59 protein-coding genes (2 of these 59 running past the window's edge) are annotated in these 54,925 nt (G+C 64.0%); 22 read left to right on the top strand and 37 right to left on the bottom strand.

The features are described 5' to 3' along the window. On the top strand, positions 1–221 hold the 3' end of the coding sequence (locus EYV96_RS06405; protein ID WP_131150613.1) for an autotransporter serine protease. 2,551 nt of this gene lie to the left of the window's left edge; 221 of the gene's 2,772 nt are visible here — the last part of the coding sequence; its start codon lies beyond the left edge, outside the window; it ends in the stop codon at positions 219–221. Positions 222–260: 39 nt separating this feature from the next. Here the strand turns inward: EYV96_RS06405 and EYV96_RS06400 are convergent, their stop codons facing one another. Then, positions 261–1,418 (bottom strand): isovaleryl-CoA dehydrogenase, encoded by a 1,158-nt coding sequence (locus EYV96_RS06400; protein ID WP_131150612.1) that lies wholly within the window; start codon positions 1,416–1,418, stop codon positions 261–263. A 239-nt stretch (positions 1,419–1,657) separates the two neighbouring features. Here EYV96_RS06400 and EYV96_RS06395 point away from each other — a divergent pair, with 239 nt between their 5' ends. Beyond that, the gene (locus EYV96_RS06395) at positions 1,658–2,239 is read left to right on the top strand and encodes a WapI family immunity protein (RefSeq protein ID WP_131150611.1); all 582 of its coding nucleotides are present in this window, start codon (positions 1,658–1,660) and stop codon (positions 2,237–2,239) included. A gap of 42 nt (positions 2,240–2,281) precedes the next feature. On the opposite strand, the gene EYV96_RS06390 is transcribed toward EYV96_RS06395, so the two are convergent. From EYV96_RS06390 to EYV96_RS06305, 18 genes are all read right to left on the bottom strand, one after another. Beyond that, a complete protein-coding gene (locus EYV96_RS06390) occupies positions 2,282–2,725 on the bottom strand; it encodes an excinuclease (protein WP_131150610.1) in 444 nt (147 codons plus the stop codon). Between the two features lie 69 nt (positions 2,726–2,794). Beyond that, positions 2,795–3,523, bottom strand: coding sequence for a 3-oxoacyl-ACP reductase FabG (gene fabG / locus EYV96_RS06385; protein ID WP_131150609.1), 729 nt, complete (start codon positions 3,521–3,523; stop codon positions 2,795–2,797). Then, positions 3,516–3,983, bottom strand: a complete 468-nt coding sequence (locus EYV96_RS06380; RefSeq protein ID WP_131150608.1) for a hotdog family protein — start codon at positions 3,981–3,983, stop codon at positions 3,516–3,518. Before EYV96_RS06380 ends, fabG begins: the two co-directional genes overlap by 8 nt. After that, complete coding sequence (locus EYV96_RS06375) at positions 3,980–5,170, bottom strand: beta-ketoacyl-[acyl-carrier-protein] synthase family protein (RefSeq protein ID WP_131150607.1); 1,191 nt, start codon at positions 5,168–5,170, stop codon at positions 3,980–3,982. Before EYV96_RS06375 ends, EYV96_RS06380 begins: the two co-directional genes overlap by 4 nt. Then, a complete protein-coding gene (locus EYV96_RS06370; RefSeq protein ID WP_131150606.1) occupies positions 5,170–5,889 on the bottom strand; it encodes a class I SAM-dependent methyltransferase in 720 nt (239 codons plus the stop codon). Before EYV96_RS06370 ends, EYV96_RS06375 begins: the two co-directional genes overlap by 1 nt. Before the next feature lies 1 nt (position 5,890). Further along, positions 5,891–6,373 (bottom strand): acyl-CoA thioesterase, encoded by a 483-nt coding sequence (locus tag EYV96_RS06365; RefSeq protein WP_131150605.1) that lies wholly within the window; start codon positions 6,371–6,373, stop codon positions 5,891–5,893. Beyond that, positions 6,363–7,331, bottom strand: coding sequence for a lysophospholipid acyltransferase family protein (locus EYV96_RS06360; RefSeq protein WP_131150604.1), 969 nt, complete (start codon positions 7,329–7,331; stop codon positions 6,363–6,365). The genes EYV96_RS06365 and EYV96_RS06360 overlap by 11 nt, the downstream gene beginning before the upstream one ends. Continuing rightward, complete coding sequence (locus tag EYV96_RS06355) at positions 7,324–7,707, bottom strand: ApeI family dehydratase (RefSeq protein ID WP_240732357.1); 384 nt, start codon at positions 7,705–7,707, stop codon at positions 7,324–7,326. The genes EYV96_RS06360 and EYV96_RS06355 overlap by 8 nt, the downstream gene beginning before the upstream one ends. After that, positions 7,704–8,240 (bottom strand): COG4648 family protein, encoded by a 537-nt coding sequence (locus tag EYV96_RS06350; RefSeq protein ID WP_131150603.1) that lies wholly within the window; start codon positions 8,238–8,240, stop codon positions 7,704–7,706. Before EYV96_RS06350 ends, EYV96_RS06355 begins: the two co-directional genes overlap by 4 nt. Positions 8,241–8,274: 34 nt before the next feature. Next, positions 8,275–8,544, bottom strand: coding sequence for a phosphopantetheine-binding protein (locus EYV96_RS06345; RefSeq protein WP_131150602.1), 270 nt, complete (start codon positions 8,542–8,544; stop codon positions 8,275–8,277). Next, positions 8,541–9,350, bottom strand: coding sequence for a lysophospholipid acyltransferase family protein (locus EYV96_RS06340; RefSeq protein WP_240732356.1), 810 nt, complete (start codon positions 9,348–9,350; stop codon positions 8,541–8,543). Before EYV96_RS06340 ends, EYV96_RS06345 begins: the two co-directional genes overlap by 4 nt. Then, on the bottom strand, positions 9,311–10,054 hold the full coding sequence (locus EYV96_RS06335; RefSeq protein WP_131150601.1) for a beta-ketoacyl synthase chain length factor: 744 nt from the start codon (positions 10,052–10,054) through the stop codon (positions 9,311–9,313). Before EYV96_RS06335 ends, EYV96_RS06340 begins: the two co-directional genes overlap by 40 nt. Continuing rightward, positions 10,051–11,307, bottom strand: a complete 1,257-nt coding sequence (locus EYV96_RS06330) for a beta-ketoacyl-[acyl-carrier-protein] synthase family protein (RefSeq protein ID WP_131150600.1) — start codon at positions 11,305–11,307, stop codon at positions 10,051–10,053. The genes EYV96_RS06335 and EYV96_RS06330 overlap by 4 nt, the downstream gene beginning before the upstream one ends. Next, the gene (locus EYV96_RS06325) at positions 11,304–12,566 is read right to left on the bottom strand and encodes a beta-ketoacyl-ACP synthase (RefSeq protein WP_131150599.1); all 1,263 of its coding nucleotides are present in this window, start codon (positions 12,564–12,566) and stop codon (positions 11,304–11,306) included. Before EYV96_RS06325 ends, EYV96_RS06330 begins: the two co-directional genes overlap by 4 nt. Further along, on the bottom strand, positions 12,563–14,929 hold the full coding sequence (locus tag EYV96_RS06320) for an MMPL family transporter (protein ID WP_240732355.1): 2,367 nt from the start codon (positions 14,927–14,929) through the stop codon (positions 12,563–12,565). Before EYV96_RS06320 ends, EYV96_RS06325 begins: the two co-directional genes overlap by 4 nt. After that, a complete protein-coding gene (locus EYV96_RS06315; protein ID WP_131150598.1) occupies positions 14,926–15,540 on the bottom strand; it encodes a LolA family protein in 615 nt (204 codons plus the stop codon). Before EYV96_RS06315 ends, EYV96_RS06320 begins: the two co-directional genes overlap by 4 nt. After that, the gene (locus EYV96_RS06310) at positions 15,528–16,313 is read right to left on the bottom strand and encodes a glycosyltransferase family 2 protein (RefSeq protein ID WP_131150597.1); all 786 of its coding nucleotides are present in this window, start codon (positions 16,311–16,313) and stop codon (positions 15,528–15,530) included. Before EYV96_RS06310 ends, EYV96_RS06315 begins: the two co-directional genes overlap by 13 nt. Before the next feature lie 16 nt (positions 16,314–16,329). Next, positions 16,330–16,599, bottom strand: a complete 270-nt coding sequence (locus EYV96_RS06305; RefSeq protein WP_205746101.1) for an acyl carrier protein — start codon at positions 16,597–16,599, stop codon at positions 16,330–16,332. 880 nt (positions 16,600–17,479) lie between these two features. Between EYV96_RS06305 and EYV96_RS06300 the strand changes: the two genes are divergently transcribed. The 3 genes from EYV96_RS06300 to EYV96_RS06290 are packed head-to-tail and all read left to right on the top strand — an operon-like array spanning position 17,480 to position 20,414. Beyond that, positions 17,480–17,788 (top strand): (2Fe-2S)-binding protein, encoded by a 309-nt coding sequence (locus EYV96_RS06300; RefSeq protein ID WP_240732354.1) that lies wholly within the window; start codon positions 17,480–17,482, stop codon positions 17,786–17,788. Then, complete coding sequence (locus EYV96_RS06295; protein ID WP_131150595.1) at positions 17,785–19,206, top strand: FAD/NAD(P)-dependent oxidoreductase; 1,422 nt, start codon at positions 17,785–17,787, stop codon at positions 19,204–19,206. The genes EYV96_RS06300 and EYV96_RS06295 overlap by 4 nt, the downstream gene beginning before the upstream one ends. After that, the gene (locus EYV96_RS06290; RefSeq protein ID WP_131150594.1) at positions 19,203–20,414 is read left to right on the top strand and encodes an NAD(P)/FAD-dependent oxidoreductase; all 1,212 of its coding nucleotides are present in this window, start codon (positions 19,203–19,205) and stop codon (positions 20,412–20,414) included. Before EYV96_RS06295 ends, EYV96_RS06290 begins: the two co-directional genes overlap by 4 nt. Positions 20,415–20,486: 72 nt before the next feature. On the opposite strand, the gene EYV96_RS06285 is transcribed toward EYV96_RS06290, so the two are convergent. From EYV96_RS06285 to EYV96_RS06275, 3 genes are all read right to left on the bottom strand, one after another. Further along, complete coding sequence (locus EYV96_RS06285; RefSeq protein ID WP_131150593.1) at positions 20,487–21,590, bottom strand: Glu/Leu/Phe/Val dehydrogenase dimerization domain-containing protein; 1,104 nt, start codon at positions 21,588–21,590, stop codon at positions 20,487–20,489. A gap of 202 nt (positions 21,591–21,792) precedes the next feature. Continuing rightward, the gene (locus EYV96_RS06280) at positions 21,793–22,116 is read right to left on the bottom strand and encodes a YXWGXW repeat-containing protein (RefSeq protein ID WP_131150592.1); all 324 of its coding nucleotides are present in this window, start codon (positions 22,114–22,116) and stop codon (positions 21,793–21,795) included. A 135-nt stretch (positions 22,117–22,251) separates the two neighbouring features. Next, positions 22,252–23,049, bottom strand: coding sequence for a M48 family metallopeptidase (locus EYV96_RS06275; RefSeq protein ID WP_131150591.1), 798 nt, complete (start codon positions 23,047–23,049; stop codon positions 22,252–22,254). Between the two features lie 159 nt (positions 23,050–23,208). Here EYV96_RS06275 and EYV96_RS06270 point away from each other — a divergent pair, with 159 nt between their 5' ends. From EYV96_RS06270 to EYV96_RS06260, 3 genes are all read left to right on the top strand, one after another. Continuing rightward, entirely contained in the window at positions 23,209–23,811 is a 603-nt protein-coding gene (locus EYV96_RS06270) for a TetR/AcrR family transcriptional regulator (RefSeq protein WP_131150590.1), read from the top strand. Positions 23,812–23,825: 14 nt separating this feature from the next. Next, positions 23,826–24,758 (top strand): alpha/beta hydrolase, encoded by a 933-nt coding sequence (locus EYV96_RS06265; RefSeq protein WP_240732353.1) that lies wholly within the window; start codon positions 23,826–23,828, stop codon positions 24,756–24,758. 126 nt (positions 24,759–24,884) lie between these two features. Then, positions 24,885–25,508, top strand: coding sequence for a YceI family protein (locus EYV96_RS06260; protein WP_131150589.1), 624 nt, complete (start codon positions 24,885–24,887; stop codon positions 25,506–25,508). 89 nt (positions 25,509–25,597) lie between these two features. Here EYV96_RS06260 and EYV96_RS06255 read toward each other — a convergent pair whose 3' ends face one another. The 4 genes from EYV96_RS06255 to EYV96_RS06240 form a co-directional block, all read right to left on the bottom strand. Then, on the bottom strand, positions 25,598–26,392 hold the full coding sequence (locus EYV96_RS06255) for an energy transducer TonB (protein ID WP_165488609.1): 795 nt from the start codon (positions 26,390–26,392) through the stop codon (positions 25,598–25,600). Between the two features lie 137 nt (positions 26,393–26,529). Next, the gene (locus EYV96_RS06250; protein WP_131150587.1) at positions 26,530–27,393 is read right to left on the bottom strand and encodes an energy transducer TonB; all 864 of its coding nucleotides are present in this window, start codon (positions 27,391–27,393) and stop codon (positions 26,530–26,532) included. A gap of 57 nt (positions 27,394–27,450) precedes the next feature. After that, a complete protein-coding gene (locus EYV96_RS06245) occupies positions 27,451–28,296 on the bottom strand; it encodes an energy transducer TonB (RefSeq protein ID WP_131150586.1) in 846 nt (281 codons plus the stop codon). A 91-nt stretch (positions 28,297–28,387) separates the two neighbouring features. Then, a complete protein-coding gene (locus tag EYV96_RS06240) occupies positions 28,388–29,239 on the bottom strand; it encodes an energy transducer TonB (RefSeq protein WP_165488608.1) in 852 nt (283 codons plus the stop codon). A 356-nt stretch (positions 29,240–29,595) separates the two neighbouring features. Between EYV96_RS06240 and EYV96_RS06235 the strand changes: the two genes are divergently transcribed. Further along, positions 29,596–33,057 carry a methylmalonyl-CoA mutase family protein gene (locus EYV96_RS06235; protein ID WP_131150584.1) on the top strand — a complete coding sequence of 1,154 codons (3,462 nt, stop codon included), beginning with the start codon at positions 29,596–29,598 and terminating at the stop codon, positions 33,055–33,057. A gap of 67 nt (positions 33,058–33,124) precedes the next feature. Here the strand turns inward: EYV96_RS06235 and EYV96_RS06230 are convergent, their stop codons facing one another. Continuing rightward, positions 33,125–33,841 (bottom strand): hypothetical protein, encoded by a 717-nt coding sequence (locus EYV96_RS06230; RefSeq protein WP_131150583.1) that lies wholly within the window; start codon positions 33,839–33,841, stop codon positions 33,125–33,127. A gap of 255 nt (positions 33,842–34,096) precedes the next feature. Here EYV96_RS06230 and EYV96_RS06225 point away from each other — a divergent pair, with 255 nt between their 5' ends. Next, a complete protein-coding gene (locus EYV96_RS06225) occupies positions 34,097–34,969 on the top strand; it encodes a helix-turn-helix domain-containing protein (RefSeq protein WP_131150582.1) in 873 nt (290 codons plus the stop codon). On the opposite strand, the gene EYV96_RS06220 is transcribed toward EYV96_RS06225, so the two are convergent. Further along, a complete protein-coding gene (locus EYV96_RS06220) occupies positions 34,963–35,418 on the bottom strand; it encodes a PA2169 family four-helix-bundle protein (protein WP_131150581.1) in 456 nt (151 codons plus the stop codon). The genes EYV96_RS06225 and EYV96_RS06220 overlap by 7 nt on opposite strands. Positions 35,419–35,662: 244 nt before the next feature. Between EYV96_RS06220 and EYV96_RS06215 the strand changes: the two genes are divergently transcribed. Then, on the top strand, positions 35,663–35,821 hold the full coding sequence (locus EYV96_RS06215; RefSeq protein ID WP_131150580.1) for a DUF3309 family protein: 159 nt from the start codon (positions 35,663–35,665) through the stop codon (positions 35,819–35,821). Between the two features lie 34 nt (positions 35,822–35,855). Here EYV96_RS06215 and EYV96_RS06210 read toward each other — a convergent pair whose 3' ends face one another. Continuing rightward, complete coding sequence (locus EYV96_RS06210) at positions 35,856–36,596, bottom strand: lipopolysaccharide kinase InaA family protein (protein ID WP_131150579.1); 741 nt, start codon at positions 36,594–36,596, stop codon at positions 35,856–35,858. 234 nt (positions 36,597–36,830) lie between these two features. Between EYV96_RS06210 and EYV96_RS06205 the strand changes: the two genes are divergently transcribed. Then, on the top strand, positions 36,831–37,169 hold the full coding sequence (locus tag EYV96_RS06205; RefSeq protein ID WP_131150578.1) for a zinc ribbon domain-containing protein YjdM: 339 nt from the start codon (positions 36,831–36,833) through the stop codon (positions 37,167–37,169). Positions 37,170–37,322: 153 nt separating this feature from the next. After that, complete coding sequence (locus EYV96_RS06200; protein ID WP_131150577.1) at positions 37,323–37,685, top strand: hypothetical protein; 363 nt, start codon at positions 37,323–37,325, stop codon at positions 37,683–37,685. Here the strand turns inward: EYV96_RS06200 and EYV96_RS06195 are convergent, their stop codons facing one another. Together EYV96_RS06195 and EYV96_RS06190 are read right to left on the bottom strand one after the other, a co-directional pair. Then, positions 37,686–38,177: a VOC family protein gene (locus tag EYV96_RS06195; protein WP_131150576.1), complete on the bottom strand. Its 492-nt coding sequence runs from the start codon at positions 38,175–38,177 to the stop codon at positions 37,686–37,688. It abuts the gene before it with no gap. 158 nt (positions 38,178–38,335) lie between these two features. Beyond that, a complete protein-coding gene (locus EYV96_RS06190; protein ID WP_240732352.1) occupies positions 38,336–38,737 on the bottom strand; it encodes an ExbD/TolR family protein in 402 nt (133 codons plus the stop codon). 209 nt (positions 38,738–38,946) lie between these two features. On the opposite strand from EYV96_RS06190, the gene EYV96_RS06185 reads away from it, so the two are divergent. The 4 genes from EYV96_RS06185 to EYV96_RS06170 all read left to right on the top strand — a co-directional run bounded on the left by EYV96_RS06185 (position 38,947) and on the right by EYV96_RS06170 (position 41,348). Next, a complete protein-coding gene (locus EYV96_RS06185; RefSeq protein ID WP_131150575.1) occupies positions 38,947–39,504 on the top strand; it encodes a 2'-5' RNA ligase family protein in 558 nt (185 codons plus the stop codon). A gap of 78 nt (positions 39,505–39,582) precedes the next feature. After that, the gene (locus EYV96_RS06180; RefSeq protein ID WP_131150574.1) at positions 39,583–40,266 is read left to right on the top strand and encodes a hypothetical protein; all 684 of its coding nucleotides are present in this window, start codon (positions 39,583–39,585) and stop codon (positions 40,264–40,266) included. Between the two features lie 100 nt (positions 40,267–40,366). Then, positions 40,367–41,137, top strand: a complete 771-nt coding sequence (locus tag EYV96_RS06175) for a class I SAM-dependent methyltransferase (protein WP_131150573.1) — start codon at positions 40,367–40,369, stop codon at positions 41,135–41,137. A 4-nt stretch (positions 41,138–41,141) separates the two neighbouring features. Next, complete coding sequence (locus EYV96_RS06170; RefSeq protein WP_131150572.1) at positions 41,142–41,348, top strand: oxidoreductase-like domain-containing protein; 207 nt, start codon at positions 41,142–41,144, stop codon at positions 41,346–41,348. Between the two features lie 191 nt (positions 41,349–41,539). Here EYV96_RS06170 and EYV96_RS06165 read toward each other — a convergent pair whose 3' ends face one another. Next, on the bottom strand, positions 41,540–42,586 hold the full coding sequence (locus tag EYV96_RS06165) for an HDOD domain-containing protein (RefSeq protein WP_131150571.1): 1,047 nt from the start codon (positions 42,584–42,586) through the stop codon (positions 41,540–41,542). A 196-nt stretch (positions 42,587–42,782) separates the two neighbouring features. Between EYV96_RS06165 and EYV96_RS06160 the strand changes: the two genes are divergently transcribed. Then, positions 42,783–43,781, top strand: a complete 999-nt coding sequence (locus tag EYV96_RS06160; protein ID WP_131150570.1) for an LLM class flavin-dependent oxidoreductase — start codon at positions 42,783–42,785, stop codon at positions 43,779–43,781. On the opposite strand, the gene EYV96_RS06155 is transcribed toward EYV96_RS06160, so the two are convergent. After that, positions 43,778–44,587 (bottom strand): DUF72 domain-containing protein, encoded by an 810-nt coding sequence (locus EYV96_RS06155; protein ID WP_131150569.1) that lies wholly within the window; start codon positions 44,585–44,587, stop codon positions 43,778–43,780. The genes EYV96_RS06160 and EYV96_RS06155 overlap by 4 nt on opposite strands. 41 nt (positions 44,588–44,628) lie before the next feature. Continuing rightward, on the bottom strand, positions 44,629–45,426 hold the full coding sequence (locus tag EYV96_RS06150) for a phosphatase PAP2 family protein (protein WP_131150568.1): 798 nt from the start codon (positions 45,424–45,426) through the stop codon (positions 44,629–44,631). Positions 45,427–45,571: 145 nt separating this feature from the next. Between EYV96_RS06150 and EYV96_RS06145 the strand changes: the two genes are divergently transcribed. From EYV96_RS06145 to EYV96_RS06135, 3 genes are all read left to right on the top strand, one after another. Continuing rightward, complete coding sequence (locus tag EYV96_RS06145) at positions 45,572–47,230, top strand: serine hydrolase (RefSeq protein WP_131150567.1); 1,659 nt, start codon at positions 45,572–45,574, stop codon at positions 47,228–47,230. A gap of 74 nt (positions 47,231–47,304) precedes the next feature. Beyond that, on the top strand, positions 47,305–48,930 hold the full coding sequence (locus EYV96_RS06140) for an alpha/beta hydrolase (RefSeq protein ID WP_131150566.1): 1,626 nt from the start codon (positions 47,305–47,307) through the stop codon (positions 48,928–48,930). Positions 48,931–49,098: 168 nt separating this feature from the next. Continuing rightward, entirely contained in the window at positions 49,099–49,584 is a 486-nt protein-coding gene (locus tag EYV96_RS06135; RefSeq protein ID WP_131150565.1) for a DUF3761 domain-containing protein, read from the top strand. A gap of 53 nt (positions 49,585–49,637) precedes the next feature. Here the strand turns inward: EYV96_RS06135 and EYV96_RS06130 are convergent, their stop codons facing one another. Continuing rightward, positions 49,638–51,566, bottom strand: coding sequence for a CocE/NonD family hydrolase (locus EYV96_RS06130; RefSeq protein WP_131150564.1), 1,929 nt, complete (start codon positions 51,564–51,566; stop codon positions 49,638–49,640). A gap of 222 nt (positions 51,567–51,788) precedes the next feature. Between EYV96_RS06130 and EYV96_RS06125 the strand changes: the two genes are divergently transcribed. Then, on the top strand, positions 51,789–52,667 hold the full coding sequence (locus EYV96_RS06125) for an AraC family transcriptional regulator (protein ID WP_165488607.1): 879 nt from the start codon (positions 51,789–51,791) through the stop codon (positions 52,665–52,667). A gap of 4 nt (positions 52,668–52,671) precedes the next feature. Here EYV96_RS06125 and EYV96_RS06120 read toward each other — a convergent pair whose 3' ends face one another. Both EYV96_RS06120 and EYV96_RS06115 read right to left on the bottom strand, forming a co-directional pair. Continuing rightward, complete coding sequence (locus tag EYV96_RS06120; protein ID WP_131150562.1) at positions 52,672–53,490, bottom strand: helix-turn-helix domain-containing protein; 819 nt, start codon at positions 53,488–53,490, stop codon at positions 52,672–52,674. A gap of 4 nt (positions 53,491–53,494) precedes the next feature. After that, a protein-coding gene (locus EYV96_RS06115; protein ID WP_131150561.1) for a DUF3772 domain-containing protein crosses the window boundary here: on the bottom strand, positions 53,495–54,925 show its 3' portion. 984 nt of this gene lie beyond the right edge of the window; 1,431 of the gene's 2,415 nt are visible here — the last part of the coding sequence; its start codon lies beyond the right edge, outside the window — the gene reads right to left on this strand; the stop codon is at positions 53,495–53,497.

The following is a 54,925-nucleotide window of genomic DNA, read 5'->3' as shown; positions in this document are numbered from 1 at the left end:
CCTTCGGGATGCACGGCGAAGTGCAGGATGCCAGTTTCCAGGCGTTCGACCAGTGGGCCCCGATTGGCGGCATCGGCGTCGCACGTCGCGGCACGGTATTCGGCGGCAGCCTCAGGTGGGATGGCGTGGATGGCGCACAGCTGAGCGCCGGCGTCGATGAGGTCACGGGCGATCGCGAGCACGCAGGTGTTGTCTCGATGACGCTGGCGTTGCCTTGGTAGCTGCAGAGGAGGGACCGCGACGGCGGCCCCTCCCGGTACTCACGACTTACCGTGGAACAACTCGCGCCCGATCAGCATGCGGCGGATTTCGTTGGTACCTGCACCGATTTCGTAAAGCTTTGCGTCGCGCAGCAGGCGGCCGGCCGGAAATTCGTTGATGTAACCATTGCCACCCAGTGCCTGGATCGCTTCAAGAGCCACCTTCACGGCGTTCTGCGAGGCATTGAGGAGGCAAGCGGCCGGGTCGATGCGCGACTTGAGGCCGCTGTCGAACTGCTGCGCCACCATGTATGCAAATCCACGCGACGACTGCAGCGCGGTGTACATGTCAGCCACCTTGGCCTGCATCATGCCGAACGTGCCGATGGGCGCATTGAACTGCTTGCGCTCGCGCACGTACGGCAACGTGAGGTCCATGGCGGACTGCATGATGCCAATGGGGCCGCCCGAGAGCACCAGGCGCTCGGTGTCGAGGCCGCTCATCAGTACGCGCACGCCTTCGTTGACTTCGCCGACGATGTTTTCAGCCGGGATTTCGCAATCCTCGAATACCAGCTCGCAAGTGTTCGAGCCGCGCATGCCGAGCTTGTCGAGCTTCTGCGCGGTGCTGAATCCCTTCATGCCCTTTTCGATGATGAAGGCCGTCATGCAGCGGCTGCCGGCGACACGGGGCGCGGTGCGCATGTAAACCAGCAGCACATCGGCGTCCGGTCCGTTGGTGATCCACATCTTCGAACCGTTGGCGACCCACACGTCGCCCTTGAGCTCGGCGCGGCAGCTCATCGAGCCCACGACGTCCGAACCGGCACCCGGTTCGCTCATGGCCAGCGCGCCGACGTATTCGCCGCTGCACAGCTTGGGGATGTACTTGCGTCGCTGGGTTTCGTTACCGTTGTGGTAGAGATTCTGCACGCACAGGTTGGAGTGGGCGCCATAAGAAAGGCCGACCGAACCAGACGCCCGGGAGATCTCTTCCATGGCGACCATGTGGGCCAGGAAGCCCATGCCGGTGCCGCCGTACTCTTCCGGCACCGTCATGCCAAGCAGGCCCATCTCGCCGAATTTGCGCCACAGGTCGGCCGGGAAATGGTTGTCGTGATCGATCTGGGTGGCGCGCGGCGCAATCTCCTTTTCCGCAAAGGCGTGCACGCTGTCGCGCAGCATGTCGATCTCGTCACCAAGGGGAAACGGGCGCATCGCTCACTCCGGGGGATGGGGTCCGCTATCGTAGCGCAGGGCGACCCTTCCCCCTTGGCGCGGTGCATCAAGCGGAGCGGAGCATCCAGGTAAACGTTATCGTGGCGCGGCTTGTGGACGGCATCACGCGGCAAACGTTGACCCGTTCATGGCATCGGCGCCCCCCGAAACTGTCCGATTGCGCAAACCCTTGCCAAGCCTCAAGCTTCGGCGCACCAAGAGGTGGGGACCCGGGGAGTATGGACACCAGAGGCCTGCTAGTGCTTCCGAGCTTGCTCGGAGGCCTCGTTACCCTGTTTGGATTTCGTGACACGGAGCCCGCGACGGGTTCCCGTGACGCCGTCGCGCATCTGGTGGTCACCCTGGGTGGCTTCAACCTGTCGCTGTTTGGCCGCGCGGCGCCTCGTGCGGCGGATGCCTGGCAACGCAACGCACTGCTGGCCGACGCCAGCTGCGTGACGGGCATGGGCGATATGCATGCCTGCGGAAGCCTGCTGTCGGCCGTGGATCTGCTGGCCTGGCATCGCAAGTTGTCGATCTACAGGGACGAGCGTCACGACGAACTGCGGCTTGGCAGTACGGGCGACTGCCTGGGCATGCATCTGCAGCGGTTGGTCAGCGACGATTGCATTGCCGTCACCGTCGTGATGGTCGCGCCGGGTTCCGGCGTCAGTCTCCACGCCCTTTCGGATGCGATGCGAGCGGTTAGCACATTGAAGTTCGTCGTGAGCCAGCAAACGCTGGAGCACTTCTGCAACGACGTGGCGTTGGCTTCGCAGCGCTTTCCCGTGCAACACGGGCACGCCGTGCTGCCGATCTGAGTGGCGAAGCCGCCGCGCGATGCGGCGGCTTCGTGGACCGTCTTACGGAATCTTGGCCAGCTTGGCTTTCATCTGCACGCCGGACATCAGGAAGCCCGCGTGGCATTCGTAGTTCTCGGCATCCTTGTATTCGACGTCGTCATAGTTGCTGACGATATCGATGACGGCATTGGCGCCCGCTTCCTTGGCCTCGTCCTGTAGCGCCGTGAGCACCGACTGCAAAACCCAGGCACACGACACGGCGTCTTTCTTGCCGAAGGCGTTGGTCTTGCGATTGGCCGACACGTGCTCCTTGACCACCTTGACCGAACCCTGCGGGGTATTGCCCGCGAGGTAGAACTTCACGCTACCGTCGATGTTGCCGTTCTTTTGCGCCTCGGCGACGACGTCGGCAAAGTTCAGATGAACGATGCGATCGGCGGCCATGCTGGCGACCGGCAAGGTGAGCAGCAGGGCGGCGAGAACAGTCTTGTGGACAGCATGCATGCGGTGGATCTCCTTAGGGTGGGTGCAGATGAGGCCCGTCCCTGCGAGACGGGCCTGAGGGAAAGCGTTTCAGCAGAGTCCGCCGTTGACAGCCAGCACCTGGCGCGTGATGTAGCCGGCCTCCGGGCTGACCAAAAAGGCGACGGCGGCGGCGACTTCGTCGGGTGATCCCATGCGCTGCATCGGAATCATGGCGAGGATTTCCTCCATGGGAAGGTCATCGCTGAGCATGTCCGTATCGATCAGGCCGGGGGCCACGCAGTTGACGGTGATCTTGCGCTTGGCCAGCTCGATGGCCAGGGCTTTGGCCGCGCCGATGACACCGGCCTTGGAGGCGCTGTAGTTCACCTGGCCACGATTGCCAATCAGGCCCGACACCGAGGTGATGCATACGATGCGTCCGGCGGCGCGCCGCCGGATCATCGGCATGATGAGGGGGTGCAGGACGTTGTAGAAACCATCGAGGTTGGTGCGCAGCACCTGGTCCCAGTCGTCGCTGGTGAGCGCCGGGAACGCGCCATCGCGGGTCAGCCCCGCATTGCAGACAACCCCGTAGTAGGCACCGTGCTCAGCCACGTCGGCTTCGAGCGCCTGCGCGGCAGCGGCCCGGTCGGAGATGTCGAACTGGAGGATGCGGGCTTCGCGCCCCAGTGCGCGGATGTCGGCCTCCACCGCCTCGGCTTCATCGCGGCGCGAACGGCAATGCAGGACGAGGTCATGGCCCGCATGCGCCAGGCGCAGTGCGATGGCGCGGCCGATGCCGCGGCTGGAGCCGGTGACCAGGATGGTTTCAGACATGGCGGATTTCCGGGTGGTCGGACTGGGCGAACAGCGTCGTGTCCTGTGGGCTGAATACGGTAAGACGGGCCTGGGCCCGGGCGCCAGCACCCGTGATTTCACAGGCGAATACGCCCATGCCGTCATCGTCGTTGAATTGGCGGGTGGCGGCGATGCGAAGCGTCGCATCGGCAGGGAAGGTGTCGGTGGTGCACTGGTAGCTGCGCGAACCCAGGAGAAAGCCCAGGCGCACCGGCTGGCCGGCATCGCGCGACTGGCAGCCCGACCATGCCGCGATCGCCTGGGCCATCAACTCGACACCCACCCAGGCAGGGAGGCTGCCATCCGGCGAGACAAAGGCGTCGCCCGAGCGCACGGCGCGGGTGCAGACAATGTCGTCCGGACCATAGGAAACGATGTCATCCAGAAGGATCATCTCGCCCGAATGGGGCAGCACGTCGCTGACCTGCCAGTGGTTCACGTCGCGTCTCCGAGGATGACGGCGGCATTATTGCCACCGAACGCAAAGGAGTTGCTCATCAGTCGGCGCACGCCTGTCGCGGGCAAGGCGCTGCCCACGTGGGTGAACGCAAGCGGTGGCAGTGTCGGATCGGCCTGGCCGTCCCATCGCTGCGGAGGAAGCCGGCGTTCATCCTGGCCATCGTTGAGGCTGAGCCAGCAAAAGGCGGCTTCCAGTGCACCGGCGGCGCCGAGCGTATGGCCCGTCATCGACTTGGTCGACGAGCAGGGCAGCGCGGCATCGAACAGGCGTGACACGGCCAGGCTTTCCATGGCGTCGTTCTGCTCGGTGGCCGTCCCGTGGAGATTGAGGTAATCGATGTCGCTGGCATTGAGCCCGGCATCGTCGAGCGCCGCCTGCATGGCCGCCTGCGCGCCACGCCCCTCCGGATCAGGGGACGACATGTGCCATGCATCGGAACTCGCGCCGCCGCCCAGCAACGCGATGCGGAAGGGTTCGCGTGTCATCAGGAAGACCGCAGCGGCTTCGCCGATATTGATGCCGCGACGATTGCGCGAAAACGGTTGGCATCGTCCGGAATCCATCGCTTCCAGCGCATGGAATCCGTTGATCGGCAGGCCGGCAAGCGTGTCGACACCCCCGCAGACGACGGCATCGCACAGGCCCATGCGCAACAGGCGTTGCGCGCTGAGCAGCGCGCGCGCGCCCGACGTGCAGGCCGTCGATATGCCGAAGCACGGCCCGGAGGCCCCAAGCCATTCGGCCAGGCATGCGGCCGGCGCACCCAGTTCCTGGTGGGCGTAGCGATAGTCGTCGGGCCATTGTCCCTGGGCGCGCCAGGCGGCAATACCCTGGCAGGCCTCATGGATGCCGGTGGTACTCGTGCCGATCACCACGCCGACCCTTGCCGGGCCATAAGCGGCGACGGCAGCGCGCAGTGGCGCTTCAATCTCCTGCGCGGCCGCCAGCAGCAGCCGGTTGTTCCGATTGTCGCGTGAGCCCGAAAGGTGCGCCGGCATCGCGGGTAACGGCACGCGCACCGCGCCCAGCGGCAGCTGCCGGCCCGGAACCCAGCCCGTCTCCTGACGGATGCCGCTGTCGTCACCGGCGAACAACGCCTCGGCCACGGCGCGCTTGCCCTCGCCGAGGGTGCAGATCACGCCGAGTTCGTTGAGGTAGGTCTGCATCAGGCGGCCTGCGGTTTCCAGGCAGCCACGTTGACGAGCGTTTCTTCGCGCTGGCCGGGCGGCGGCGGCGCGCGCAGGCCCCAGCGTTCCAACAGGCCGAAGTCGCGCGAGCGGCTCCACCAGAGGTACGGCAGCGACACGTGCCGGGCCTCGAAGCGGAATCCCTGTTCGCGAATCATGTCGAGGTATTCGTCGGCGCTCTTCTGGACTTCCATCGGATGGCGGAAGAACCAGCGGATCACCCAGGTATCAATATAGGCCCTGGTCGATTCGGCAAACAGCAACAGGCCGCCTGGCTTGAGGATGCGCCAGAACTCGGCGAGCGCACGTTCCTGCTCCACGAGATGATGGAACGTCTGGTGGCAGAACACGATATCCGCCGAGGCATCAGGCAGCTGGATGTTCGCGCAATCGGCAACCATCAACTCGACGCCGATGTTTTCGAGCGCGGCTTCGGCGCGCGAGAGTTCGATGCTGTGCGGGTCGGCGTCCAGGCCGATGAGCTTGTCGGGGGCGAAGGCTGTCGTGAGCCCTTTGAACGATCGACCCTGGCCGCAGCCGACATCGACGAGCGTGCCACCCTGGGGCAGGGGCTCGCCGATCAGTCGCTTGAGGTCGTTGATGGCGACGCGAAGGACATGGTGCTGCCAGGTGTGCGTGCGCAGGAACTTGAAGCCAAGGCGTGTTTCGGGGACGTAAGTGGGGCTGGCGTAGCGCATATCAGGCAGTCACTGGCGAGCCGTGGACCACGGCATGGGATGTGGAGTCGAGCAGCGAGTGGAGCTTCAGGCAATCCTCGACCGCATCGGTGAACACGCGCGGCGAGACCAGCTGCATGTCGCCGGCAAGGTTGACGGCGACCTGTACGGTGCTGGCGCGCGTCATGCGTTCGCCCGTGGCGACGTCGCTGATCAGGTAATTCACCTTAAGGCGGTTATGCCACTCCACCAGTTCGGCGCGCACGACGATCTTCTGGCCGAAGCGCGCAGCGCGTACGTAGCGCAGTTGCACGTCGATGACCGGCCACACGTAGCCGGCTTGCTTCATCTGCGTGTAGTTATGGCCGATGTGGTCCAGCAGCGCGCAGCGCGCGACTTCCAGGTACTTCACATAGTGTCCGTGCCACACCACATCCATCGAATCGACATCGAAGAAGGGCACGAGCACTTCGGTGTCAACGCTGATTACGCCGTTAGCGCGCATCCTTGTTCTCCACGTGCGGCGTTTGCCAATAGGGATAAAAATTGAACCACTGCTGCGGCGCTTCGAGGCACTGCGCCGCGAGTCGCTGTGCATAACCGGCTACCCAGGACTGGATCGCCTCATCGCGCTTGCCACGCGCCCATGCCGGCGCCGCCAGGTAGGGTTCCAGTTCGATGCGATAGCGACCGTCCACCTTGAGGCAGCAGATCAGGTTGACCGGGCATCGCAGCAGGCCTGCCATGAGCCACGGACCTTGCGGGAACGGCGCAGGATGGCCCAGGAAATCGACCGTGACGCAGCGTTCGCCATGCAACGGTACACGGTCGCCCGCAATCGCAAGCCATTCGCCGCGGTCAATGCGCTGGGCCAGGTCCATCATCAGTGCCGTATCCAGCTCCGTCACCTGGATCAGGCGCATGCGATGCTCGCCGGCCTCGCCCAGCAGTCGATTGAACTGGCTCACATGCTGGTTATGCACCAGTACGTTGAGTGGCACCTGTTCACCCAGCTCGGCCATCGCGCGACATACGTCGAGGTTGCCAAGATGAGTGCACACCAGGATCTGGCCGCGTCCTTCATGCTGGCTGGCCAGCAACTGCTGACGCACGCCGTGGGGGTCGCGCATATCGACCTGTTCGAGGCGCAGCGTTCCGTTCCAGACGTCAAGTCGATCGAGCAGGCATTCGGCGAAGGCCATGAACTGGCCGAAGACACGCCGGGTGGTCGGCTGAAGTTCCGGACGCCCGCTCCAGGTGGCCAGGCGCGTCTGATACTCGCGGATGGCGGCCCGGCCGCGCCGGCTCGACGCAAAAAAGTACAGCACGATCACATGCAGGAGGGGCGACAGCACGCGGCGTCCCAGCCGACGCGCGATCACCGCAGTGATCTTCATCAGGACAAAGCTGCCGCGCTCCTTCTGGCGGGCCCAGTGCGGCGCCGTGCTGGCGGCTTCAGTCATGGTCCTGACTCCAGGCAAAGCGACCGGACGCAAATTCCAGCTCGCCCTGCCGATAGGCGAACTGCAATCGCCGGCGCTCGACATGCCAGATCAGGTGAAGCTGCACGCGATCCTCCGGGCGGAGCAGGCGCTGGAACTTGAGCATCTCAAGCTGGCGGCAGGCTTCGGGCGTGCCGAGATGGCGTGCGCCGAAAGCGAGCGCCCACTGCAACTGGACAACACCCGGCAGCACCGGGAAATCCCTGAAGTGGCCAGCAAACCACGCCAGTTCGCGCGGCAAGTGAAGGTCGAGCGTACACGTCGAGCCGTCCGACTGGACGCCCAGTACGCGGGGCTCTCGCATGCCTTCGCCATCGTGGCGCTCTGAGGTCGTCATGTCGTCGTGCGGAGCCTTTTGCGCAGCAGCCATTCGCCGCCGAACAGCACGCCCATGATCATATAGACGATGAAGCCGTTATAGAGCGTCCACCAGTGCAGCGGTGCCCACAGCGTCAGTGCCGTTGACATGAGGCCATTAAAGATGAAGAAGCCGACCCAAACCCACGTGACCTTGCGCGTGTACGGGATGGCCTCCGGCGGCAGGTTCGGTTCGCGCACGCGTGCAATGCGTTCGACCATGGGCGGGCCAAAGCGAAGGCTGATGCCAAAGGCGAATAGCAGGAGCGCGCTGATCAAGGTCGGGTACCACTGCAGCATTTCCGACTCGCCGGTGAAAGCGAGCAGCGCGCAATAGGCGAGGGCGGCGGCGACCATCCAGCGACCGCCCGGCTCCTTCAGCAGGCCCGGTGCGCGGATCAGCCAGATGATGCCCAGCGCCACGGCAAAAATCGGCGTGGACACATGTTCCATGCCGAAGTAGACCAGGAACGGATACAACACCCCGATCATGGGAAGCAGCAGCTTCTTCATCGGTGAGCGATCCGTTGGTGGTCGAAGCGAGGCATCAGTTTGCGCATGCGGCGCGTTGCGATTCGACGAACGCGGCGAGCGTGGCGACGGTCGCGAAGTGCTGGCGGGCATCACGCGAGTCCGAGGCGATCTGGATCTCATAGCGCTTCTGCAGCGCCAGCGCCAGTTCCAGGGCATCCACGGAATCCAGGCCAAGACCCTCGCCGAACAGCGGCTGTTCCGGCGGAATGTCGGTGGGCTGGAGGTCTTCCAGGTTCAGGGTATCGATGATCAGTTGCGCGATATCGCGTTGCAGGTCGTTCATGGCGAAGCGAATTCCTTGGCGTAGAGGTGGTGCAGGTGATCGTTGAGACGGCGGGAGGCTATCGGCATGGGTCCCTCGGCGCTGAAACGCGCCGGATCGATGTCTGCGCCCACGCGAAGGCGCACATGGAAACGTCGGTCGGGGATGCGGTACCAGGGTTCGGCCTTGGTCAGCGTGCTCGGCGTAACGGAGATGAAGACCGGCGTCACGATCTTTGCGCCGCGCATGGCGATCGCCGCCGCGCCGCGATGAAAGACCGGCGTCTTGCCGGGTGTCGTACGGGTGCCTTCGGGAAAGACGATCAGCGTCTGGCCCTCGCGCAGCACGTCAGCCGCCTCCTCAAGCATCTCCGGGCTGCCGCTGTTGCTGATGTACTCGGCGGCATGCACCGGTCCGCGCATGCAGGGGTTGCGCCAAAGGCTCTGTTTGACGATGCAGTTGGCATCGCGCATCTGAGAACCGAGCAGGACCACGTCGATCAGCGAAGGGTGATTGGCGACGACGAGCTGGCCAGGGCGACCCAGCCTCTCCGCGCCCACCACCTCGAAGGTCAGCACGCCGGTGCGGTACATGAACTGCACGTGCATGTGGAAAGCCAGGCGAATCACCGCGCGCACACGCTTGCGCCGAACGATGTGATCACCAGGCAACAGTGAAATCACAGGGAAAATCAGGACGCGCAGGACGATGCCGCCCAGTCCGAAGAACAGGAAGCTCAGCGCCGTGGCGATCAGGCGCCACAGGTAAAAGTCAGTGCGCCTGACCTTCAGGCGATCGGCTGCCAGATCCATTGACGGGTTTTCCATGGGTGTTCCAGTACGGAAGGCGAAGTGAGCAGTACGCGAAGCACGTTAAGTGCATGGGGCCACACTGGCCTGGTTGCGTCGCTCGTCGATGTTCGAAGCGCCAGTCGCCAATGCCCCTCGGGTGACTGGCCGGCCTTTTCACGGCGAGTGACGCGCAGGGCGACAGCGTAGGAAAACGGCACGTCATCGATCCAGCCGTCGTAAGCGGCAGGTGGCCGCTCCTCGGTCATGATGACAATGACGGACGGCGCACCGGCGTCGATCATGAGGGCGGCTTCGAGCATGGCGTGCTCGAACGTATCGCCTTCCCCGGCAATGGCACTGGCCTCGGCATGCTGTCCGCGTAGCAGCGACCACTGGCCGGCGATCGCGTTGTGCACCGAAAGGCCGAACTGCGTGGGTGAAAGCGGCTGGCCGTCGCCGACGTCTGAAAGCAGCGCGAAGGTGCGTTGTGTTTCGCCGTGTCGCGATGCAAAGACGAGCGGCAATTGCTCATCTTCGCCGCAGAGCGGCCACGCGACTTCCAGCGCCATGCGTGCCATGCGGCTCAGGCGGCGGCGCTGCATGGGCGGCAGGAATTCGCATGCTGGCTGCTCTCCGTTGTCCTGCGGTGTCCACGGTCGATGGGCCCAGGCCTGCCACCGTTCGCTGCTGTCCAGGGATGGCGCCCAGGCTCGCCACTGCGCGATATGCAGATCGATCATGCGTCCGCCCCACTCGGTGCGCGCAACAACAGCGAAGCGCAGCTGCCGCCGAAGCCGAAACTGTTGGAAAGCACGCTGCGCGTAACGCGCTCGACGTTGGCAGCCAGCAAGGGGGCTTCGGCAAAGGTGGGATCGGCGTGGATGACGGGCGATCCTGCGCTGAGAAATCCATGCCGCATCATGAGCAGACTGGCGATGGCGTCGATGGCACCGGCGGCGCCGGGCGCATGGCCCACGAGGCCTTTGATCGACGAAAATGCGGGAACTGCCTGGCGGCGTCCGGCGAAAACCTTGGCCATGGCCTCCCACTCCACCCGGTCGCCCTGGGGTGTCGAGCAGGCGTGCGCGTTGATGTACTCAGGCGCATCATCATGGCCCAGCAGCGCTTCGTGCATGGCCTGGGCGAGACCCTCGATACCGGGTCCCACCATGTTGCCCGCATCCGTGGCGGCGCCATAACCGGCGATCTCTCCAAGAATGCGCGCGCCACGCGCCTGCGCATGCGCCTCGGATTCCAGCACGAGCACACCCGCGCCGGCGGCCAGCACGATGCCGTCGCGAGCGAGGTCATAAGGGCGTGAGGCGCGTTCGGGGTCATCGTTGCTGGCGACGGACAAGGCGCCCATGGCATCGAACCAGAGCGCAGTGGTGTCGTGCAGCTCTTCGCTGCCACCGCAGATCACCACATCCTGCTTGCCGAGCTGGATCAGTTCCATGGCCTGGCCAATGGCGTGTGCACCACTGGTGCAGGCGGCGCTGATCACATGGCTGCGGCCGCCGATGCCGAAAGCGTGCGCAAGGCCGGCGGCCAGCGCGCTGCTCATGCCGCGCGGAACGATGTACGGGGAAAGCCGATGCGCACCGCGCTCGCGGAAACTGTCGAGCGCCGCCTCATGTTCACTCAACGCCGCTCCGCCACCCATGACCAAGCCACAACGAGGCGACCGCAGGACGGCATCGCCGAGTTGCGACTGGGCCAGCGCTTCGCGCGTCGCCTGCCAGGCATACCACGTGTTGGCGGGGACGAAGCGACGCAGCTTGCGGTCGGGGTCGTCCAGCTGATGCGTATCGACAGGGCCGCCGACGTGGCAACGCATGCCCAGGTCGGCGAGTTGCGACATGTAGCGAATGCCGCTGCGGCGCTCGCGCAACGCCGACAGCAGGGCGTCGTTGCCGACACCGGCGCACGACACCGAGCCCGTGCCGGTAACGACGACGCGGGGCAGGGTGGCCGTGGTGCGGTTCGAGCTCACGCTTCGTGCGCCTTGAAGATCAGCGAAGTGTTGATGCCGCCGAACGCAAAGTTATTGTTCATGACATAAGACGTGCGCAGCTGGCGGCCTTCGCCAGTGACGTGATCAAGCGCGGCGCATTCGGGGTCAGGATGGGTGAGGTTGATCGTCGGCGCGAACCAGCCATCACGCATCATTTCGATCGCCCACCACGATTCGAGGGCGCCGCAGGCGCCGAGCGTGTGGCCGACGTAGCTCTTCATTGAACTGATCGGTGTCTGCGTGCCCATGACGGTCGCCGTCGCGTGGCTTTCGGCCACGTCGCCGCGATCGGTCGCCGTGCCGTGCGCGCTGATGTAACCGATGTCGCCTGGCGCCAGGCCGGCGTCGTTCAGCGCCATGCGCATGGCCATGGCCATCGTCTCGGCCGTCGGCTGCGTTATGTGGCTGCCATCGGAGTTGGTGCCGAAACCCACGATCTCCGCGTAGATGCGCGCGCCGCGCGCCATGGCGTGTTCGTAGTCTTCCAGCACAAGCGTTACGGCACCTTCGCCAACGACCAGGCCATCGCGCTTCGCGTCGAACGGCCGTGGTGTCATCGCGGGATCGTCATTGCGCGTGCTGGTGGCGAACAGCGTGTCAAACACCGCTGCACCCGGACCGGACAGTTCCTCCGCGCCGCCGCAAAGCATCAGCGTCTGCTTACCTTGCTGGATGGCCTCGTAGCCGTAACCAATGGCCTGGCTGCCCGACGTGCACGCACTCGACGTGGGCACGATACGGCCCTTCAGGCCGAGGAACACGCCGACATTCACGGCCGTCGTGTGCGCCATCATCTGGATGTAGCTGGTCGCCGTCACGCCCTGCATCGAACCGGTCGCGAGCATGTTGCCCATGGCGCGGAACGGCTCGACGCTGCCACCGGACGAGCCATAGGCCACGCCCATGCGGCCATCGGTGACGGATGCATCGTGGCGCAGACCGGCATCGTCCAGCGCGCGTTCGCTTGCGGCGACCGCCAGTTGCGCAACGCGGCCCATGGACCGGACCTGCTTGCGCGGCCAGTTCGGCAGGACAAAGTCGTCGACCGGACAACCCAGTCGACCATTGAGGGCATCGAAGTAATCCCATTCGTGCATGTAACGCACGGCGTTGCGGAACGTCTTCAGGCGATCGCGAATCGTGGCCCAGTCATGACCGAAGGGCGTGACGCCACCGATGCCGGTGATCACCACGCGGCGTGGCGTCTTGATGGGTGCAGGGAGGATGGGTGTGGTCATGCGTTCGTGTCGTGTTCGGTGACGGGCGTGGCGATCGGTACGCAGATCACCGTGAAGCCGATGCCCAGCAAAAGTGTGATGCCGAAGTGTTGCAGCGCTGGCAGCGTGCTCAGGGAAAGCAGGCCGAACGACAGCCACGCCGTCAGCGCCGAAAGCAGTACGCCCGCGAAGGACGCGCCGGGGCGGTGGCGGACATGCGGCTCGCCTTCACGCAGGAAAACGGCGTAGTTCGCGCCGACGCCGAGCACCAGCATCAGGGCCATCCAGTGGAACAATGTCAGCGGCTGTCCCAGATAGCCCAGTGCCGAAAGGCTCAGTCCCATGCCCAGGACGGACGGCGCGAGCACGCGCCAGGCACCGCGGCGATACCGCCAGGCAAAGACCAGCCCGACCAGGGCAGTCGCGGCGAGCAGCCAGCCGCTGGCCAGGCGGCGATAGCGGCCGAACAGGTCGCTGACGCTCGCCGGCTTGTCGACCAGCTCGACGCCTTCCAGCCCATCCGCTGCGGCGCCCAGCAGAGCGACATCCGTCGCTCCCTGGGGCAGCACGATGCTGGCCACGCCTTCGGCGCCGCCATCCAGCCAGAGATCACGGAAGGGGACGGCAATCGGCCACGTCAGCCAGTCGCGCAGGCGCAGCGACGTGCCGGGCCACGCGGCCAGATAAGCATCAACCACACCGGGCTTGAGGCCTGCCCCGGTGAGCGTCGTGCGCAGGTTGCCGGTATCGACGAAGAAGGGCTTCAGCAAGGCGTGATCGGCGCGCTGGCGCTCAAGTGACGGAACCATGCTGGCAAGGCCGGTCCAGCTCTCGAGCGCTCCTTGGTTCACCATGGCCTGCAAGCGCACAGCCAGGGCTTCCTCGCGCTGCAGGACTTGTTCTTCATCCAGGCCATGGACCAGATAAAACTGGCTGCCATTGCCCAGGCCGGTGATGTCACGGATGTGGCTTTCCTGCGCCTGCAGTTCAGGGGGAGGGGAGACCAGCAAGTGGATGTCGTCGTCGTGACCCAGGCGCCACCAGCCCGGCGCAGCGACCACCAGAAGGATCAGGGCAAGCACCCCTCTGCGCTTGCCTGAGGTCAGCGCGACGACACGCCGTTGAAGATGATGCGCCAAGGTCACCAGACTGACGGACATCGGACGTCGCGCCGGACCTTGCAGCAAGGCCGGCAGCAGCCAGAAAACGCTGAGGCAGGCGGCCAGCATGCCGACGACCGCGAAGCAGGCCATCTGGCGCAGGGCCGGGAAAGGCATCGCGGCAAGCAGGCTGTAGCCCAGTACGGAGGTAGCCAGCGCCAGCCACAACGCCGGGCGAACCTGGCGAAGTCCGTCGAGCGGACGCCACGTCGCGCCGGCATGGGAGCGCGCGCACAGGTACTGGATGGAATAGTCGACGGCCTCGCCCAGCAGGGCCGCGCCGAAAACCAGGGTCAGCAGATGGATCTGCCCGAAGACGAGCAGCGTGACGGTCAGCGCGCAGACCACGCCCATCGCCGTGGAAAGAAAGGCCACCCACAGCGGACGGACTGAACGGAAGGCCCAGAGCAGGAGCAGGGCAATGCCCGCCGTGGAGACCACGCTGACCAGATGCACGTCACGCTCGGCACCGGCGCGCGCTGCAGCGGCGTAGAACACCGCGCCCGTCCGCGACATCGTTACGTCCGGGAACTGCTGGCGCATTGCGATCGAGGCGCGCTCCAGGGCGGCCAGCGATGCACGCTGGATGCCATCGTCGTACGACGAGCCATGCAGGTTGGCCATGACCAGCACGTAGGTCAGATCGCCGCGATGTGCCGTCAGCAGATCATCCTCGGGCATCAATGGCGAGCGGGTCCAGGGCGCGCCGTCGAGCCAGTGCTGCATCCAGCCGAAGGGGTCGTCCTGCAGCCGGATGCCCACGCCCGCAAGGAAGGGCTCGTTCAGGCGCTTGGCGAGTGCTTGCGCGGGATCAAAGCCGGCCCGGACCAGCGAGGCGCGATCCTGGTCATTCAACAACTGGAACCGGTGCGCGAGATAGGGCGCAAGCATGGCTTCCAGATCAAAATCCGGCAATTCAGCCACGACCGACGAAAAAGCCGGGTCGGCACCAAGCTGCTTGCCGAGCAGGCGCGCCGCCGCCCTGGCGTGTTCGTCGTCGGTGCTTTCCAGAAGCAGCACCATGCGATCGCCGTTGGCGTGTGCAAGGCGATCGACCGCCATCTCCGCCATCGGATGACGTTCCGTCGGTGGAAGCATGGCCAGCAGATCCGTCTGGATCGGCGACTCACCGCGCCCGAACAGCAGCCTTCCGCCAAGGCAGGCCACCATCATAACGGCGACCGCAAACACGGCGGCCCGCACGCGCGGCGACACGACGTTCACGGGGGCATACCCAGCGCGCGCTGTTCTGGAACCGTGAGGGGGCCGGCGTCACGCGTCTCGACGAACTGAATATGCGTGGATTCGCCGCTTTGCATATCCACCTGGATCTTTTGCAGGAACGTGTCGCCGCGCAGTTCGATCTTGCGCAGCACGCGCGCCATGCGCGATTGGCGTGGGGTGAAACGCAGCGTCCATTGCTGGAGACTGCCTTCTGCTTCCACGGAAAACTGGCGCAAGGCATCGTCGGGCTGGCCGGCGAGCAAGCCATCGAGCATCTGCGACACCTGCGCCACGCCCCGATCGCTGCTCGCCGAGAGCGGGTGGCCCTGCTCGTCGACGCGCGACGAGCGCCCGTGAGTCAGGGCTATGGTTTCAACATAAGGCGCCTGTACTTGCCAGAGCATGCCCTGGCCCGTCACGAAGAGCAGCTGTCCTCGGCTCACCTGTGGCTGCGCGAGGGCCGGGTTTTCGCGTGTCTGAGTGAAAGCCGCGCGTACCTGCGCATGCTGGCCCAGTTGCGCCACGACCTGGTGCAGCAGGTCCGGTTCGTTGGCGTGGGCAACGGCAACCATCGCCAGCAAGGCGAAGACGATGGCGATCAGGTGGCGCATGCGGGCTCCGGTCGGCGCCACTTGCGCCACAGCAGCATCGGCATGCGCGCAAGCATGCCCATCAACAGGCGCGTATGCATGGCCGAGATGCGTATGTTGTCCCGCCACATGCGGAAATGGGAAAGGCCGTTTTCGGGATAGATCACCCGGGTCGGCAGGTTCCGCACGGGTACGCCGCGCCAGATGAGGCGCACCGCTGCCTCGGTGTCGAAGTCCATGCGCGCGGGAAACGGCTTGCGGCGGATTTCGGCGCAGGTGGCTTCGAGCGGGTACAGGCGATAGCCGCACATCGAATCGGCGAGCGCCGTCGACAGGGTTTCGATCCACACGCACACGTGCGTGACATAGCGCCCGTACAGTCGTCCTTTGGGCACCGAATCATCGTAGATCGGCTTGCCACAGATCATGCCGGCGGGGCAGGCGCGCGCTTCGGCAAGAAAGCGGGGCACGTCATCCACCTGATGCTGCCCATCGGCATCGATCTGCAGCGCGTGGGTGTGGCCGCGTTCCTGCGCTGCCAGCAATCCGGTTGACAGGGCACGGCCCTTGCCCTGGTTGTGCGGGAGACGCAGCAGGGTCATGCCCTCGGTGCGCCGGGCCAGGTCATCAAGGACGATGCGCGTGGCCTCGTTGCTTCCATCATCCACCACGATCACGGGCAGGCCATGCGCGCGCAGTGACGTCACCGTCTGCGCGATGGTGTCCTTGTGGTTATAGATCGGGACGATGGCGCAGGGAAGGATGGATCCCGCCAGCGATGTGTACGACGACATGGGAGAGGTCCGCCGCTCAGCGGTCGAGCAGCGCCTTGACGGTGTCGACCACATCGCTCACCGTGCGTACGCTCTTGAAGTCTTCAGGCTTGATGCGGGTGCCAGTCATATCCTGGACCTGGATTGCCAGGTCCACGGCATCGATACTGTCCAGCTCCAGATCCGTGAACAGGTGGGCCGACGTGGTGACACGGGCCGGGTCGATCTCGAAGGTGTCGTGCAGCACCTGACGCAGACGGGCAAGGATCTCCTCGTCGCTGATGCCGTTAGCCATGATCGTGCTCATAAATCCCTGTTCTCATGCATGGGGTACGTCCGTGTCGCGTCGGTTGAGGCTTCCAGCGTTCTTGTCGACTGGATGGCCCTCCCCGCCACAGCCAACAGCGGGGCCCGACGGCGTTTCAACGAACGCAGCCGTTTGATCGTTGTTTCCTGGAGCTTCAAGCCGCCGGGGCGGCTCCCCTTCGGGTATCGCCTTTGTAGGCAAAGCCTTACAGCGTTCACATACCGTGGACGCAGTTTACCAGAACTGTCCTACAGGTAAGTCTGACGAAGGCGATGCCCGGGTATCGGCCGATCCGGATAAAACCGTAGGCCAGGGATGGGTCCGTTTCGTGACGGAATCCGGTAGGAGGGGGGCGAATCGGCGTTCCCTTTTGGCCCGGGCTGCGAGCCGGGCTGCGGGCCAGGAACGGGTGATGGCGTCGATTGCGGATGAGAGTCACTCGCATTAATTCGGGGGCTCATGTGGGGCTCTCACGGATCTGCTCAGACGTTGTCCGTCAGCCTGTCGGTTTAGACGCACACACCAAGGCACTTTGTCCGATGGCGCGAAGGGCTCGCGCTTCGATGGATGATCGACGTCGCCATGCGAAGTATCTCCGTCGAATCGTCGGATCGAAGAAGTGTCGCGGGACGGAAACGCGCCGGCAGCGCGAAGGCATCTCGACATCGCGTAGGCATGCAGTGATGTAAATCAACGTCGATCCGTTTCCACGGATCACAATCGTCCGGCGACAGAGCGCGCGCAGACCGTCACGAAACTTCACAGAGCGATGTGGAAAGCAGGTGCTTTCCGCAGCTCTGTCGTTTTTTTCTGCGTTCGCTGTTTGCCGTCAACGATGCATGGCATCGCGATTCAGTATTGGCTTTTGGAGAGATCACTCGTGCACACGCGGAAGTGCGACATACAACCTTTGGAAGAATCGACCATCACGATCTACATCGATGACCAGCCGGTAAGAGCGGCGGCCGGCGAGATGGTACTGGGCGTGCTGAGCGCCATGGGCCGGCGCAAGATTTCAATCAATGCGAATGGGACGGCGATCGGAGCGTATTGCTTCATGGGGGTCTGTCATTGCTGTCTTGTGGAGATCGATGGCAAACCGCGACGACGCGCATGTCAGACGCCCGTCGCCCCGGGTATGCGCATCGTCACCTTGCGCCGGCCGACCTGGCTCGGGGTGTTGCGATGACCGCCCCGGTGGTCATTGTCGGGGCCGGTCCGGCTGGCATGGCAGCCACCGTGACTCTGGCGCGACACGGCGTGAGGAGCGTGATCGTCGATGAAGCGCCACGCGTGGGAGGCGTTGTCTATCGCGGACCGCTGCGCGAAGGCGTCTCACTGGACTACCTGGGCGCGCGTTATCGCAAGCGCATGCAAGCGTTGCATGCCGAGTTCGGCGCATCGTCCGATTTCGTCGACGTGCGTCTGGGACGGCGCGTAATTGGTGGCCACGCAGGGCGCGATGGCCATGGTCACCTTCAGGCATGGAGCCGCAGCAACGACTGCATCGAGCATCTGGCCTTTTCGCAAGCCTTGCTCAGTCCGGGTTGCCATGAACGCAGTGTGCCGTTTCCAGGCTGGACGCTTCCCGGTGTCATGTTGCTGGGCGGCATGCAGCTGCAGATCAAGAGCTTCGTCACGCGACCCATGGGTTCGACGGTGCTGGTCGGCACGGGTCCCTTGCTTCCGCTGGTTGCATGCCAGCTCGTGCGCGCCGGATGCAAGGTCGAAGGCATTTTCGAATCAAGCCCATTCCATCGCATGGCACGCCAGGTCCGCGCCCTGATGCAGCAACCTCAGACCATGCTCGACGGCATGACCATGCTCGCGTATCTCCGCATGCGTGGCGTGCCGCTGCACTATGGCTGGGGCATTGTCGATGCGCAGGGGGATGCTTCGTTATCGGCGGTACGGGTGGCGCCCTATGACCTCCAGTGGCGTGCCGACCTGACGAAGGCGGTAACCATCGAGGCGGCCTCGCTGGGCGTCGGCTACGGGTTCATTCCGCGTACGCAGATCACGCAACAGTTTGGGCTCGATCACGGCTACGACGGGCTTGGCGTATTCCGACCTGTGGTCGACGACTGGCAACGCAGCAGTCAGTCGGCGGTCCACGTCGCCGGTGACGCTGGCGGCCTGCGCGGGGGCGATGCTGCCCTGCTGAGCGGGCGCATAGCAGCGCTATCGATCCTGTGCCAGCGGGGTGTGCTGAGTGACGAAGAAGCTTCCGCGATGCGCGCGCCCATGCTTCACAAGATGAAAGCCATCGGGCAGTTCCGCGAAGGCATTAACGATTTCACGCGCCGCGGTGCGGGGCAGCTTTCGCTGGCGCAGGCGGACACGATCATCTGTCGCTGCGAAAACGTGACTCGTGGCGATGTCGATCGCGCTATCGACCAGGGTGTCACGGATCTCGTCAGTCTGAAAATGCGCACGCGCGCCGGCATGGGCGACTGCCAGGGAAAAATGTGCGTGGGTTATTGCAGCGACCGTTTGCGGATGCATTCGGGAAAGCAGGACGTCGGTTGGATTCGCCCGCGCTTTCCGCAGGATCCCGTGCCGTTCTCGGCGTTTGCGTCGCCGGTGGGCAAGGGAGCCGTCGCATGAATTTCGACGTGATCGTCGCGGGTGGCGGCGTCATTGGCGCTTCGTGTGCCTACCACTTGTCACGTCGGCGCGACTTGCGCGTTGCACTGGTTGACTACAAGCGACCGGGCAACGCCTCGCGCGCATCGGCGGGTGGGCTTTGGGCCATTGGGGAATCCGTCGGCCTGGGCTGCGGAGTCATTTTCTTTCGAAAACTGCGAGCCGGGCTGCACGCAGCGTCGGATCAGTCCCGTCTGGTGAGCGCCGATGCCCCGCATATCCTGCCGAAGTCGTTCTTCGATTTCGCGCTGGCGTCCAATGCGCGCTACCCGGCGCTGTATCGCGAGCTCAAGGACGAGCACGGGATGGATTTCAAGTTTGAGCGCACGGGCCTCAAGTATGTCATCTATGACGATGAGGACCGGCGCTATGCGGAACATATCCACGCCAGCATTCCCCATCTCTCCGACGAAGTGTGCTGGCTGGATCAGGTGGCGTTGCGCACCGAGGAACCCTTCATCAATCCCGAAGCCCAGGGTGCGCTTGAGTTTCTTTGCGATCATCAGGTCAATCCGTTCCGGCTGACCGATGCCTATACCGAAGGTGCGCGGCGTCAGGGCGCCACGGTGCTGTACCACACGGATGTCGTCGACGTCCTGAAAGTGGGGTCGCGTGTCACAGGCATCCGGACGGCATCCGGCAAGACGCTCTCGTGCAACGTGCTGATCAATGCGGCCGGTGCGTGGGCATCGGACCTGTCAGTGATGGCCACCGGGGTGCCGATTCCGGTCAAGCCGGTGAAAGGGCAGATCGTGTTGTCCGAACGCCTGCCGCGCGTCATTCGTGGCTGTCTTTCCACCAGCGACTGCTATATCGCGCAGAAAGACAATGGCGAAGTCCTGATCGGCAGCACCACCGAGGACAAGGGTTATGACGTCTCGACGACCTATCCGGAAATTGCCGGACTGGTACAGGGCGCGCTGCGTTGCCTGCCTGGATTGAGCGACCTGCACGTCAAACGCACATGGTCGGGCCTGCGGCCCGGGACGCCGGATGAGTTGCCGATCCTGGGCAGGGCGGATGGCGTCGATGGCTACTTGCACGCCTGTGGTCACTTCCGGACGGGCATCCTTACGTCGGCCATCACCGGGGAGATCATCGACGCTCTGGTGCACGACGAAATGCCGCCTGTGGACATCGACGCCTTTGCTGCCAGCCGGTTTGCCTGATGGCATGAGGGCACAAAAAAACCTCCCCGACTTTCATCGGGGAGGTCTTCAAGACGCTTGCAACAGGCGCGATTACTGACCGCGCATGCGACCGGCAAAGCGCGGAGCGCCATTGCCCATGTGCGGCAGCTTGATCTTGCCGATGGCCGAGATGCGCTCTTCGGCCAGGCGATCGGCGGCCTTGTAGGTCGGCACGTTCTGGGACTTGGAGATCTCGAAGATGCGGCCGAGGTTGTAATAGATCGTGCGCATCATGCGCATGGCGCGCTCGCGATTGTAACCGTCGATTTCCAGCGACACGTTCATCACGCCACCGGCGTTGACGGCGTAGTCCGGTGCGTAGAGCACGCCACGACGGGTCAGTTCGTCGCCGATCGAGTCGGTGGCGAGCTGGTTGTTGGCGGCGCCGCAGATGATCTTCGCCTTGATGCGGTCGATGGTCTGCTCGTTGAGCGTGCCACCCAGTGCGCAGGGCGAGTACACGTCGGCGTCGACGTCGTAGATTTCGTCCAGGCCCACGGCTTCGCAGCCCAGCTCATCGACGCAGCGCTGCACGGCGTCCTTGTTGATGTCGGTGACGAACACCTTGGCGCCCTGTTCGCGCAGCAGCTTGATGAACTCGCTGCCCACGTGGCCGCAGCCCTGCACGGCGTAGCTGTACTTGCCCACGTCTTCGTTGCCGTGCTTGACCTGCAGCGCGGCCATCAGGCCCTGCAGCGTGCCGAACGCGGTGAACGGCGACGGGTCGCCCGAACCGCCATGCACCTGGTGCACGCCGGTGACGTATTCGGTTTCACGGAACACGTATTCCATGTCGTTGACGTCGATGCCCACGTCTTCGGCCGTGATGTAACGACCGTTGAGCGAGTTGACGAAGGTGCCGAAAGCGCGGAACAGCGCTTCGGACTTGTCCTTGCTCGGGTCACCGATGATCACGGCTTTGCCGCCGCCCAGGTTCAGGCCGGCCACGGCGTTCTTGTACGTCATGCCGCGCGACAGGCGGAGCACGTCGTTGACGGCATCCTGCTCGGTCTTGTACGGCCACATGCGCAGACCGCCGAGTGCCGGACCCAGCACCGTGTTGTGGATCGCGATGATGGCCTTGAGGCCAGCGTCCTTGTTGTGGCAGAAGACGACTTCTTCGTGACCCGTATTGGCGATGGTTTCGAAAATCATTGGAACGGTGACTCCACGTTTGGCGTTTGCCCTGGGGTCGGGCAGGCGCGGGATGGAGGCGGGGAGGATCCAGTGCGACCCCGCCAGGGGCGAACTCAAGGCTTTCAAAAGTCATCGCCCCGACCGAAGGCGGGGCGATGAATCAGTCCATAAGTTTAGCCAAACGTTGGGTGAGTCGCTGTTGCGGCGCAGCAGGGCGACCTTAGCGGCCCCAGTACCCGTCGTGGAAGCGCCAGTCGTTGCCGCGGTGCTCCCAGCGCGCCGGGCGATAGACGTAGCCTGGGCGGGCGCCCGCCCAGCGACCCGGAACCCAGACATGACGGTGCGCGTAGGGGCTCCAGTTCCAGTAGCCCTGGACCCAGACATAGCCCGGACGCGGTGGCGGCACCACCTCGTAGCGCGGCGGCGGCGGGGCGACGCCGATCTGCACGGAGACACTGGTGCGCGCACTGGCAGCAGGTGCATAGGCGGCGCCCGAGGCGGCCAGGGCAAGGGCGGCGAGGACAGCGAACTTCGATGCAGACATGGGCGTTTCCCGTAGCGCCGCGGAATGCGGCGGTTGCACGGGAAAACGGTCGTTCCGACCGGCGTGTTGACCGCTCGCTTCCGCGGCGTTTAGCCGTGGGATGGCAAGGCGAGGGGAGCGGTTCAGCCAGGGCGCTTACATCTTGCAGTCGGGGGCGTGTCCGTTGGCGCGCGCCGATTCATAGACCGGCATCAGTTGCTGCGCCTGCTGGTTCAGGGCCTGCGCGCGATTGCCGGAGGATGGGTGCGTGGAAAGAAAGGCCGGTGGCTTGCTGCCACCCTGCGCACCCATCTTGTCCCACAAGGTGACCGCGGCGCGCGGGTCGAATCCTGCTTGCGCCATGTAGCGCTGGCCCAGCGTGTCGGCCTCGCTTTCCTGGATGCGCGAGAACGGCAACAAGATGCCGACTTCCGCGCCGAGCCCGAGCGCCGCCGCCGTGTAGCCGGCGTTCGTGCCCTGGCTTGCGGCGTAGGCGGTGCCGGCGACGACCACGGCCTGGGTGGCCATGTTGTCGGACACGCGTTCGGCACCATGGCGCGCGACAACGTGCGAGAGCTCGTGTCCGAGCACGACGGCGAGCTGGTCCTGGTCGGTGGCCACTTTGAACATGCCGCGATTCACGCCGATGCGGCCGCCGGGCAGGGCGAAGGCATTGGCCGTGTCGTCGCCGACGATCTGCACTTCCCAGGGCTGGGTATTCCACGGCGGCGGGAGCACAGCGATCAAGGCGTTCGCCACGCATGAGGCGTAGGCGCGTTCGCGAGGCGCATCGACGAACTTGCCTTCCTTGCGCATGTCGTTGAATGCCGCAAGCCCCATCTGGGACATCTGGCCGTCCGACACCATCATCAGCTGCGACCGCCCGGTGGGCGAGGTGGCGCAACCGCCCAGGCTGGCGAATGCCGCGGCGAGGAGGGCGAGTTTCAGTCGCATGATGCTTCCTTTCGAGTGACCCGTGGCCGCAAGAATACCTCTCGCACACGTCGCGAGACGGTCGTGGCGACGTTTGGCGTGTCACGGTCCCGGGGCGCTTGGCGGGGGTCTTCGAGAGGGACTATAAAAGAACGAACGGTCGTGCTATTTTGCCAACCCATGAGCGAAACCGTCTCCCCCGGCAAGCGCGCCGTTACTCGCGACCTGATCCTGGACCAGGCCTATGCCATGGCCTGCCAGGACGGCGTCGAAGGCCTGTCCATTGGAACCCTGGCTGCTGCCGTGGGCATGTCCAAAAGCGGCGTCTTCGCCCACTTCGGTTCACGCGAAGACCTGCAACTGGCGGTCCTGGAAAGCGGTGCGCGCCGTTTCATGGCGCATGTGCTCGTACCCGCCCTGACGCAGCCCCGGGGCATCGAGCGCCTGCGCAGCATGATCGGGCACTGGTGCGAGTGGGGTCACAAATACAAGCGCGGCTGCGTCCTTCTTTCGGCCACCAGCGAATACGACGGGCGCGACGGCGCCTTGCACGACTGGGTGGTGCGCATGCAGGCGGGCTGGCGTGGCGAGCTGGAGAAGGCCATCGCATTTGCCAAGGCCGAAGGCCACCTGCGCGGCGATACGGATGAAGGCCAGCTCGCCTTCGAGATTTACGCGTTGATGCTCGGCCTGCATCACGACGCGGGCCTGTTCGGCATTGAGCAGGCGCGCAAGCGCACGGACGCTGCGGTCCAGCGCCTGCTGGCCAGTTACGAACCCTGATCGGAGCCATCCCCATGCCACGTACGCATCGCTCCACGTCGAAGTCCCATGCCTCCATGGCACTCAAGCTTGGCGCCATTCGCGCCACCTTTGCCGTCGGCGGCCGGCTGGCGCCCAAGCGCACGGTCAATCGCGCGGCCCGGCTCTTTGCCACGCCCTTTGCCAGCAGTCGTGCGCGGGCACGCGCCGCCAGGCCTGATGCTGACATGCAGCGCGGGTCGATCCGTCGTGATGGCGAAACGATCGCGACCTACACCTGGGGCGATCCTGCCTCGCAGCCCTACGTCTTGCTGGTGCACGGCTGGTCGAGTTTTGGACTGCGCTTTTTGCCCTGGATCGGGCATTTGCGCGCCCTCGGCTACGCCGTCGTCAGTTTCGACCAGCCCGGCCACGGCAACAGCACCGGTCGCCTCTGCACCCTGCCGGATTTCATCGCCACGATTCGTGCCATCGGGCAGGCCTTCGGGCCGGCGGAGCTCGCGATCGGGCATTCGCTGGGTGGCGCCGCGCTGGCGCTGGCGCAGGATGAGTCGTGGTCAGCGCGCCGGTTGATCCTCATCGCGCCTGCGGCGGACATGGAGGCGGCAGCAGGGCGTTTCCTGCGCTTCGTACGGCTGGGTCAGCATCTGCGCAGCTCGTTCATGGCCTGGCACGAGCGCCGCACCGGCGTGCGCGTGGCGGATCTCCAGGTACATCGGCGCCTGCCGGCATTGGGGCAGGAAGGTCTCGTGATTCATGACCTCGATGACACTGACGTGCCTTGGGAAGAGGGCGAGCGTTATGCGCGCTACTGGACAGGCTCGCGCCTGCTGACCACCCAGGGGCTGGGTCATCACAAAGTGCTGGATGCACCGGAAGTCATCGAAGCCACGCTGGCCTACCTGCGGGGTGAACGGGTGGGCGACCGGGTCGTGGCATCACCCAATCTGCCGTTCGGCGTGGCCTGACCAGGAAGGTTGAGTCGGCTGATGCGGCGCCAACCGCGCCGCGTCGGTGGCCATGTCGATCTGGCGTCGGGCCGTTCGTCGTTGAGGCGAGAGATAACTCTATTGCCCTCACCGAAGGAGTGGACCATGTTCGCCAAGCCGTACACCGCCCTGCATGCCCTGGGGCTGTCATCGATGCTGCTGGTACTGGCCAGCGGTTCGCACGCCGACAGCGCCACCTACGTCATCGATCCGATGCACACCTATCCGAGTTTCGAAGCCGACCACATGGGCGGCCTTTCGGTATGGCGCGGGAAGTTCGACCGCACCAGCGGCAAGATCACGCTGGATAAGGCTGCCGGGACGGGCACCGTGGATATCGACGTGGATACGACGAGCATCGACTTTGGGTTGCCCGACATGAACAAGTCGGCGAACGGCGACGAGCTGTTCAATACCGTGAAATTTCCCAAGGCTCACTACAAGGGCACGCTCGCGAATTTCGTGCATGGCGCACCGACGCAAGTGAAGGGTGAGCTGACCATGCACGGCGTCACGCGTCCGCTGGACCTGGAAATACGTTCGTTCAAGTGCATGCCGCATCCGATGTATAAGCGCGAGGTATGCGGTGCGGATGCCTATGCGACCTTCAAGCGCGATGCATTCGGTTTGGACGCGGGCAAGGACTATGGCTTCAGGATGGATGTGCAGCTGCGCATCCAGGTCGAAGCGCTTGCGGAAGAGACAAAGGCGGCTGGCAAGCAAGGATGATCGCGATTCCCGTCGGGGCTTGATGCATCGACGGAAATCGCGCGTCAGTCGGTGTTTCGCCATCCCGGGCGAAACACCGGCGACCTTCGTCAGGAACCCTGCGGGGCGGGTGTACGCAGGCGCGGGCCGGCACCTCGTGTCTGTACGGTGTAATCGGGCAGGGCGTCCACCGTGTCGCCGTTGCCGGACTGGGTCTCGTACTTGTGCAGCCAGGGTACGTCGATGCGCGGGCCCGGAATATACGTCTGCCAGAAGTCCTTTTTGTTCATCTCGCTAAGCTCTTTGATCGAGTACACGATCGATGTGCGGATGACCCAGCCGTCCTCGCTGGCCAGCGGTCCGGTCGTCGGTACGCGATACGTCCACTGGCGCGCTGCCTTGACGGCACCGCTGGCAAATTGCTTTCGCCATACCTCCATGGTGTTCTCGGGCCCGAATACATTCAGATTGACCTGTTCGGCATCGGCGTCGGTGACCTTGCCTTCCCGGTCGATATGGAGCACCAGATAGACCGTGCCCGTGACATTTCGCTCGATCGCGGACATGGGATAGCGCGGCGGCATCTGCTGGTTTTCCGGATTGTCGCGGACCTCGCCGGTGGTGGTGCCATCCCCGAAGCTCACGCCCCGGATGACCACGTCATAGTTGCCATTGGCGGCCTTCTTCGCGATGAGCCGGACGGTCATGCGATACCTTTTTTCGTCCGTGCCGCTCTCGGGCACGACGGGGTCGAAGTGCCATTTCATTGCACTGTCCTGGACGAACTTCACCAGCGTCGGCCTCGCCGCTTCCGGGTCATCGACCGAGACCCTTCGCACGGAACCATCGGTCGCAATGACGATGGTTCCGCTCACCAGTGCGGACGATTCGAAGTCTGTTCGCATGGCTGCGTGTACTTGCGTCGTTGCTATCGAACAAACCAGGAAACCAAGAAGACTTCGAATCATGCGAGCTGCCCTCAAAAGTGTGGTGCGTTGGATGCGCAGGCGAAGCAGTTACCTCTGCCGGAGAACGTGTCAGGTCAACCCGCGTCGAGCGCAGTGAGTAAGTTCGGGCCAACGCCATCGGTGAGTACCGCCGTGTCCGCGACCGCATCAACGGCGCGGTGCACATTGGGTTGGGGTTCGTACGCATGGACCCAGGGGATGTCATTACGGGGGCCGGGCATATAGGTTTGCCAGAACGTGGGTTCGGGCTTCTTGCCATCGACCCAGAGGTCATAGGCGACCGGAACGCGAACGATCCAGTCGTTCCTGTCAGCCAGCGGGCCCGAAGTCGGAATGGTGTAAGTCCAGGTGCGCGCGGCCTTGATGGCGCTTTCCGCAAAGTCTTTTCGGAATGCGGCAAGCAGGCGCTCGGGCCCCATGTTTTTCAGGTTTACCTGCTCTGCATCGATGTCAACTACCTTGCCTTCGCGATTGACGTGAAGGACCAGATAAACGGTTCCCTGCACGCGAGACCGGATGCCGGATTCCGGGTAGCGCGGCATATGGCCCTTTGCGTAGTTGGCTTTGTCGGATCGCAACTCTTCCGATGTCGTGCCGTCACCGAAAGTTGCGCCATTGATGCGCACGTCGATGTTCCCGTCCTCCTTCCGCTTGGCAACGATCCGTACCGACATGCGGGACTTGGCAACCACGGCCGCCCCGTCGCGGATGACGGGTTCGAAGCGCCATTGCATGGCCGCCTGGAGCACCATGTGGCCAATGGGGGTTCCCGCGACTACCTGGTCGTCGATCGCTACCTCTTTCACCGACCCGTCGGTGGCGATGACAATGTTGCCCTTGATCACTGCTGAGGACTCCAGGTCCCGAGAATCGCCAGCGTGGACGTGAGGGACGATCAGGCATGAGGCAAGCCACATTGCCCAAAGCATTTTTTTCATGTGTGTTCTCCGCGGAAGGAAATCGAGACGCGTTGGTAACTGACGGACGGCCCGGGCTCAGCCGTGATCGGTCGGAGTGAGAAGGTTAGGGCCGTCGCCTTCGATGGCGATCTGTCCGTCCGGCAGGGCGTCGGGCGATTGGGCGAACGCACCCCTGGCCGGCTTGCCCTCCAGCCACGGAATGGGGTCGACGGGTCCGGGGACATACGTTTGCCAGATCGAACGGGTTCGGCCGGTGTGGAGGTTGGTGATGTGGAAGACCACCGGAATCCTTGCAGTCCACGTGTCCGCGTTGAGGGGCGGCGCATCATCCGGGCGCTGGACGGTCCATTTGCGTGCGGCAGCAAGCGCCGCCTTGGCGAAAACGTCGCGCCACTCTTTCATCAGGCGCTCAGAACCCCACTGGGACAGGTTGACCTGCTCGGCCACGGCGTCGATGACGTGGCCATCCTTGTCGAGGCGAAGGGCAACATAAGTCGTGGCCTCCAGTTGCGCCGAGACAGCAGCCGGCGGATAGGCCGGTGAAGTCAGGTGCGGCAGGTTGCGCCGCTTGGTGGCATCGACGCTTTCGCCGAACATGGCACCCTTGACGCGCACGTTGTAGTCACCCGAATCATTCTTTCGCGCCACGAGGCGGACAGACATCCTTGCCTTGGCGATCACCGGTTCGCCGTTCTGCATCACCGGGTCGAAGCGCCATTGCGCTGCGGTCTTCCGCACGACATCGGACAAGGCATTGCCCAGCACATTTTCATCGTCGATGGACGTCGAGGCGACGGTTCCATCCTTGTTGAGCACGATCGTTCCCTTGACCAGCGTGGACGACTCCACCACGGGGCGGAACTCAGTGGCCTGGGCAACCGAAACCGTCGCCAGGGCGGCAACCAACCATGTCTTTCTCATGCGTCGAATCCTTGATGCGTTGAAGTGTCTGTCGGTGATGGGGGCATGACAAACCCGATGAATCTGCCGCTGCCGCGTGTTGGACGCCCGTTCATGGGTGCGAGGCAGTCAATAACTTCGGGGCGGTGCCCTCGACAACCATGGCGCCCTGAACGAGGGCATCGGGCGCGGCCGGATTGATGAGCGCGCCCTTCAGCCAGGGCACGGCATGAATGGGTCCCGGGAAATAGGGTGACCACGCGGACCTGGACGGATCTGACATGGCCTTCATGGCGCGCCGGCCCCCGATGTTCACGCCCAAATGGACCGTCCAGGTGGCCTGTGAGGCCAGGGCCCCGGTCGACGGGGGAATGAAGGTCCAGTTTCGCGCGGCGCCGAGCACCGGACGAGCCAGTTCGTCGCGCCAGTACGACATGTAGGTTTCATTGTCGCCACGCAACAGGTTGACCTGTTCCACGAACGCATCGTCCACGCGGCCTTCGCGGTTGATGCGAAGCGCCAGATAAACCGTCCCACCCACTTCGTCGAGCCCGCGTGGCGGTGACGGTGCTTCCAGCCTGAGCGGTTGCGGATAGTCAGTGGCGTTCATCGACGGGTCGGCACCAAACGTCGTGCCCCCTGCGAACACCTTAAAACTGCCGTCGTCGTTCGGCCGGGCAACGAGGCGGACATGGATGCTGGTCTGCGATGGCACGGGCTTGCCATCAGCGGTGGCCGGTGCGAAGCGCCATCCCGACACGATCTGCCTGATCATGCCGTTGATGGATTCATCGACTGGCCTCCCGGGCATCACATCCAGTGCCGTGGACTGGACGGCGCCTTTTTCGGAGATGACGATGCTTCCGGTAAGGATGGCCGACAGATCCGGCTTGGCGGGCGAGCCGGCAAGAGCCAGGGGTGATAACAGGGCGGCGTGCAACAAGGTAAGCATGGCCCGGAGCATGGGTTTGCCTGGACGGGCCCCGAGGTAACCCGGGTCACGGTCGCCTTGGATGGCAAGCGGGCGCGCGACAGGGGACCGCCCATCGAAGGCACAAAGCCTCCCTGATCGAGGCGCAAGCGCCACGGCGCCGTCCGCATGGTTTCGTTGCACTCCATCCCCCATGGCATGCCCGGCGGTTTCCTGGCCGCCTTCACGCAAGTATGAGTGAAACCGGGCCTGCTACATAACGGGGGCAGGTGACGCCGGAGGGTCCCCGCAGACTCGTCCATACGCCAACGTACGCGCAACGCAGCAAGCTCTTAACGCCGTTCCCCACTAGAATTGTCCGGTTCACCGCACACGATGTCGGAGTAGCCATGAGTTCCACCGCCCAGAACGTCCCCGTTAGTGCAGCGCAGCATGAAACGCGTCCCCTGCGTTTCGTCACCGCCGCAAGCCTGTTCGACGGGCATGACGCCGCCATCAACATCATGCGCCGCATCATCCAGTCGCAAGGCGCCGAGGTCATTCACCTGGGTCACAACCGCTCGGTGGAAGACGTGGTGCGCGCGGCATTGCAGGAGGACGCCGACGCCATCGCGCTGTCGTCTTACCAGGGCGGTCACGTGGAGTACTTCAAGTACATGGTCGACATGCTCAAGGAGCATGGCGCTGCCCACATTCGCGTGTTCGGTGGAGGTGGCGGCACGATCACCCCGGAAGAAATCCGCGAGCTGCAGGCCTATGGCGTGGAGCGCATCTACCACCCGAACGATGGCATGAAGCTCGGCCTGACCGAGATGATCCACGACGTCATGGAGCGTACGCGCGCCGCCGCCAACAAGCGCAGCGAGCAGACGCCGGTGCCGCCGCGCGCCGACATCGATGATGAAATCTCCATCGGCCGCATGCTGTCGGCCATCGAGGAAGCCGAGCTTCCCGAGGCGGAGCTGGAGCACCTGCGCAAGCAGTGGAAAATGGCCGGCAAGCAGACGCCGGTGCTGGGTGTGACCGGCACGGGCGGCGCGGGCAAGTCGTCCGTGGTAGACGAGCTGCTCCTGCGTTTCCTGCACGCGTTCCCGGAGATGCGGATCGCCGTGCTCGCCGTTGACCCGACGCGTCGCCGCAGCGGCGGCGCCTTGCTCGGCGACCGCATCCGCATGAACTCCCTGCGCAGCCATCGCGTGTATATGCGCTCGATGGCCACGCGTCGTCAGCATGCCGCCACCAGCGTGGTGTTGCATGACTGCATCGATTTCCTCAAAGCGCAGCCGTATGACCTGGTGATCGTGGAGACGGCCGGTATCGGCCAGAGCGACTCGGAAATCGTCGACCTCGTCGATTTCCCGATGTACGTGATGACCAGCGACTACGGTGCGGCCAGCCAGCTGGAAAAGATCGACATGCTCGATTTCGCCGAGCTCGTCGTGCTCAACAAGTTCGACAAGCGTGGCGCCGAAGACGCGTTGCGCGACGTGCGCAAGCAGTGGAAGCGCAACCGCACCGCCTTCACCCTCAAGGATGAAGACGTGCCGGTGTATCCGACCATCGCCAGCCAGTTCAATGATCCGGGCGTGACCTGGATGTTCAGCAACCTTTGCCGCCTGCTGCGCAGCAAGTTGACGCTGCCGGAGCAGAAGTGGTCGCCGAACCTCGACACGTCGCTCAAGGAGCCGCGCGCCACCGTGCTGATCCCGGGCTCACGCGTGCGCTATCTCGCCGAGATCGCCGAGCAGGGGCGCGGCATCAATGCGCAGATCGAGCGCGAAGCCGAGTGTGCGAGCAAGGCGCAGCATTACTTCGAGTCGCTGAAAGACCTGGGCGACGAGCGCCTGCCGCGTTCGCTGGAGCGCTACGAGCATGATGACCTTCACGCCGACGGCGCCGATCGCACGCTGCTGACGCTTCGTCAGCGCTATAACGAAGCCCTGAAGGAGCTCAGCCACGAGGCTGTGCATCTGCTGCGTGACTGGCCGGCGCGCTACAAGTCGGTGACGGCGGACGTCAACGAATACAAGGTGCGCGACAAGGTGATCCGCGTGGACAACTACCGCGAATCGCTGAGCCACCAGAAGGTGCCGAAGGTGGCGCCGCCGAAGACGAAAGACTGGGGCGACCTGCTGCGCTTCCTCATGCGCGAAAACCTGCCCGGTTACTACCCGTACACCGGCGGCGTGTATCCGTACCGCCGCACGGGTGAGGATCCCACCCGCATGTTTGCCGGCGAGGGCACGCCGGAGCGCACCAATCGTCGCTTCCATTACCTCAGTCAGGGTGGTGCGGCGACGCGACTGTCGACCGCATTCGACTCGGTCACGCTGTACGGCGAAGATCCGGCGCCGCGCCCCGATATCTACGGCAAGATCGGCAACTCCGGCGTCAACGTCGCCACGCTCGACGACATGAAGAAGCTGTACTCCGGCTTTGACCTGAGCGCGCCGACCAGCTCCGTGTCGATGACCATCAATGGTCCGGCGCCGATCATCCTCGCGATGTTCATGAACACCGCGATCGACCAGAACATCGAGAAGCATCTCAGGGCAGACCCGGCGCGCTGGGCCGAGGCGCAGGAGCGCATCGACGCCATGTTCACCGGTCGTGAACGCCCGAGCTATTCGGGTGAGCTGCCTAAGGGCAACGATGGCCTCGGCCTGGCGTTGCTGGGCGTCACGGGTGATCAGCTGGTGGACGCCGATACGTATGCGCGCATCAAGGCCGAAACGCTGCAGACCGTGCGTGGCACGGTGCAGGCGGACATCCTGAAGGAAGACCAGGCGCAGAACACCTGCATCTTCAGCACGGAATTCGCGCTGCGCATGATGGGTGACATCCAGCAGTATTTCGTCGACCACAAGGTGCGCAATTTCTATTCGGTGTCGATCTCCGGTTATCACATCGCCGAGGCCGGTGCGAACCCGATCAGCCAGCTCGCCTTTACGCTCAGCAACGGCTTCACCATCGTGGAGTACTACCTGGCGCGCGGCATGAATATCGACGATTTCGCGCCGAACCTGTCGTTCTTCTTCTCCAACGGCATGGATCCGGAGTACACCGTGATCGGCCGCGTGGCACGCCGCATCTGGGCGCGCGCCATGCGCGAGCGCTACGGTGCCAGCTCGCGTTCGCAGATGATGAAGTACCACATCCAGACCTCCGGCCGTTCGCTGCACGCGCAGGAAATCCAGTTCAACGACATCCGCACGACCTTGCAGGCCCTGTACGCATTGTTCGACAACTGCAACAGCCTGCATACGAACGCCTATGACGAAGCGATCACCACGCCGACCGAAGAAAGCGTGCGTCGCGCCGTCGCGATCCAGATGATCATCAACAAGGAACTCGGCCTCAACTTCAACGAGAACCCATGGCAGGGCAGCTACGTTGTCGACGCGCTGACGGACATTGTCGAAGAGGCGGTCTACAAGGAGTTCGAGGCGATCAGCGAGCGCGGTGGCGTGCTCGGCGCGATGGATACGATGTACCAGCGCGGCAAGATCCAGGAAGAGTCGATGTACTACGAGCAGAAGAAACACGACGGCAGCCTGCCGCTGATCGGCGTGAACACTTTCCTGCCCAAGGATCATGGCGGCGAGATCGCCACCGAGATCGAGCTGATCCGGTCGACCGAGGAAGAAAAGGGGCAGCAGATTGACAACGTGCAGGCCTACGGCAAGTCGCGTAATGGCTTGCTGCCGGAGAGCCTGAAGACCCTGCAGAGCACGGCGCGCGAACGCCGCAATGTGTTCGAGCAGCTGATCGAGGCCGTGAAATACAACTCGCTCGGCCAGATCAGTCATGCTCTTTACGACGTGGGTGGCGAGTACCGCCGCAACATGTAAGGCGACGGTCGACCACGGTGGTGTCCTGGAAACGCCCGGTGCAAGCCGGGCGTTTCCTTTTGCGTGGCTACTTGATCGTCAGGTAGTAAGTGAACGTATTGGTGATGCCCTTGGTGTCGGTCGTCTTGCGCACGATCGTGTGGCTGCCCGGCAGGAGAGGGCGGAATAGCAGGTACGTGCCGTTCATGATGGCCGGTTGCCAGGATGATGTGATGCAAGGATCGAAGGTGCTTTGCAGGCTCGGGTCGCCCTTGATGGAAAGCAGGTTCTCCGAAATGTATGAGTAGTCGGAAGGATTGAAGATCGGCCAGCCGTCCAGCGTGACATTAAGCTTCGACATCATGATGTACGTCTTGCTGTCGGCCACCAGGAAGTCGTACAGCGAGACGCCCGGCGGTGGCTGAAAGCTCGGGTCGGGGCAGGGATAGGTATCGCTGACGAACATGGCGGCCAGCAGGATGGCCTTGCCGCGCGGGATGGTGCAGCTTCGAGTGAAGTTGCCCGGTGCCATCGACGCGATGGGCGCCAGGTACCACACGGGCCCACTCTGGCCGACCGCGCAGTCAGCGCCGGTCGGATCGAAGAAGGGGTTGTGTGCGAAGGGCTGGGCATAGATCCATTGGACCGATCGTTCGCCCCAGCCCTGGACGCTGACGCCGAACGGATGCGAGTCCTTCGGGTATACCGCGAGGTTCAGGTCAAAACCGGGGAGCGGGGCTTGCTGGGCGCTGGCGGCCGACAGCACGCCGCAGAACGCCATCAGTGTGCAGAGTATCTTGCGCATGGTGTCCTCCTTGAAGTGAGCGATGGGCCGGAACCGGGTGGGGACGGTGGGACTCCCGCGGGTCGCTCAGGCCGTCGGGGTGCGCGCAGATTGCGCGTCCACGGGGCGGGCCTGCTTCCAGAAACTTGCGGCCATGGCCCGTCGGGCGGCGCCGCACAAGTAATCGTTCCGCGCTTCCAGAAACGTGCGCCATGGCGGGTGCGCCGTGCCCCTCGCGCGGGCGTATGATCGGGCGGCAAAGGTGGAGGCGACGCCATGTCGATCATGCAGACCGTGCTGCAAACACCTCACTTCATCGTGATCAATCACGTGTGTCAGTTTCCGCGCGTGGACTGCGGCTATGTGCAGGGCGATCAACCGGCCCGCATCATTTTCACGCGACGCGGCTCATTTGCCTTGCACGTCAAAGGCAAGACGCGACTGGCCCGGCCAGGGCAGGCCGTCATGATCGACAAGCACATGGAGTACCACGTCACCCATCCCGATACGGATGGCTGCGACTGTTGCACGGATATCTGGATGGACGATGCAACGCGCGATGCGCTGCGAGAGGAAGGGCTCGCGTCCGAAGCCAGTCGTGCATTGCCCCATGATCTGCAGTTCCAGCGCCTGCACGTGGAGTTGCTGCAGGGCATCCGCAAGGAGAGTGGAGCGACCTCCGACGCGGAAGACGCACTCTACGATGCGCTGGCCTGCCTGTTGCAGGTTTCATCGCAGAGCAGCGTTGAAATGCGCCAGGTGTCGCGTGCCGAGGAAGCGATCGTGGGGCATGCCGACGAGAACGTGGATATTGCGACGCTTGCGCGGCTGGTGGGTTGCTCGCCCTTCCATCTTTGCCGCGTCTTCAGGGCAGCCACCGGCCAGTCACTAAGACAGTTTCGCCTCCAGCAGCGACTGGGCGCGGCGGTAGGGCGGCTGGGGGATGGGGAAGACGATCTCGCTGCCATGGCGTGCGATCTGGGTTTCAGCAGCCATAGCCATATGACGGATGCATTCCGGCGTTTCCTCGGACTCGCACCGGCGCAGCTGCGGGAGCAGCTGCGCCAGAGCGACCTCAGGCATTGGCGTGAGCGTCTGCAGGCCTATCCGCTGCGGCTGGCATCATGGACAGGCCCGCCGGCTCAATGACGCGACGCGTGCAGGGCGTGCTTGAGTTTGCTCATCTCATCGTGGCCGCTGCGAATCGGACCGTAGGCCTGCTCGATGGCGGAGCGGGTAACGGTCGAAAGATCATTGTCATTGATCGCCTTCTCGAAACGGGCCTTGATGTGGTCTTCACCGCGCTCGACCTCATCAACCACAGCCGTGTCGCCCTTCGTCATGGATGCACGCAGATTGGTGAACATGCGATGGGCGCCCGCAAGCACGGTGCCATCGTCCTGGGGTTTGCCGCCGGCCTGTCGCACGGCTGACTGAAGTCGATGCGTGATCTCCACGCGCTCCTTGGCGCGACGCATGAAGATGTCCTTGAACGCCTCGTTATTGGCATCCTTTGCTGCTTCCTTATAGCCGTCGGCGCTGTCGATGGTGGTCTCGATCAGGTCGTTGAGCACTTTGATGTCGTGATCCTGGGTCATGGCGTTGCTCCTCGTGCGGTGAATGTGAGGAGCGACCCTAGCCACGCAAAAGTGAGTGGCAGGCGAAGCCGTTGTCAACAGGAAGCAGATCAGTTCATGTGTGTGGCGGGCTCGTGCAGCCATGTATGAACGCTTGATGGAGCGATCACGCGCGTGAGTCATGGATTCACGCGCGTCGTACATGCAGTGGACGCCGGACCACGCACGGTGGCATCTGAAAACAGGGAGCCATCAAGGAGATGACATGACCCTTTCGACCATCCTGCTCATCATTCTCGTGCTGCTGCTGATCGGTGCATTGCCGGCGTGGCCTTACAGCCGCAGCTGGGGTTATCGGCCGGTCGGTGGCCTGGGCATCATTGTGGTGATCCTGATCATCCTGTTGTTGCTGGGGGCGATCTGATCGAATGCAGGGCGCCTGCGATGCGCGCGTCCTTTCAACTCTGCATGGCCTCGCGCCTGTCGTGCGATGCAAAGGCAGTACGCATGGCGCGAATGGCTGCGCGAAACGCAGCTGTCGAGCGAAGGCGCAGCCATCGACTTTCCAGGAAACTCAGTCGATGCGCGGTGCCAGCCACCAGCAGCCTGACCTCGTGCGCCTCGTCGCGCGCGGCGTGGCTCAGGATCGCGGCCAGGTCATTTTCGCGATGACGGTAGAACCTGGCCACGCCAGCGGAAAACATGACCCAGTCACGCGCCTGGGCTTCCGCGACGCTCATGATGTCGCCCGGGTCTTCCTCGAAATCGATAAAGCCCACATCGTCGCCCCGCAGCGTGATGTTGCGCGGGAAAGCCTGGCCGAGGTATGCGCCTCGCCGGTGGACGTCTGCAATGGCGCGAGCCACGCGTGCGACCATGGCGTTGCGGTGGTGCTCATCGGGGTTCTGGCGCAGCTGGCTCGCGAGCGTGCTGCCCAGATCGGTAAGCAGGAGGGTGTCTTTGCCCTCACCCAGGACGGATGGCACGCGCGCGCCATGTCGTTTGAGTTCGGCCAGGCGCCGGCGTTCGACGGTCTTGGCGTCGGCGCCCGCATGATGCGCGGGTGAGCGAAGGACGCCAATGCCTAAGCAGTGGGTAAGAAAATTCCAGGCGGCGTTAAGCCAGATCCTGACGCGCCCCGTGGGGCCGTAGAGCTTCAACCAGGCATTGTCCTGGGCAACTTTCAGTTTGCGAACCATTTCCCGCGCTTCCTGACACGAGCCACCCCCTTACCTTCCCTAAGCAAAGACTAAGCTATTTCTAAGATTCGCGTGTGAATCAGGTGGGGCAATCGGGCAACTCACCGAAACTACAGAGAAAACTCCTTGCCGGATCTGGCGCAATTTGTCGCAGATGCCTAAGAAATCGACGTCTCAGCCAAGGCGGGCGGTCCCGTCGACCTATAATCGACGGTTTCCCGGAGCGACCCGTCGATGAACGACCTGCCTTCCTGTCCTCAGTGCGGCATGGACCACACCTATCCCGACGGCGAACTGCTGATCTGCCCGGATTGCGGTCACGAATGGTCGCCGACGGCCACATCGGGCGACGAGGAGCTCGTGGTCCGCGACGTGAATGGCAACGTCCTGAAGGCCGGCGACAGCGTGGTCGTGATCAAGGACCTCAAGGTCAAGGGTTCGTCGATTCCGCTCAAGCAGGGCACGGTCATCCGCCATATTCGCCTCGTGGACGGCGATGCCGAACACATCGAAGGCAACTCGGACAAGATCAAAGGGCTGGTGCTGAAGGTGTGCTTCCTCAAGCGTGCCTGATGCCGAATCCCGCGCCTGGCTTCGCTGCCGGGCGCGATTATGTGACTCAAGTTTCACTTCGGGGTGCCGATATTCCATCAAGGCACCCCGTCCGCCGGTCTTCCGACATGGCGGGACATGGATGTGCGACTGATCTGCAGGTACCCATCATTCATGCACAAGCCGTCCTCTCCCCGAAACGTTGTCGACTGGAGCGATCCGCGCCTCGATGCGCTGCTCAAGAAGACCGAAAGCTGGTCGCTCGATAACCGGGGCGCCTTTCCCGAACAGAACGTGCAGATCCACGTCGGCTGGGGTGCATCCACGGGCAAGCCGGCGCGCCTGGTCTGGGAGCGCGATCAGGCCGTGGTGATCATTTCGGACTACACGCTGCCGAAGGGCGAATCCGTTCGCGTCGATCGTCATCTTGGCGATCGACTGCAAAGCGCCTGGGGTGCCGTCGTCGAAAGCCGGCCTGGCCAACGTGACGAGGACCAGGCCGGCGGACTTTACGTGCACTGGGTGCACATGCGCTGATCAGGCAGCGGCTTTTTCCAGCGCGGCGATATCGATCTTTTTCATTTGCATCATCGCTTCGGTCACCGGTTTTGCTTTTGACGGATCGGTGAGCAGCTCGATCAGTCGATCGGGTACGACCTGCCACGACACGCCGTAGCGGTCCTTCAGCCAGCCGCATTGCTGCGCGCGCTCATCGGCGCCGCGCGTCAGCTCATGCCAGTAATGATCGACCTCGGCCTGCGACTGGCAATGGATGACCAGCGACAAGGCTTCAGTGAATTTGAAGATCGGGCCGCCATTGATGGCCGTCAGACGCTGTCCATCCAGCTCGATGTCGATCGTCATGATCGAGCCTTCGGGCCGCCCCGACGCCTGGGCCGATTCGGCCGTGTAGCGTGTTTCCTTCACGACGCGGGAATTCGGGAATACCGAGACGTAGAAGGTCGCGGCCTCCTCAGCCTGGTGGTCAAACCACAGGAACGGCGTGATGCGCTGGAAGCGTGAACTCATGACGGTTACCTCGCGGGTCAGGACGGTCGCCGGATTTGGCGTGTTGCCTGTCATTGACGGATGGGCAGGGCGCAAATCGACATGCTGCCCGCGGGGAGGTGAGCATGAAGGCTATGCCCCGGACGGCACCGGGGCATGCCAGGTCATGGAAGCGTTCGTTACGGCTGGTCGGCGAAGTCGAAGCGACCCAGTCCTTGCTGCCTTGCCATGGCCAGAACCCTGGCGAAGTCGTCGTAGGGCGTGCCGTCGTCGGAGCTAAGGACGAGCACTGCATCGCCCGACATGTGTGCCAGCACGGCCATCTGGGCTCGCAATTGATCGGCGTCGACGGGCGTGCCGTTCCAGTAGACCGAGCCATTCGCACGGATCTGCAACGGGACGCGCTCCGCGTCGTCAACGGTCGTCGTTCGGTTTGGCGTGGGCAGGTCGATGCGTGTCCGGTGCGTGATGACCGGGGCCGTGATCATGAAGATGATGAGCAAGACCAACAGAACGTCGACCAGCGGCGTGACATTGATGTTGGCGATGGGATGGCTGTCGATGCGGGCAACACTTGCCATGGAACCTCCTGCTTCGGTTTGCAATGGCGGGCGCCGGGGTGGGGGCTCGGCGGCTTGGCGCTTCCTGCGCGTGATGCATCCATGAATCCGAATCTGGAGCGGTGACGCTGCTCGCGCTGGCGAGCTGTAAAGTCTCGTGGCCAGCTTACTCCCGGCACCGGCCTCATCCGCAAGGGGGCAAGGAGGCCACCGCTATCGTGAGGGGACGCATGCACGACGCCACCCGTCAAAACCGTTTCCGCCTTTTCATCGCCATGGTGCCGGATGACGACGTTCGCGACGCGATGGCCGAACGCGTCCGGTCGCTCCGTGCCAGCCATGCTTCCCTGCAGGCAAGCTGGGTCGCCCCCGCGCGCTATCACGCAACGGCGTTGTTCCTTGGCGAGTTTGCTGAAGTGCCTGACGCAGGGTTCGACGTGATCCGGCACACCGTGCGCGATGTTCCGGCACAACCCGTCACGTGGGTGCTGGATCGATTCGCAAGCTTTCCCGGGCGCCGTCCGCCGTGCTTCCTGACCGGCAGCGATTCACCGCCGGCGTTTCGGGCGTGGTGGCGTTACCTTGCGGAGGCGGTGAAGCATGTGCCGGGCGTCAGGCATGAGCAGCACTTCGTCCCGCATGTGACGGTGGCCTATGCAAAGGCAAAACGCCCAGACGCATCGGAGATCGCACCCATCCGCTGGCAGGTGGGTCGCCTCGCCTTGTTGCGGAGTTTTCCGGGTGAGTCGGCGTACGAAATACTGGTCAGCCGGAACCTGGCCGACTAGCCGATGCCGCCCGTCATGGCAACGCGATAAGGTCGGCGCGCATCTGATTTACCGTTCCCTTGCCGCGAGAGTCCATGGATGAACCCCCAAATCACGACGCCCGTGCGGCGCCCTGGCTGGCAATGGTGGTTTGCCTTCGTGCTTTTGATTCTCGTGGTGCATGAAGCGCACGAACTGGCCCATACGATCACGGGCCGGTTCCTTTGCGGGCAGTGGGCCGTGCGTGATTTCAACAGCTGGAACGTGCCCGGTTGCGACAGCCTGTGGCCCACGGCAGCGGGTCCGGTCTTCTCGTATGCGCTGATGTGGCTGGGCCTGGTGCTCATGGGTGGGGCAGGGCCTTCGCGCGGCCTGCTGGCCCTGGCGCTCATTTTCGCCGCCAACCCGTTTGCGCGGCTATTCACGGTTGCCATGGGTGGCGGCGACGAAATGGTGCTTGTCCGCCTCCTCACCAGCGGAGCTCCCGCCTGGCGAGTGGCTGCTGTCTGCACGGTAGTGGCCTTGACCTTGCCGCCGATGTGGGCGGGCTGGGCTGCGACACGTGGGTGGTCCCGGCGCTGGGTCTGCTGCATCGCGCTGACGCTGGCGGGCATCGGTGTCACCGGGGTCGTGCTCATGCTTGGCTTCAATCGCTTGCTGCGTGCCGGCGTGATGACCGAGGTGGTGTCCGGAGCGCCGATGCTCGTCCACGTGGTGACCTTGGTCGCCGTGGCGGGCCTGCTGGCCTGGATGCCCTGGCTCTGGCGCAGTCGGCCCGTTTGATGCGGTGCAGCGATGACGGCCTCGTGCCGAAGGTCATGGCCGCGGCGCACGGGCATTAGGCGCACAATGCCTTTCCCCCCAAGTGCCACGGAGTCCGTCCATGCGTACCACCGTACTTGCTGCACTGATTGCGATCTCGTTTTCCGCCGGGGTTCTTGCCAAATCGCCGGAGGCCGCACCGAAGATTCCTTCGTTCGTTTCCGCAGCCGTGGCCGACCCGGCGCGCAAGGATGACGCAGCCAACGACGATCGTCGAAAGATCGCCCAGCTCATGGCCTTCTCCGAAGTGAAGCCGGGGCAGAAAGTCCTCGAGCTGATTCCGGGGAGTGGTTACTTCACGCGCGTGTTCAGTGCGGTCGTCGGGCCGACCGGACACGTTTTCGTGGTGTGGCCGAATGAGTACGCCAAGGAGTCCGAATCCGACGTCGCCGCATCGAATGCGCTGAGCAAGGATGCGCACTACGCCAATGTCAGCGTGGCGACCCAGCCTGCCAATCAACTCAGTGCGCCGGAAAAGGTCGATCTGGTCTTCACCTCGCAGAACTACCACGACTATCCGGACAAGTTCATGGGCAAAGTCGATCCGGCCGTCCTGAACAAGCAGGTGTTCGATGCGCTGAAGCCGGGCGGTTTGTTCGTGATCGTCGATCACGTCGCCGAAGCGGGATCGGGGATGCGCGATACGGATACCCTGCATCGCATCGATCCGGCGATCGTGAAGAAACAAGTCGAAGCGGCGGGCTTCAAGTACGAAGGCGAAAGCAGCGTGCTGCGCAATCCTGCCGACCCGCACAACATCAAGGTCTTCGACAAATCCATCCGCGGTCACACCGATCAGTTCGTGTACCGCTTCCGCAAGCCGGCAGGTTGAACCATTGAGCGATTCCGATACACCGCGTCCGCCAGAGGCACACACGCCTCCGGCGGACGATCCCCGACCGCAACGCCCCGTTGAACCCGATGCCATCGATTGTTGCGGCGAGGGTTGCGTGCCGTGCATTTACGACTTGTACGACGAGGCGCTGGAAAAGTACCGGGAGGCTCTCGCGGCGTGGCTGGCGAGGCATCCCGGGGAAAGTTAGCTCGCTGCGCTCGCTGTGAGGCCGCCTGCTGTGCGTGCTGTGAAGTCGCTCACTGCGTTCGCTGTAAAGCCGGCCGCTGGCGCGGCCTGTAAACAGGGAAAAGAGAGGGCATGACAGCCTGCTCTTCCCCGTTCACTCTTCACAGCCCGCACAGCGGGCAGCCTCACAGCGTGCGCAGGGAGCAGCTCCCCTCAAATCGCGTACTTCGACGTCTCCGCATGATCGAACTGGTGCTGCAGATCCTGCTGGCACCGCGCCACTTGCGTCGGTGCGAATTGATCCGGCCACACCTGACTCAGGTCCGGGCAGGATTCGAGGATGTGGTGGTCGCCGAGCAGTTGCGCCATCGCGAGGCGATTAGCCACGTAAAGCGTCTTGCCCAATGGCGAGCGCTTCGTGTCGCTTTCGCCCTGTTCGGACAAGGCGCGAATGACGTTTTCCGGCAACTCCCAGTGCCGGGCCGCCCGCAACGTCAATCGATGCGAGAGCCCGGCACAGGCGTTGAGGAAGTCCGCGCTCAGCAGCTCCGGCATCGTCACTTCTTCCGCGTCGAGCAGATGGATGATGGCGCCGGTGCCTGTGTTGCATACGATGCCTGCGAGGTACGACTCGAACGGATCGCATCCGGCGTATTTGCCGAGAAAGGCGCTGGCGTGGGCGCAGCGTTCGGCGTGGTCCCACAGGCGCTGGCCCGCCACCAGCCCGCGCGCACCGGCGCTGGCCTGGAGGATGGGTTTCATCATGTGTTGGGTGGCAACGCGGCGCAGGCCGTCCTGGCCAAGCAATACCACGGCGTGTTGCAGGCTCTGGATGGAGTGCAGGGTGCGGTAATAGATGCTGCGGCTGACGCGCATGACTTCGCCCACCAGCATCGGGTCACGACCGACCAGGCGTGCCAGTTCGGCGCCGGCCACGTTGTCGTTTTTCAGTGCGTGGAGCAGTTGCGGAAGGACGGCAGGCAGGCGGGGCAGGCTGCGGACGTCGAAGCGTTCGCTGACGATCTGCATGCGCCGCAACAGTGCCGGTTCACCGTTGTCGATGCCGCGGTCGACGTAGTCGGGCAGCCCCAGCATGAAGCGGTGGAAGCGGTCTTCCAGGTCGCCCATCAGCGCCTGCGCCGATGAGACGCCGTCCCCCGCGAGGCCCGACTGGGCCGCCTGCGGCGCGCGCAAAGGTGGGCGCGGCCGCCGCTCGGGCGCCGCGGGTTGCGAAAAGAGTCGCCGCCAGGACCAGATCATTGTTTTTATTCCCCCCGTGCCGCGCGGACGCGGTCTCCCAACGGGGTTATCGGCAGGGGTCCGCAGATATTTAGGGTCGGGTTTCGACCGAATTCTGAACTTGCGAAGTCTCCCACGTTTTCGCTTTGGTGGGGTGGGGGCTGGTGATCCGGCGGGGCGACCCCAGATGTGTTGGCTTGTTACCGAGGACGAAAGCATGATTCCCTTTTCTGTACTCGACCTGGCGCCGGTCACCCAGGGGTGCACCCCGACCGATGCGTTTGCCAACAGCCTCGATCTGGCGCGCACGACCGAACGCCTGGGCTACCACCGCTACTGGCTGGCCGAACACCACAACATGCCGGGCATCGCCAGCGCGGCCACGGCCGTCCTTATCGGGCATATCGCAGGCGGTACCTCGACCATCCGCGTGGGTGCCGGCGGCATCATGCTGCCGAATCATGCGCCGCTGCAGGTGGCCGAGCAGTTCGGAACGCTCGCGTCGTTGTATCCCGGGCGTATTGACCTTGGACTGGGCCGTGCTCCCGGCACTGACCAGCCCACGGCTCGCGCCTTGCGTCGCTACTTCGACAGCGCCGAGCAGTTCCCGGAAGACGTCACTGAACTCCTTGCCTACTTCGAGCCAGCGACGGCCGACCAGGCCGTTCGCGCCGTGCCGGGCGCCGGCATCGATGTGCCTGTGTGGCTGCTGGGATCGAGCCTGTTCAGTGCACGGCTCGCCGCCATGCTCGGCTTGCCGTTTGCCTTTGCGTCCCATTTCGCGCCGGATGCCATGGACGAGGCGTCAGCGCTTTATCGCCGTGACTTCCAGCCTTCCGAACGCCTCGCACGCCCGCACGTGATGCTGGGACTCAACGTCGTCGCGGCCGACAGCGATGCCGAAGCGCGGCGCCTGTTTACCACGCAGCAGCAGAGCTTCATCAATCTGCGACGTGGTCGCCCCGGTCTGATTCCGCCCCCGATCGACGACATCGAAAGCTACTGGACGCCGCCGGAAAAATTTGGCGTGGAGCGAGCGCTTGCCTGCGCGGTCGTCGGTGGCCCGTCGACGGTACGCGATGGCCTGGCGGCTTTCATCGAGCGCCATCGACCGGACGAAGTCATGGTGACCGCCAACGTATTCGACCACCAGGCCCGCAAATACTCGTTCGAACTTGCGATGCAGGCGCGTCGCGAACTGGTGCCCGTGAGCTAGATGCGCTCCTGCAGCGCCATGGCTGCTGCTGGGTTTCGATGTTTCGCCGCGCCGATGAAGAAGACGAACACGTCCATCGGCGCGGCATGCTTCGCCATGTTCGTGACATGCGGAAGCTCGGCGACGTCATCGCCCCTGGCCCACGTGTGCGCATGGGCTGCCCAGGCATCGAGTGCTGCCGGGGCATAGCCCGTCGGCGCATCGTCCACGCTGCGCATCAATCGCGCGTAGCGGAAATCGCCCGTGCTGTCGGCGATCGAAGGGTAATCGTCCGAATCGGTAAAGACCGTCGGTATCGTGTGCGCTCGCGCCAGGGCGACATAGCGTTCGTCGAGGAAGCTTGGATGCCGCACCTCAAGCACGTGGCGCAAGGGCGTGCCATCCAGCTTGAGCGGCAAGGCGTCAAGGAAGGCTTCGATATCGTCAGCGTCGAAGGCCCGGCGTTCCGACAGCTGCCATAAGAGGGGGCCGAGATGGGGGCCCAGCTCGGCCAGTCCACCGTCAATGAAGCTCTTTGCTCCCTTGGCGGCCGCCGCCAGTGATTTGCTCTCGACGATGTAGCGCGGCGCCTTCAGCGAGAACACGAAATCATCGGGCACCGTCGCCGCCCAGCTTGCATACGTGGCTGGTTTCTGCGCGCGGTAATAGGTGCCGTTGATCTCGATGGCACGCAGATGCCGGCTCGCGTACTCGAGCTCCTGCTTTTGCGGCAGCCTTTCGGGATAGAAGTTGTTGCGCCACGGCGCGTAGGTCCATCCGCCGATACCGGTGCGAATGATGCCTTGCTGTTTTGCACTACCGGCCATGGCGATGCTTCCCTGACGGAAAGCGCCATGATGCCATGTGGTCAGCGCAGTTTCGTGAGCGAGCGCAAGCGCAGCCAGTCGGCGCAGGCCATGCACAGCACCAACCACGCCAGTCCCAGCGCGAAGCCGGCCATCACGTCGCTCAGATAGTGCACCTGGAGGAGGATGCGGCTGATGCCGATACTGCCGACCAGTGCCACCGTGACCGCAATGATGGCGCGGTGCCAGCGCGACGGCACGATGCGCAGCAGTACGTAGGCGAGCATGCCGTAGAACACGATCGAGCTCACGGCGTGACCGCTGGGGAAACTCCAGCCCTGCTCGACGACGAAGCCATGGCTATGGAGCGGTCGGGGGCGCTCCACGAGCGACTTGATGCCGAGGCTGAGCGGCAGGATCCCGATCTGGGCGACAGACCAGACGAGTGACAGCCACCATTCGCCGCGTAGCAGCAAAACGAACAGCACCAGCAGCGATCCACCCACGATCCACGGCTGGCTGGCCAGGTCGGTGAACGTCGCCAGCGCCTGAAGCAGGGTAGGCGAGGCGCGCTCATGGAGCTCCTGTGCAAGTGCGGTATCGATCCCCGCCATCGTGCCCGGATCACCCAGGGCAACCGCAAACGCCAGCGAGGCGAAGACCACCGTGCCGGCCACCATCAGCAGCACGCCCGTGCGCCAGCGCATCACTCCGGCATGGCGTCCACCTGCCATGGCCGCCACTTTCAGTCGCGCGCTGCGCTGCCAGGCCAGGTCGCCGGCCAGTACGCCCAGCAGCAGGAGCAGGGAGGCCACGGTGGGTGCGTGAAGGGCGGTCCAGTCGATCAGGGTCGAAGTCATGCGGTCGGAGCGTGGGTCGAAGCTGCGCATTCTGGCAGATGCGCCATCCCGTGCCGCAACAAAACCGTTGCCAGTGACTTCCGTCGCTGGAAAACGCCGCGGCCTGCGGCGATAGTGGCCGCTATTTCGACCCATGGAGTTGCCCATGTTTTTGCGAGCCCTGTCACCGCGTGCGCTGAGCTGCGCCGTCCTCATGGCCCTGGCCACGGCCGCCAGCGCCCAGCCGGCCGCGTCGCCGGGTGCGGCGGCACCCGAGCAGGCCGTCACGAGTCGCGCCGACGCGTTGCCGGAGCAACTGCAGGACTTCCGCGCCTACGTGGACAGCGTGCGCAAGCAGTTCGACGTGCCGGGCATCGCCGTGGCCATCGTCAAAGATGGCAAGGTGGTCATGGAGCAGGGCTTCGGCGAGCGCGAACTGGGCAAGCCCGAGCCGGTGGATGCGCGCACGATGTTCGCCATCGCGTCCAACACCAAGGCCTTTACCGCCGCCGCGCTGCAGATGCTGGCTGAGCAGGGCAAGCTCAAGATGGACGATCGCGTGATCGATCATCTGCCGTGGTTCCAGATGTCCGATCCGTATGTCACGCGCGAGATGCGCATCCGCGATCTGCTGGCGCATCGCAGTGGCCTGGGGCTTGGCGCGGGCGATCTCCTTTACTGGCCGCCGACCGGCTACACCACCAAGGAAGTCGTCGAGCGCCTGCGCGACGTTCCGCTCGCCACCAGTTTCCGTAGCGCCTATGCCTACGACAACATTTTGTTCGCCGTCGCGACGCTGGTGATCGAGCAAGTCTCGGGTCAGACCTACGCCGATTTCCTGCGTACGCAGATCTTCAAGCCCGTCGGCATGGACGACGCCCTGGTCGACAGCACCTACCTCAAGCCTGGCATGAACATCGCCATGGGCCATGCGAAATTCAACTTCACCGAGCTCAAGCCCGTGCCACCCATGGCATGGAGCAACAACCCGGGCGCCGGCGGCATCTACGCCAGCGTGCATGACCTGGCCAAGTGGATGAATGTGCAGCTGGCTGGCGGCAAGCTTCCGGATGCGGGCGATGGCAAGGAGCATCGCCTGTTCAAGGAAGACAGCCAGAAGCAGATGTGGTCGATGCTCACGCCGATGAAAATCGGCGAGCCGCCGGTGCCGGAGCTGGCACGCACCAAGCCGAACTTCGCCGGTTACGGCGAAGGCTGGTTCCTCACTGATTACCAGGGCCAGCGACTGGTGTGGCATACCGGCGGTTGGCCGGGCATGGTCTCGCGCCTGACGCTCGTGCCGGAGCTGAAGCTGGGCATCGTCGTGCTGACCAATCAAGAATCCGGCGCGGCCTTCAACGCCGTGACCTATCGCGTGCTCGACGCCTATCTCGGCAAGACCAAAACCGACTGGGTTGCCGCTTATGCCGCCGCGACGAAGAAAGCCGAAGGCAATGCCGACGACAGCTGGAAGAAGCACGAAGCCGCCCGCAACAAGGGCAGCAAGCCGTCGCTGCCGCTGGCCAAGTACGCCGGTACGTACCGCGATCCCTGGTACGGCGACATCGCCATCAGCCAGGAAGGCGGCAAGATGCGCATGAAGTTCTCCAAGACGGCGCAGCTGGTCGGCACCATGGAGCCGTGGCAGAACGACAGCTTCGTCGTGCGCTGGGACGATCGCTCGCTCAATGCCGATGCTTTCGTGACGTTCTCGCTGGACGCCGACGGCGGCATTCGCGAAGTGCGCATGCAGCCGATCTCGCCGATGACCGACTTCAGCTTCGATTTCCAGGACCTGCGCCTGACTCCGGTCAAGGGAAGCTGATCGCTTCGACGTTTCACGCGCCGCACCAGGGGCCTGGTGCGGCGTGACTTCTTCCACCACGAGGAACACCGCTCATGCGTCTTCGTCGTTCGACCTTGTCAATGTTGCTGGGACTTGCATTCGTCGGATGTGCCAGCCTGGCGCAGGCCGACAGTGCGGCCGTCCATCCGTTCGTGCAGGTCAGTCTGTCCAGCCAGGCCGATGCCTCGGGCCGGCTGCTGCTGTTCGTGCTTGACGCGAAGACCGCCAAGGCGCAAGCCCGGGACGGTGTCGTCAGCGAGGTCGACATCGACCAGCTCGATCCAAGCAAGACCTGGATCGCGGGTCGCGATGTGAGTCATCTTTCGAGCGCGCAGCCGGCCTCGATCGACGGTGACGGCTTGAGTTTCCCCGTGCCGATGTCGCAGTTGCCGCCAGGTGACTATTACGTGCAGGCGGTGCTCGATACCAATCACAGTTACAACTACACCGGTCGCAATGCCGGCGACATCGTCAGCGACGTGGTGCAGGTGCACCTGCCGCTGACCAAGACGCCCACGCTCAACCTGGCCACGACCATTCCGGCCATGCAGCCGTGGACGCTGCCACCTTCGGCTAAGCCGGCCATGCGCGATGGCTTGCCAGCAGCGAAGGAGCATGCGCAGCTGGTCGACTTCGTCAGTCCATCGCTGTCTGCCTTCTGGGGCCGCCCCATCCACATGAAAGCCTGGGTGCTGACGCCGCCCGGCTACGACGCAAAGAGCAAGCAGCGCTATCCGGTGGCGTACAACACGCACGGGTTTGGTGGCGGCATCGATCGCTTCACACCCGCGATGATCAACACCTATGCCGCCATGAATAACGGCCAGATGCCTAAGATGATCTGGGTGTTTCTCGACGAATCGAGTCCCACCGGCACCCACGAATTCGCCGATTCGGTGAACAACGGTCCCTGGGGCAAGGCGCTCACCGAAGAGCTGATCCCGCACCTGGAATCACAGTACCGCATGGATGCCAATGTCCGCGGCCGTTTCCTCAACGGGCATTCCTCCGGCGGCTGGGCCACGCTGTGGCTGCAGACGACTTACCCGAAAGTGTTCGGTGGCACCTGGTCGACGTCGCCCGACCCGAGCGATTTTCACGATTTCACGGGCATCGATCTTTACGCGCCCAAAGCCAATGCTTACCGCAAGCCCGACGGCTCGGCGATTCCGCTGATTCGCGACAAGGGCAAGGTACTCGCCACCTTCGAGCAGTTCTCCAAGGTCGAGCGCGTGCTGGGAAGCTACGGTGGACAAATCACCTCGTTCGAGTACGTCTTCTCGCCGCGTGGCGAAGACGGTCGCCCGATGCCGATGTTCAATCGCGATACCGGTGACGTCGATTCGACCGTGGTCGCGTACTGGAGCGAGCACTACGACATCGCGCGCCGTCTGCAGGCAAACTGGTCCAAGCTGAAGCCGGACCTTGATGGGAAGATCCATGTCTACATCGGTACCGCCGATACCTTCTACCTGGACGGCCCGGCCCATCGCCTGAAAGACGTTCTCGACGGCCTGCACGCCAAGGCGGAAGTCCGCTTTATCCCCGATCGCACGCATTTCGACGTGTCCACCATCGGTGACGATCGCATGGGTCTGACGAAGGAAATTGCGTGGCAGATGTACGGTATCGCCCGTCCTGGCGAGGCGCAGAAACCTGCGGCGGCAGCCGCCCCGTAATAGATTGCGAAACAGCTACACCGTGGATGAACGCGCCGGGCTCGACCAGCCGGCGCGTTCTTTTTTTGCGCGCATAGTGGGCGCGCACTGCGTCCACGTCGCCATCGAGGTTGCGTCGAGAACGGCTGCGCTTGCTGGGGCCATCCAGCGCACGATCCGGAGGGAGTCATGAAACGTCATCTGATGTATCTGGTTCTTGATCTCGCGTTGCTTGCAACACCTGTCGCCTTTGCACAGCAGTCTGCCGCACCCGCCGGCTCCACCGGTCAATGCAAGGACGGCAGTTACACCGATCACGCCACGAAGAAGGGGGCGTGTTCGGGCCACCAGGGCGTGAAGGAGTGGTACACCGCGGCAGCCGCTGCGCCGGCGGCTGCGGCACCTGCAGCGGCTCCGGCGGCTCCTGCAAAACCCGCCGCTGCACCGGCAGCCGCCGCGCCGCAGGCGAGCGCACACAGCAATGCGATGCCGCCGAAAGACGCCGCGCCTGGTGGTGGTCCCGGCATGGTGTGGGTCAATGGCAGCAGCAAGGTGTATCACTGTCCGAACGACAAGTGGTACGGCAAGACCAAGCAGGGCTCCTACATGAGCGAGGCCGATGCCAAGGCCAAGGGATTCCATGCCGATCACGGCAAGGGTTGCACGGCAAGCTGATTCGCATTGCCGCGCGTGCATGCACCGCGGGGCGGTGCATGCACGCGACGCGATCACTTCTTCTCGTTCACCACCGGCAGGCTGATGAAGCTTGCCGTACCCGGCGTGCGCCAGATGCGCTGCGTGGCCTTCTGATAGTCCGCCGGCTTCGCATTGAAGATGTTCGGCACGAAAGTCTGCGGATTGCGGTCATACAACGGGAACAGCGACGACTGCACCTGCACCATGATGCGGTGACCCGGCTGGAACACGTGGTTCGCCGTCGGCAGGCCAAACGTGTAGAGCAGCGGCTGGTTTGGCGTGATCGCCTGCGGATGTTCGAAGCTGGTGCGATAGCGGCCGCGGAAGATATCCAGAGACACGGCCAGCTCGTAGCCACCCATGGTGGGCGTGGTCGCCATCGTGTCGGGATAAACGTCGATCAGCTTCACCACCCAGTCGCTGTCCGTGCCGCTGGTGGAGGCATAGAGATTGACGACGGGCGCGCCGCTGATGCGCAGCGGTTCCTTCAGCGGCTCGCTGACGTAGGTGACAACGTCCGGACGACCGTCGACGAAGCGCTGATCCCACACCAGCCACTTGGTCCATGCATCGCGGTTGCCGAAGCTCACTGGACGAGGCAGGTAGGGGACGGGCTTGGCGGGATCGGACACGTATTCGTCGAACTTGCTGGCACTGTCGGTCGGTGCCGTGAACGACAGGCCGCCGTCGGCACCCAGGTACAGCGCCCTGGGCTTGCTGGCGCAACCCTTGTCGCAGCTCAGGGGCCACGACTTCAGGCGATCCCAGTGATTTTCGCCCGTGGTGTAGATCAGCACCGGCGGCGTGTTGGCCTTCGGTGCACCGTCAACGAGGTACTGATCGAAGAACGGCTTGAGCACGTCGCGGCGGAACTGCAGCGCGGTATCGCCATCCCATTCAAGCGGACCGAGCGAGGTGCCGTCGTAGTTCACCTGGCTATGGCGCCACGGGCCCATCACCAGGAAGTTCTTGTCGTTGCCCTTGTCCTTGGGTTCGGTGGCTTCGTAGCTGTGGATGGCACCCCACATGTCTTCCTGGTCCCACAGTCCCTGAAGCCACATGGTTGGGACCTTCAGCGGCTGCTCCGCCATGATCTTGTCCAGCGCCTGGCCCTGCCAGAAGGCGTCATACGCCGGGTGTTCTTCCAGCTTGCGCCAGAAAGGCAGCGCGTCCAGCCCGTTGGCGCGGGCGTAATCGCCGGCCGAGCCGGCGCTCAGGAAATTGGTGTAGTCGTCGAAGCCGGTGCGTGGGAGGGCCGAGCCCTTGCCGCGCTGGCTGGTCTGACCGGTGATGTAATCGAAGTTGGTCTGGCGGAAGGCGCCATAGTGGAACCAGTCGTCGCCCATCCAGCCGTCGACCATCGGGCTTTCAGGCGCAGCTACTTTGAGTGCCGGATGCGGATTGATCAGCGCCATGACCACGGTGAAGCCTTCGTACGACGAGCCAAGCATGCCAACCTTGCCGTTCGACTCGGGCAGGTTCTTCACCAGCCAGTCGATGGTGTCGTAGGCATCGGTCGAGTGATCGACCTCGCTGGAGTTGAGCGGGCCACGCAAGGGCCGGGTCATGACGTATTCGCCTTCGGAGCCGTACTTGCCGCGCACGTCCTGGAACACGCGAATATAGCCACCCTTGACGAAGACTTCGTCGCCCATCGGCAACTGCGAAACCATGTCCGGCGCCTCCATGCGCGCCGCGCGTCCGCTGGCGTTGTAGGGCGTGCGGGTCAGGAGGATCGGCGCATGCGCGGCGCCCCTGGGAATCACGATGACCGTGTGCAGCTTGACGCCATCGCGCATCGGGATCATCACTTCGCGTTTGACGTAGTCGTAGCTGGCGGTGGGCGGTGCGTATTTCGTCGCCGTGATGTCCGGCGTCATGGGCGCCGTCTGGGCCTGGGCGAAACTGGCGCCCAGCGAGGCGATGAGGGTGGTGGCAAGCAGGGTGCGACGGAACGACATGAAACCTCCAGGCAGGCAAGCCGCATGCGGTCCCTCACCGCGGCGAGATGGATGTGACAAAGGGTTTGCGTTCCGACTTTAAGCGACGTGCCCCGCGCGACAAGCATGACTTTCTGCACGGGGTGGTTGCGGACATGTGTTCGGGTCAATATGCGCAAGATCGGAAACGCGCCGCACCGGGGTCTCGGCCACAGTGGTCCCACCCCAAGCAGGAGGCTCGACATGAAGTCCCGGACCCGCCATGCGTATGTACGCCGGATTGATCTGGCTATCGCCCTGCTGCAGCAGGCCATCGATCGCAATGAGGATTTGCCCGATCCCGCGCAGCTGGCGGAAGTGGCGCATTTGTCGCCGTTTCATTTCCACCGGGTGTATCGCGCACTGACGGGAGAGACGCCCGGCCATACCGTGGCTCGCTTGCGCATGCTCAGGGCCATTCGCCTGCTGATGACGGAAAGCTCGGCGGTGACCGAAGCGGCCCTGTCCGCCGGCTATGAAACGCCGCAGGCATTTTCGCGGGCGTTTCGGCAATGGTGCGGCGCCTCGCCATCGGAAGTGCGCGCCGACCCGTCCCGGCTCCGCGCGATCGGAGAACGGCTGGAATGCGGCTCGCAGGGCCCGGATGCGCCGGTGATGCCGCTTCAGGTCCAGATCGTATCCGTCGAGCCCATTCGCCTGATGGCGATTCGCAATCGCGGCGACTACGCCGATCTCGACCAGGCTTACTCCCGACTGTTTGCCTGGGCCGCCGGGCGCGGCGTCGTCGAACAGATCACGGGCATTTACGGCCTGCCCTGGCAGGACCATCGCGATGTCTGTGGCGAAGACCTCGAGTACGAATGCGCCGTAGCCATCGCCGCTGACGTGAGTGAAAGTGACGGCGTCACGGCCCAGGCCTGGGGCGGCGGCCTGTGGGCCAGGGCGCACCATGTGGGCCGCTACGAAGATCTTGAAGCCTTTACCGATGTGCTGATGACCCACTGGCTCCCGGAAAGTGGCTACATGCTCCGCAACGTACCGATTTTCCACCACTACTTCGACGACCCCGAGCAGACCCCCGCCAATCTTTGTCGTGCGGACGTTCACCTGCCGATCGAGTGATGCCCTAAACGTCCAGCGGTATGTGGTTTCGGTACTCGCCACGCGCGGCTTCGTAGGTGCCGGGTGTCATGCCCGCAAAGGCACGGAACTCGTGGGTGAGATGCGACTGGTCGGCGTAGCCGTTGTCGGCGGCTACGCTTGCCCAGTCGATGCGTCGCTGGTCAAAGGCATCGTCGACGACGGCAAGGAAACGCATCAGTCGCGAGTACTGCTTCGGCCCCATGCCTACCTGCGCGCGAAAGCGCCGGTTGAACGTGTACGCCGAAAGGCCCGTGTCTTTCACGATGTGCGCGATGCTGCAGACGTTGGGCGATTTCCGCAGCCGGTCCAGTGCGTGCAGGACGCAGGCATCCGGTGATCGCGGCGTCACCCGATGGACCAGCCAGGATTCGAGGATGGCGATGCGATCGACGCCGCGGGTCGTATGCAGCAGTTGCTCGCGCAAGCGGCGTGCACTTGAACCGAACAGGTCCTCCAGCGCCACGTCTTGATGAACCAAGTGGGTCTGGTCTTCGCGCGTCAGCACCCACGCACCGGCAGGCCGGAATACGACGCCCATCACGCGAACCTGCTCGGAGGTGTCGATGACCTGGCTGCGCAAGGTCGGGCCGCCGAGCACGGCTGCCGCCGCGCGCGTGCAGGTGCGCAAGGCGTCATCGGTGTAGGTACGCGTTTCGTCTTCGTGCAGGTTGATGATCAGCGAAGGTGCTGGCGAGGGCAGTACGCGCTCAAGGTGATGGGCAGCCTGCGGCATGTCCCAGTCCCAGATGCGCTCGATGAAGGTATCGAGCGGCGCGCCGGGCTGGATGGCATGAAAGCCCATGGCCTCAGGGTACGGGCTTCGATGAATCGGTTGATTCGACTGGCGCGGCGGGACGCCGAACCACCATCTCCGTCGGGCTGGTAAGGGGCAGGCCAGCGCCGCGCAACTGGTCGATGACCTCGAACAGCAGGTCGCTCTTCACCGTGCCGGCATCGCGCGGATTGCCGACGTAGGCCGTGCACACGAAGGTCATGGTGCCGCCTTCGAGGTTGTCCAGCTGCACGACGGGCGAGGGCGCATCCAGCGTGTTGGGATGCTTGTTCATCACCGAGAAGATGATCTTGCGCGCCTTGCTCGCATCGGTATCCAGCGGCATCGGCAGGCGGAACTGCACGCGACCCTGCGCGCCGGTGAGCGTCACGTTGCGCACGTTCTGCGTGATGAACTGCGAGTTCGGCACAATGACGGTCGACTTGTCCCACTGCTGCACTTCGGTGGCGCGCACGTTGATGCGGCGGATATCACCTTCCACGCCGCCGATGCTGACCCAGTCGCCCACTTTCACCGGCCGCTCTGCCAGCAAGATCAGGCCGGAAATGAAGTTCTGCACCACCGCCTGCAAGCCGAAGCCGATGCCAACCGACAGCGCACTGGCTACCCAGGCGATGCTCTGCACATCGACCTTGAGCGCGCCAAGGACCAGGACGAACACCATGATGCCGCCGACGTAACCCAGCAGGGTCACGATCGACATCTGCATGCCGCGATCGAGCGAGGTCTTGGGAAGGAGTTGCTGGCCGAGCCAGCGTTTGATCACGCGCACCGAGATCCAGCCCACCACCAGCACGACGAGGGCGGTGAGGATGTTGCCGGGGACAATGGACAGCGTGCCGATGGCGCGCACGGCGAACAGCCGCGAACCGCGATCGAACAGTTCGACCGTGCCGGCACCGTAGGGCGCCAGGAAAATCGGAATGGCGAAAAGCAGCAGGAAGGTACGGCCGATGCCCGACAGGATGATGCCCGTCTGCTCAAGCCGTTCGGGCACCATGCCGAACGATTCCTGCAGGCGCTTGCCGGCGCGCGACTGCGGTGAGAACAACGTGGTGAAGACGTCGTTGAACAGGTGCATCAGCAGGTACAGCGTGCTGAGCACCACGATGCCGCGCAGCATCTGGCGCGCGACGAAGAACCCAAAGGCGATGTAGCCGCTGAAGACGCCAAGCGTCGCGCAGAACACCCCGACGATAAGGCTGGCGACGGCGAGGCCGACCCACAGCGGCCGCTTGGCGGGTGCCGTGCCGGCTTCGATCAGCCGGCGACGCGCCTGGCCGATCATGATCAGTGCGGCGGTCACGAGCACCACGACCATGACCGTCAGGATGCCGTAGACCGCGACCGTGGTGGTGAGGCCGGCACCGATGTCGGTGACCGTGTGCTCGGCCACGCTCAGCAGCACGATCATCCAGGCCAGCAGGCCGGGGAACATGTGCAG

The sequence above is a fragment of the Dyella terrae genome (assembly GCF_004322705.1).
Classification (GTDB): Bacteria; Pseudomonadota; Gammaproteobacteria; order Xanthomonadales; family Rhodanobacteraceae; genus Dyella_D; species Dyella_D terrae.
This window is presented reverse-complemented; position numbering and strand designations above follow the sequence as displayed.

Bases quoted from the DNA above. Each gene is read 5' to 3' on its own strand.
- EYV96_RS06400 (WP_131150612.1), bottom strand. From the start codon at position 1,418: ATGCGCCCGTTTCCCCTTGGTGACGAGATCGACATGCTGCGCGACAGC.
- EYV96_RS06395 (WP_131150611.1), top strand. From the start codon at position 1,658: ATGGACACCAGAGGCCTGCTAGTGCTTCCGAGCTTGCTCGGAGGCCTC.
- EYV96_RS06390 (WP_131150610.1), bottom strand. From the start codon at position 2,725: ATGCATGCTGTCCACAAGACTGTTCTCGCCGCCCTGCTGCTCACCTTG.
- fabG (WP_131150609.1), bottom strand. From the start codon at position 3,523: ATGTCTGAAACCATCCTGGTCACCGGCTCCAGCCGCGGCATCGGCCGC.
- EYV96_RS06375 (WP_131150607.1), bottom strand. From the start codon at position 5,170: ATGCAGACCTACCTCAACGAACTCGGCGTGATCTGCACCCTCGGCGAG.
- EYV96_RS06370 (WP_131150606.1), bottom strand. From the start codon at position 5,889: ATGCGCTACGCCAGCCCCACTTACGTCCCCGAAACACGCCTTGGCTTC.
- EYV96_RS06365 (WP_131150605.1), bottom strand. From the start codon at position 6,373: ATGCGCGCTAACGGCGTAATCAGCGTTGACACCGAAGTGCTCGTGCCC.
- EYV96_RS06360 (WP_131150604.1), bottom strand. From the start codon at position 7,331: ATGACTGAAGCCGCCAGCACGGCGCCGCACTGGGCCCGCCAGAAGGAG.
- EYV96_RS06355 (WP_240732357.1), bottom strand. From the start codon at position 7,707: ATGACGACCTCAGAGCGCCACGATGGCGAAGGCATGCGAGAGCCCCGC.
- EYV96_RS06350 (WP_131150603.1), bottom strand. From the start codon at position 8,240: ATGAAGAAGCTGCTGCTTCCCATGATCGGGGTGTTGTATCCGTTCCTG.
- EYV96_RS06345 (WP_131150602.1), bottom strand. From the start codon at position 8,544: ATGAACGACCTGCAACGCGATATCGCGCAACTGATCATCGATACCCTG.
- EYV96_RS06340 (WP_240732356.1), bottom strand. From the start codon at position 9,350: ATGGAAAACCCGTCAATGGATCTGGCAGCCGATCGCCTGAAGGTCAGG.
- EYV96_RS06335 (WP_131150601.1), bottom strand. From the start codon at position 10,054: ATGATCGATCTGCATATCGCGCAGTGGCGAGCCTGGGCGCCATCCCTG.
- EYV96_RS06325 (WP_131150599.1), bottom strand. From the start codon at position 12,566: ATGACCACACCCATCCTCCCTGCACCCATCAAGACGCCACGCCGCGTG.
- EYV96_RS06315 (WP_131150598.1), bottom strand. From the start codon at position 15,540: ATGCGCCACCTGATCGCCATCGTCTTCGCCTTGCTGGCGATGGTTGCC.
- EYV96_RS06310 (WP_131150597.1), bottom strand. From the start codon at position 16,313: ATGTCGTCGTACACATCGCTGGCGGGATCCATCCTTCCCTGCGCCATC.
- EYV96_RS06305 (WP_205746101.1), bottom strand. From the start codon at position 16,599: ATGAGCACGATCATGGCTAACGGCATCAGCGACGAGGAGATCCTTGCC.
- EYV96_RS06295 (WP_131150595.1), top strand. From the start codon at position 17,785: ATGACCGCCCCGGTGGTCATTGTCGGGGCCGGTCCGGCTGGCATGGCA.
- EYV96_RS06290 (WP_131150594.1), top strand. From the start codon at position 19,203: ATGAATTTCGACGTGATCGTCGCGGGTGGCGGCGTCATTGGCGCTTCG.
- EYV96_RS06285 (WP_131150593.1), bottom strand. From the start codon at position 21,590: ATGATTTTCGAAACCATCGCCAATACGGGTCACGAAGAAGTCGTCTTC.
- EYV96_RS06280 (WP_131150592.1), bottom strand. From the start codon at position 22,116: ATGTCTGCATCGAAGTTCGCTGTCCTCGCCGCCCTTGCCCTGGCCGCC.
- EYV96_RS06275 (WP_131150591.1), bottom strand. From the start codon at position 23,049: ATGCGACTGAAACTCGCCCTCCTCGCCGCGGCATTCGCCAGCCTGGGC.
- EYV96_RS06270 (WP_131150590.1), top strand. From the start codon at position 23,209: ATGAGCGAAACCGTCTCCCCCGGCAAGCGCGCCGTTACTCGCGACCTG.
- EYV96_RS06265 (WP_240732353.1), top strand. From the start codon at position 23,826: ATGCCACGTACGCATCGCTCCACGTCGAAGTCCCATGCCTCCATGGCA.
- EYV96_RS06260 (WP_131150589.1), top strand. From the start codon at position 24,885: ATGTTCGCCAAGCCGTACACCGCCCTGCATGCCCTGGGGCTGTCATCG.
- EYV96_RS06255 (WP_165488609.1), bottom strand. From the start codon at position 26,392: ATGCGAACAGACTTCGAATCGTCCGCACTGGTGAGCGGAACCATCGTC.
- EYV96_RS06250 (WP_131150587.1), bottom strand. From the start codon at position 27,393: ATGAAAAAAATGCTTTGGGCAATGTGGCTTGCCTCATGCCTGATCGTC.
- EYV96_RS06245 (WP_131150586.1), bottom strand. From the start codon at position 28,296: ATGAGAAAGACATGGTTGGTTGCCGCCCTGGCGACGGTTTCGGTTGCC.
- EYV96_RS06240 (WP_165488608.1), bottom strand. From the start codon at position 29,239: ATGCTCCGGGCCATGCTTACCTTGTTGCACGCCGCCCTGTTATCACCC.
- EYV96_RS06235 (WP_131150584.1), top strand. From the start codon at position 29,596: ATGAGTTCCACCGCCCAGAACGTCCCCGTTAGTGCAGCGCAGCATGAA.
- EYV96_RS06230 (WP_131150583.1), bottom strand. From the start codon at position 33,841: ATGCGCAAGATACTCTGCACACTGATGGCGTTCTGCGGCGTGCTGTCG.
- EYV96_RS06225 (WP_131150582.1), top strand. From the start codon at position 34,097: ATGTCGATCATGCAGACCGTGCTGCAAACACCTCACTTCATCGTGATC.
- EYV96_RS06220 (WP_131150581.1), bottom strand. From the start codon at position 35,418: ATGACCCAGGATCACGACATCAAAGTGCTCAACGACCTGATCGAGACC.
- EYV96_RS06215 (WP_131150580.1), top strand. From the start codon at position 35,663: ATGACCCTTTCGACCATCCTGCTCATCATTCTCGTGCTGCTGCTGATC.
- EYV96_RS06210 (WP_131150579.1), bottom strand. From the start codon at position 36,596: ATGGTTCGCAAACTGAAAGTTGCCCAGGACAATGCCTGGTTGAAGCTC.
- EYV96_RS06205 (WP_131150578.1), top strand. From the start codon at position 36,831: ATGAACGACCTGCCTTCCTGTCCTCAGTGCGGCATGGACCACACCTAT.
- EYV96_RS06200 (WP_131150577.1), top strand. From the start codon at position 37,323: ATGCACAAGCCGTCCTCTCCCCGAAACGTTGTCGACTGGAGCGATCCG.
- EYV96_RS06195 (WP_131150576.1), bottom strand. From the start codon at position 38,177: ATGAGTTCACGCTTCCAGCGCATCACGCCGTTCCTGTGGTTTGACCAC.
- EYV96_RS06190 (WP_240732352.1), bottom strand. From the start codon at position 38,737: ATGGCAAGTGTTGCCCGCATCGACAGCCATCCCATCGCCAACATCAAT.
- EYV96_RS06185 (WP_131150575.1), top strand. From the start codon at position 38,947: ATGCACGACGCCACCCGTCAAAACCGTTTCCGCCTTTTCATCGCCATG.
- EYV96_RS06180 (WP_131150574.1), top strand. From the start codon at position 39,583: ATGAACCCCCAAATCACGACGCCCGTGCGGCGCCCTGGCTGGCAATGG.
- EYV96_RS06175 (WP_131150573.1), top strand. From the start codon at position 40,367: ATGCGTACCACCGTACTTGCTGCACTGATTGCGATCTCGTTTTCCGCC.
- EYV96_RS06165 (WP_131150571.1), bottom strand. From the start codon at position 42,586: ATGATCTGGTCCTGGCGGCGACTCTTTTCGCAACCCGCGGCGCCCGAG.
- EYV96_RS06160 (WP_131150570.1), top strand. From the start codon at position 42,783: ATGATTCCCTTTTCTGTACTCGACCTGGCGCCGGTCACCCAGGGGTGC.
- EYV96_RS06155 (WP_131150569.1), bottom strand. From the start codon at position 44,587: ATGGCCGGTAGTGCAAAACAGCAAGGCATCATTCGCACCGGTATCGGC.
- EYV96_RS06150 (WP_131150568.1), bottom strand. From the start codon at position 45,426: ATGACTTCGACCCTGATCGACTGGACCGCCCTTCACGCACCCACCGTG.
- EYV96_RS06145 (WP_131150567.1), top strand. From the start codon at position 45,572: ATGTTTTTGCGAGCCCTGTCACCGCGTGCGCTGAGCTGCGCCGTCCTC.
- EYV96_RS06140 (WP_131150566.1), top strand. From the start codon at position 47,305: ATGCGTCTTCGTCGTTCGACCTTGTCAATGTTGCTGGGACTTGCATTC.
- EYV96_RS06135 (WP_131150565.1), top strand. From the start codon at position 49,099: ATGAAACGTCATCTGATGTATCTGGTTCTTGATCTCGCGTTGCTTGCA.
- EYV96_RS06130 (WP_131150564.1), bottom strand. From the start codon at position 51,566: ATGTCGTTCCGTCGCACCCTGCTTGCCACCACCCTCATCGCCTCGCTG.
- EYV96_RS06125 (WP_165488607.1), top strand. From the start codon at position 51,789: ATGAAGTCCCGGACCCGCCATGCGTATGTACGCCGGATTGATCTGGCT.
- EYV96_RS06120 (WP_131150562.1), bottom strand. From the start codon at position 53,490: ATGGGCTTTCATGCCATCCAGCCCGGCGCGCCGCTCGATACCTTCATC.